Source organism: Sabulicella glaciei, from assembly GCF_026183895.1.
GTDB classification, from domain to species: Bacteria; Pseudomonadota; Alphaproteobacteria; order Acetobacterales; family Acetobacteraceae; genus Roseococcus; species Roseococcus glaciei.
The window spans coordinates 110,190-161,975 of sequence record NZ_JAPFQI010000008.1; the positions used below are offsets into that span (position 1 = coordinate 110,190).

Genomic DNA, 51,786 nt, shown 5'->3' on the forward strand with positions numbered 1-51,786 from the left:
AGGATGTCATCCTCGTCGGCCACTCCTTCGGCGGGCTTGGCATCACCGGGGCGGCGGATCGCGTGCCGGAGCGCATCCGCCACCTCGTCTATCTGGACAGCCTGATCCTGGAGGGCGGGCAGAGCCCCTTCGGCATCCTTCCGGCCGAGGTGGTGGCGCAGCGCCGCCAACAGGTGCAGGAGCAGGGCCAGGGCATCTTCATCCCGCCGCCATCCCCTTCGGCTTTCGGCATTCCCGACGGACATCCCGGTGCCGCCTGGGTGCGCCGCCGCCTGACGCCGCACCCGGTCGGCACGTATGAGAGCCCGCTGGACCTGCGGAACCCGGTCGGGAACGGCAAGCCTGCGACCTACATCATCGCCGCCGAGCCGCTCTACGGCCCGCTGGAGGTGACGCGGCGCTGGGTGCGCAACCGCCCAGGCTGGACAGTGAGGGAGATCCGCACCGGCCACGACACCATGGTCACAGCGCCGGAGGAAACGGCGCGGATGCTGACGGCGATCGGCTGAGCGCCGCCGCCTCGCTCAGTCGGCCTGGATGTTGTGGTTCCGCACCACGCCACCCCAGGTCTCGATCTGGCGCTCGAGGAACTTCGCGAAATCCTCGGGCCCAGCGAGGACGAGCCGGGCCTGCTGCGTCTCGGTCATGGTTCGGGAAACGCGCTCCTCGCGGAAGCTTTCCGTGAGCGCCTGCTGCATGCGCTGCTTCGCGGCGGCGGGCGTGCCGCGCGGCGCGAAGACGCCCCACCAGGCCTCCGCCTCCAGCCCGGGGAAGCCGCTCTCCGCCGCGGTCGGCACCTCGCGCAGGGCCGGCAGGCGCTCCGGCCCGAACTGCACCACGGGGCGCAGGTTGCCGGCCGAGATCTGCGGCGCCACCAGCGCGGCGGAGCCGATCATCATCTCCACGTGGCCCGCCACCGTGTCGTTCACCGCGAGCCCGCCGCCGCGATACGGCAGGTGCGCCATGCGGATCTCGGCGCGGTTGCCCAGTAGGATCATGGTCAGGTGGCCGATCGTGCCATTGCCCGTGCTGCCATAGTTGATCGCATCGGGCCGCGCGCGCGCCGCCGCCACGATGTCCTGCAGGGAGCGGTACGGCTTGTCCGGCCGCGTCGCGATGACGTAGGGCGCGCCGCCGATCAGCAGCACCGGCTCCAGGTCGCGGGTCAGGTTGAAAGGCAGGTTGGGCAGCAGCGCCGGCAGAGTGGCGTGGCTGTCGAAGGTCAGCAGCCAGGTCTGCCCGTCGGGCCGCGCCTGCGCGACGGCATGGGTGCCGAGCGAGCCGGCGGCTCCCGAGCGGTTCTCCACCACCACCGGCACGCCCAGGCGCTGCGTCAGCCCGGGCGCGGCCAAGCGTGCCACCGCGTCGGTGGAGCCGCCGGCGGCGAAGGGAACGATGATGCGGATGGCGCCGTTCGGCCAATCCTGCGCGCGCGCCACGGCAGGCAGGGCAAGCCCGGCAGTTGCGACGGCCAGCGTGCGGCGGGTGACGGTCATGGTAGTTTCCTCCCGGTCTAGTCCAGCCTGGCGCCCGTCGCCTGGGCGATGGGGCGCCATTTCTCCTGCTCGGCGGCGATGAAGCGCGCGCTCTGATCAGGGTCCAGCCGGCCATAAAGCTCGAAGCCCGCTCCCTCAAGCTCCGCGCGGAACTCGGGGTCGCGCATCGTGGCGTTCACCGCCTCGGCGAGGCGGTTCCGCACCGCCTCCGGCACGCCCTGCGGCAGCATCACCGCCAGCCACACCGCCGCCTCGAACCCCGCTAGGCCCAGCGCCTCAGCCACGGTCGGCACGTCGGGCGCCAGGGGGCTGCGTTGCGCGGAGGCAACGGCGAGCATGCGCGCCCGCCCCTCGCGGTGATGCGCGATGGTGGTGGCCACCGTGTCGGAGATCGCGTCCAGATGCCCGCCCAGCAGGTCGGCCATGGCGGGGCCCGAGCCGCGATAGGGCACGTGCTCGATGTCCAGCCGCCCCGCCTCGCGCTTGAAGTATTCGAAGGACATGTGGAGGTAGGAGCCGCTGCCCGGCGAGCCATAGCGCAGCCGTCCCGGCCGTTCCCGCGCCGCGCGCACCAGTGCCTCCAGCGTCTCCGCCACGGCGGGGCGCGCCGCGATGGCGACGGTGGCGGCGCCGGGGATGGCGACGGCCTGGAAGTCGCGCAGCGGATCGAATTGCGGCCGCTCCGACAGCAGCGGGTACAGGCCGAGCGTCGAGGCGGTGCCGAACAGGAAGCTCGACCCGTCGGGGCGGGCGCGCGCCGCCTCCAGCGTGCCGATCGCCCCCGCCGCGCCGGCGCGGTTCTCCACCACCACGCTCTGCCCCAGCTGCTGCGGCAGCTTGGCGGCGAGGCGGCGTGCGAAGACATCGGTGGCCCCGCCCGGTGGGAAGGGCACGATCATCCGCAGGGGCCGGTCGGGCCAGGATTGCGCGAGGGCGGGAACCGGCAGCGCGGCGGCGCCGAGCAGGAGGTGGCGGCGCCTCACAGCCCGGCCTCCTGCCAGCCGGGGGCGGGTTCCGCCGGGTGGCTGGCAAAGCCGGCACGGTGGATGCCTTCGATCGCCGCGTACTCGTCGCGGTCCGACGCATCGCCCGACACGCCCACGGCGCCGACCGCCTGCCCTGCCTCGTCGAGGATCAGCACGCCGCCCGGCACCGGGACGAAGCGCCCGTCGCTGGCCGCCGCGATGCTCGCCTGGAAGGCCACGCGTTCCTTCAGCCGGTCGCGGATGGTGCGGGAGCCGATGCCCATGCCGAGCGCGCCTTCCGCCTTGCCGCGCGCGATGGGGAAGCGCAGCGTGCCGCACCCGTCCTCACGCGCCGTCGCGACGGGCTGCGCTCCCGCATCGAGCACCACGACGGTCAGTGGAAGCAGTTCGGCCTCGCGCCCCGCCGCCAGCGTCGCATCCAGGATGCGCCGCGCCTCGTCCAGCCGCAGGCTCGTCGCCACGGGCGCCAGGAAATAGCCCTGGTCCATGTGCTTCCTCCCAATCCTTGCTTTGGGAGGAAGGCTAGACCCTATTCGCCCTCGCGCGCCACCGGGCGCAGGCGCTGCGGCGACTGGGAAGGGCGCTGGCCCTGGATGGGGATGGAGCGGACGCGCACCTCGGGCATCGGGCGCTTCAGGTCGATGTGCAGCAGGCCGTTGTCCAGCAGGGCGCCCTCCACCTCGATCCCCTCGGCCAGGACGAAGGCGCGCTGGAACTGCCGCGCCGCGATGCCGCGATGCAGGAAGACGCGTCCCTCCGAATCATCGCGCTGGCGGCCGCGGATGACGAGCTGGTTGTCCTCCTGCGTGATCGCCAGCTCCTCCATGGAGAAGCCGGCGACGGCCAGGGTGATGCGCAGCCGCGCCTCGCCCGTCTGCTCGATGTTGTAGGGCGGGTAGCCCTCGGCATTCTTGCCCACGCGGTCGAGCATCTGCTCCAGGTGGTCGAAGCCCAGGAACAGGGGCGAGCCGAAAAGCGACGAGCGGGACATGGAGCCTCCAGCACATGGGCGGGCTTGCGGGATGGCCCCTGCCTGGAGGCAGCCTCCCCGCGAGGGGAAACTTGGCGCGCGCCCCCTGCCGTTGCAAGGGAGACGGCGCGGCGCTACCTCCCGCCGCGCATGTCCGACGCCCTTCTGCCCATCCTCATCGTTCCTGACGCGCTGCTGCGCCGGAAGGCGCGCCCCGTCGCGGCGGCGGACGCGGACACGGTGCGCGACCTCGCGCCCCGCATGCTCGCCTCCATGTACGCCGCACCGGGCATCGGCCTCGCCGCGCCGCAGGTGGGCGAGCTGCTGCGCCTCGTCGTCGTGGATCTCGGCAAGGACGAGACGGAGCGCGCGCCGATGGTCCTGGTGAATCCCGAGATCGTGGCCCGGAGCGCAGAGACTGCGATCCGCGAGGAAGGCTGCCTGTCCCTGCCCGGCCAGTATGCCGATGTGGAGCGCCCGGCTCGTGTGAAGATCCGCTGGCGGGAGCTGGACGGCACGAAGCGGGAGACCGAGGCGGACGGGCTGCTCGCCACCTGCCTGCAGCATGAGCTGGACCACCTGGATGGCGTGCTGTTTGTGGATCACATCTCGCCGCTGAAGCGCAACATGCTGCTGCGCAAGCTGGCCAAGGAGCAGAAGCTGAAGGCGCGCGACTGATGCGCCTCGCCTTCATGGGCAGCCCGGACTTCTCCGTGCCGGCGCTGCAGGCGCTGGTGGCGGCGGGGCACGAGGTGGCGGCGGTGTATTGCCAGCCGCCCCGCCCAGCAGGGCGCGGCCAGCGCGAAACCCCCTGCCCCGTCCACCGCGGGGCGCTGGAGATGGGGCTGCCGGTCCGCACCCCGGCGAGGGTGCGGCGCGACGCGGCGGAGCACGAGGCGTTCCGCGCGTTGCGCCTGGATGCGGCGGTGGTCGCGGCCTATGGGCTGATCCTTCCCCTGCCGATGCTGGAGGCGCCGCGCCACGGTTGCCTCAACATCCACGCCTCGCTGCTGCCGCGCTGGCGCGGCGCCGCGCCCATCCAGTCGGCCATCCTGCACGGCGACAGGGAAAGCGGCGTCACCATCATGCGGATGGACGAAGGGCTGGACACTGGCCCTATGCTTCTGCGTGAAGCCATCGCACTGCCGCCTCGCGCCACCACCCCTTGGCTGCACGACGCGCTGAGCGAAATGGGCGCCCGCCTCATCCTGCGCGCCTTGGATCAGCTTCCCGAAGCGGTGCCGCAGCCCGAGGAGGGCGTGACCTACGCCGCCAAGCTTTCGAAGGCCGACGGGATGCTGGATTGGCGGGAGCCGGCCGAAGCGCTGGACCGGCGGGTGCGGGCGATGAATCCCTGGCCGGGCGCCTTCTTCACCCATCGCGGCGAGACGTTTCGCGTGCTGGAGGCGGAACCCGCCCGGGGCGTGGGCAAGTCCGGCACGATCCTGCCCGGCCCCGGTCTGACGGTCGCCTGCGACACGGGCGCGCTGCGCCTGCTGCGGCTGCAGCGCGCAGGCCGCGCCGCCATGGATGCGGACGCGCTGCGACGCGGCTTCGATTTCGGCGCATGCCTCGATACGCCCTGCTGATCGCCTATCGCGGCGAGGGATTCCACGGCTGGCAGCGTCAACCCGGCCTCGTGACGGTGCAGGAGGTGTTGGAGGACGCGGCGGCCAAGCTGAATGGCGGCATCGTTCCCACGGTCGTTGCGGCCGGGCGCACCGATAGCGGCGTCCATGCCGAGGGGCAGGTGGCGGAGGTGGAAGTCTCGTCGGAACTGCCGCCGACGCGGCTGCGCGCGGCGCTCGACTTCCACACGCGGCCGCATCCCTTGTCCGTCCGCGCCGCGGCCCCGGCGCCGGAGGGCTGGTCGCCACGCTTCTCGGCGCGGATGCGCCACTACCGCTACCGCATCCTCAACCGCCCGGCCCGGCCGGCGCTGGAGGAAGGGCAGGTCTGGCACGTGCCGCAGCCGCTCGATGCCGGGGCGATGCACCGGGCGGCGCAGCGCCTGCTGGGCCGGCACGATTTCTCCGCCTTCCGCGCCGCCTCATGCCAGGCCAAGGACGCGTTGCGGACGCTGGACCGGCTGGATGTGACGCGCGAGGGGGAGGAAGTGGTGATCCACGTCTCCGCCCGCTCCTTCCTGCATCACCAGGTCCGCAACCTGGCGGGCACGCTGCATCCGGTCGGGCGCGGGCAGCGCGGGGAGGAATGGCCGCGCGCCGTGCTGGACGGGCGCGACCGCCGCGCGGCGGGACAAACCGCGCCGCCCGAAGGCCTGTGCTTAATGAGCGTGGAATATGACGAGAAGCTGGACTGGCAGGCGGGGCCCGCCTGATCAGCCCCCGCCGGCGATGCGTGCGGAAAGCCCGCCGATGAACAGCCCGATCGCCACGTCGAGCAGCACGAACATCACCGCCGTCGCGCCCACCACACCCAGCGCCTCGCGCGTCACGAACCATTCGAGCCACAGCGCGTAGCCCAGCGCGACGAGGCCCATCGCATTGCTCAGCCACGTCGGCGCGCCCAGCAGCACGGGCACCGCCAGCACGGCGAGCAGCAGGTATTGGACGAGGTTGGACCAGTTCCAGGCAGCCAGGAAATGCGGCCAACGCCCGAGGCGCTGCGCCTGCTCCGCCAGCACGCGCGAAGCCAGGGCGAAACCGGCCCAGGACAGGACGAAGCCGACGAGTTCCGCCAGCAACCCCAGGACGAGGCCGCCGCGCGGCGCACCCTGTTGAGACCAGGCGAGCAGGCGCAAGCCAAGGAAGGCCGGAAGGCAGATCAGCGCCGCGCGGAAGGAATGCAGCGCCCCCGCCTCGGTGGGCGGAAGGAGCAGCAGTCCCTCTGCCCGCCCACGCGCAAAAAGCATCGCCGCGGCAATCCCGTCCGCGATGCGCGGCGTGCTCATCCCCGGAGGCACTCGTGAAGGACTCGGACATAGAGGCGCGACAGGGCGCGCAGTTCCTCCACCGGCACGTTCTCGTCCACCTGATGCAGGGTGCGGCCCAGCCCGCCCAGCTCCGCGACTGGGCAGCAGCGTGCGATGAAGCGCGCGTCGGAAGTGCCGCCCCCCGTGTCCAGCTTCGCCTCCACCCCCGCCTCCTCGCGCACCGCGCGGCGCAGCGCCTCGACAAAGGGGCCCGGCGCGGTGAGGAAGCTTTCGCCCGATACCTCGATCCGCAGGTCGTGGCGCGGGGCGTGGCGACCCAGGGCGTCGCGGATACGCGCGGCCAGCGCCTTCGAATCGTGCCGGTCGTTGAAGCGGATGTTGAGGAAGCAGGACGCCTCCTCCGGGATCACGTTGGTGGCCGCGTTGTCCACCCGCATCCCCGTCACCTGGAGCGTCGAGGGCTCGAAATGCTCGGAGCCGTGGTCCAACGGTTCCGCCGTCAGTTCGTCGAGCACGCGGATCAGGCGGTGGATCGGGTTGTCGGCCTTGTGCGGGTAGGCGCTGTGACCCTGCTTCCCCTGCACGGTGATCCAGGCGTTCATGCTGCCACGCCGGCCGATCTTGATCGTGTCGCCCAGTGCTTCGCGGCTCGTCGGCTCGCCCACCACGCACATGTCGGGGACGTGGCCGTTCGCCTCCATCCATTCGAGCACGCGCTTCGTGCCGTTCACCGACGGGCCTTCCTCGTCCCCCGTGATGAGGAGGCTGATCGAGCCCGGATGGTCCGGGTTCTCCGCGAGGAAGTCCGAAAGCCCCGCGACGAAGGCGGCGATGCCGCCCTTCATGTCGCAGGCGCCGCGCCCGTACAGCACCCCGTCGCGCACCGTCGCGGCAAAGGGGTTGTCCGTCCAGCGCGAAGGATCGCCGGGCGGCACCACGTCGGTGTGGCCGCAATACAGGAAATGCGGCGAGGCGGCGCCGCGCCGCGCGAAGAGGTTGTCCACCTCGTCGAAGCGCAGCCGCTTGCAGGCGAAGCCCAGCCGCTCCAGCGCCCGCTGCACCGTGTCCAGCGCCCCGTCATCGGCCGGCGTGACCGAGCGGCAGCGGATCAGCGCCTGCGCGAGCGGCAGCGGGTCCGCCGCCTCAGTCACGGAGCAGGTCGTTGATGCTGGTCTTGGCGCGGGTCTGCGCGTCCACCCGCTTCACGATCACGGCACAGTACAGCGACGGGCCGGGCGAGCCGTCCGGCAGCGCCTTGCCGGGCAGCGAGCCGGGCACCACCACGGAATAGGCGGGAACGCGGCCGGTGAAGACCTCGCCGGTCGAGCGGTCGACGACCTTGGTGGTCGCGGAGATGAACACGCCCATGGACAGGACGGAGCCGCGCTCGACGATCACGCCCTCCACCACCTCGGAGCGGGCGCCGATGAAGCAGTCATCCTCGATGACGACGGGATTGGCCTGCAGCGGCTCCAGCACGCCGCCGATGCCGACGCCGCCCGAGAGGTGCACGTTCTTGCCGATCTGCGCGCAGGAACCGACCGTGGCCCAGGTGTCCACCATCGTGCCGCTGTCCACGTAGGCGCCGAGGTTCACGAAGGACGGCATCAGGATCACGTTGGGCGCGACATAGGCCGAGCGGCGCGCGACGGCACCGGGCACGGCGCGGAACCCGGCCTGCTTGAAGCGCCCCGCATCCCAGCCCTGCCACTTCAGCGGCACCTTGTCGTAGCCGCCTTCCATGGGCACCGAATCCTCGATGCGGAAGGAGAGCAGCACGGCCTGCTTCAGCCACTGGTTGACCTTCCAACCTCCCTGTCCGTCCGGCTCCGCCACGCGGGCCTCGCCGCGGTCCAGCCGGTCGAGCGCGGCCTCGATCGCCGCGCGATCTGCGCCTTTCGTGGCGGCGGAAAGGGTGTCGCGCCGCTCCCAGAGGGATTCGATGGCCGCTTGCAGGTCCTGGCTCATGCTGTCGTGCCCCGATGATGAAACCGGCGACGCTTCGCAGCGGTGGGCCAGGGTGTCAATCAGCCCTGCTCCAGCTCGGAATCCCAGTAGAGGTAGTCGCGCCAGCTTTCGTGCAGATGGTTGGGTGGGAAGGCGCGCCCGTTATCCTGCAATTCCCAGCTCGTCGGTTGGCGGGGGGTCTGGAGTGGCAGCATGTGGCACTCGCGCGGCATGCGGTTCCCCTTGCGGAGGTTGCACGGCCCGCATGCGGCCACGACGTTGTCCCAGGAAGTGCGCCCGCCCTTGGAGCGCGGGACGACGTGGTCGAAGGTGAGGTCCTGCGCCGGGAAGCCGTCGCCGCAATACTGGCACTCGAAGCGGTCGCGCAGGAACACGTTGAAGCGGGTGAAGGCCGGGCGCCGCGCCGCCGGGATATATTCGCGCAGCGCGATCACCGAGGGCAAGCGCATCGCGAAGGACGGGGAGCGCACCTCCGTCTCGTATTCGCTCAGCACCGAGACGCGGTCGAGCACGACGGCCTTCACCGCGTCCTGCCATGCCCAGACCGAAAGGGGGAAATAGGAGAGCGGCCGGAAATCGGCATTGAGAACGAGGGCCGGGAAGCCGCCCGGCCCGTGGATTTGTGGGATCAGACTGCCATCGGGCAAACCGGGAGCCTCCGCGCCTGGACGGGGCGGAAGCCGGAGCCCTGCTGGCTCCGGATTCGCCGGCCGCCACAAGATGTGGTGACTGCATGACACCAATACCACAACGCCGCAACCCGGTTCATGGGTTGTTTCATGCGGCCGTCACTTGTACGCAGGCCAGGCCATGGAGGACGTCACCCGCTTCGCCCCCTCGCCGACCGGCCTCCTGCATCTCGGCCACGCGCATTCCGCGATCTTCGCGCGGCGCTGGGGCACGCGCTGCCTCCTGCGGATCGAGGACATCGACGCGACCCGCTGCCGTCCCGAATGGATCGCCGCGCTGGAGGAGGATCTCGCCTGGCTGGGGCTGCGCTTCGACGGGCCGGTCTGGCGGCAATCCTCCCGCATGGCGGAATACGCCCGAGCCCTGGCAGCGCTGGAGCGGCGCGGCCTGCTTTATCCCTGCTTCTGCACCCGGGCCGACATCGCGGCCGCCGGCAGCGCGCAGCACGGGCCTTCGGGCCTCGTCTATCCCGGCACCTGCCGGGGGCTCTCGCACGCGGAGGCCGGGTCGCGCATCGCCGCCGGACAGGCCTATGCGCTGCGCCTCGACGTAGCGCGTGCCATGGAGGAGACCGGCCCCCTTTCCTTCCATGAGCGCGGACGGGGACGGCTGCATTGCGACCCGCTGGCGCATGGCGACGTGGTGCTGGCGCGCAAGGACGTGCCCGCCTCCTATCATCTCTGCGTTTCGTTGGACGACGCGGCGCAGGGCGTCACGCTGGTGACGCGCGGCGAGGATCTGCTGGAAGCGACTTCCATCCACCGCCTGCTCCAGGCGCTGATGGGATGGCCGGAGCCGGATTATGCCCACCACGCGCTGATCCTCGGCCCGGACGGGCGGCGCCTCGCCAAGCGGGACGGCGCGCCGAGCCTGCGCTCGCTGCGCGAGGGGGGGCACGACCCGGCCGTCGTGCGGGCCATGGCCGGCTTCCCCGATTGAACCTATCCTCCCCCGCGTGACCCAGCGCTCCACCGGCCTCGTCTTTCTGCTGATCTGTGCGCTGGGCTGGGGCTCCAACTGGCCGGTCGTGAAGGTGCTGCTGGCCGAGATGCCGCCCATGGCGACGCGCGGCTGGGCCGGGCTGGCGGCGGCCTCGTGCTTCGCGCTGGGGGCGCGGGCCTTCGGCATCAGCCTTAACGTGCCTCGCGCGCAGCGGCCGAGGCTGGTGCTCTACTCCATCCTCAACGTCGCTTCCTGGATGGGCTTCGTCACCTTCGCCCTGCTGTGGCTGAAGGCGAGCGAGGGGGTCATCCTCGGCTCCACCGCGCCGGTGATCGCGGTGCTGCTCGCATGGCTCATCCTGGGCGAGCGGCCGGGCTGGCCGCGCCTGCTGGGGCTGGCGCTGGCGGTGGGCTCCATCGCTGTGCTCTTCGCCGGACGGGGCGCGGAATTCAGCCTCGAGAAGCTGCCCGGGCTGGGCCTGATGCTCTGCGCCACGACACTCTTCGCCCTGGCGACGGTGCTGGCGAAGCGGCGGCCGCTGAGCCTCCACCCCGTCGCGGTGACGACGTGGCAACTCGCCATCGGGATGACGCCGCTGCTGCTCTACTCGATCCTGTTCGAGGAGGTGGCGTGGTCCGCGCTGGACATGCGGGCCTGGGTGTTCCTGGGCTGGATGGCGGCCGTGCCGCTCGGCCTCGCCTATCTCGGCTGGTTCGGCGCGCTGCAGCGCCTGCCCGCCACCACCTGCACCATGGGCACGCTGCTGGTCCCGGTGGTCGGCGTGCTGGGCGGCGCGCTGGTGCTGGACGAACCGCTGGGCTGGCGGGAGGCGGTGGCGCTGCTCGGCACGATCGGCGGGGTGGCGCTGGCACTGCGCGCGGGCGAGAAGCGTGCATGACCCCCCTTCCCCTGCTTCGCCTCATGCCCGGCCGCGACCGTCGGGTGAAGTTCGGCCATCCCTGGATCTTCAGCAACGAGATCCGCATGACGCCGGAGGCGCGGGCCTTGCCCCCCGGCACACCCGTCGGCATCGAGGGCGATGACGGGGTCGGGCATGGCGTCTGGCAATTCAACCCGCACAGCCTGATCGCCGCCCGCATCCTCGACCGCCGCCGCGACACGGCGCCCGACACGGCTTGGTTCCGCGACCGCCTCGCCGCCGCGCTGGCGCTGCGGGAGCGGCTGGGCGTGCCGCGCTTCTGCCGCCTCGCCCATGCCGAGGCGGATGGGCTGCCGGGGCTCGTGGTGGACCGGTTCGACGACGTGCTGGCCGTGCAGGCCAACACCGCCGGGATGGATGCCGCCCTGCCGCTGATCGTGGAGGCGCTGCGCGACCTGCTGGCGCCGCGCGCGGTCCTGCTGCGCAACGACAGCGCGGTGCGGCGCCTGGAGGGGCTCGCGGAGGAAACCCGCCTCGCCATGGGCGAGGAGGCGGTGGCACGGGTGGAGGAAGGCGGGCTGCGCTTCGAGGTGGACCTGCTTTCGGGCCAGAAGACCGGCTGGTTCTTCGACCAGCGCGAGAACCGGGCGCGGGTCGCATCGCTGGCGCGGGGCGCCTGGGTGCTGGATGCCTTTTGCCACACGGGAGGCTTCGGGCTGCTCGCCGCGAAGGCTGGCGCCGCCTCGGTCACGCTGCTGGACCGCTCGCAGCCCGCGCTGGACCTCGCCCTGACCAGCGCCGAGGCCAATGGGCTGGAGGGCGTTTCCGCCCTGCGCGGCGACGCGATGGACGTGATGGAGCGGCTGATCGGCGAGGGCCGGCGCTTCGGCGTGGTGGTGGCGGACCCGCCCGCCTTCGCCAAGAGCCGCAAGGACATCCCGGCCGCGTTGCGCGCCTATGGCCGCCTGGCCCGCCTTTCCGCCTCCTTGGTCGAGCCGGGCGGGTTCCTGTTCATCGCCTCCTGCTCCCACCATGCCGAACCGGGGGCCTTCTTCGAGGCGGTGGGGACCGGCGTGTTCCGCGCCCGCCGCACCGGGCGGATCCTTTGGACCGGCGGCGCCGGTCCGGACCATCCGGTGCATCCCATGCTGCCGGAGAGCGCTTACCTGAAGGCCCAGCTTTTCCAGCTCGATTAGGGGAACCCATGCCCTCGGCCATGGATCGCGGCTACCGCATCAGCCGCTACGCCGCCGGACCCGTCGCCACGCGGATCGGCGAGCCCTCGCCCAGCGCCGATGCCTGGATGGCGGAGCACCGCGCCGCCTCGCTCGTCCTCATCACGGCCTGGAACCCGATGAGCCGCCCGATGCCGCGGCGCTGGAACGAGGAAGCCCATCGCCGGCTCCTGCGCGTCCTGAAGGGCCGGCCGGTGGCGGAGGGGTGGTCGGGCAACGGCCCGTGGCAGGAATGGACGGTCGCGACTCCGGGCGGGGTGCGGCTGGGCCGCCGCCTGTGCCGGATCTTCCGCCAGCGCGCCTTCGTCCTGCTGCGCCGGAACCGGAGGACCCTGCTGGTCTATTCGTGATCCGCGCGGTCGAAATGGGCGGCGACGATCCGGTAGGCCCAGATCACCGCCAGAACCACCACCAGCAGCCCGACCTGCTCCGCGGTCACCTCGAAATGCGCCCGCGTGGCGAGGAAGAGCCCTCCCGCGGCCAGGAGGATCGCCGCGGCGAGTCGGAGGATCAGGCCGGTTTCCATGCCTTTCCCTTAGCTAGAGGTAGCGTTGGATGTCGAGTGTGCTTTCCTTGCCGATGCGGCTGCCTCGCTCGCGCAGGAACTCGTCCGCCGCCTCGCGCCCATAGTCGCGCAGTGTCTGGAGGAAGTCCCAGTCGCCGTTGAACTTGGTGGACAACTTGAAGGCGCGCATCCGTGCCTCGTCCTCGATGGCGTGCAGGAAGATGCGGCGGTAGCGCGGCTGCTCCAGCCGCCCGGCCTCCAGCATGCGCTGCACGAAGTCGATGGCGCGCATTTCCGACATCAGCGAGGCGTTGAAGCTGATCTCGTTCAACCGGTTCAGGATGTCGGAGGTCGAGGTCGGCAGCTCGGGCCGCAGCAGCGGGTTGAGCTGCACCAGCACGATGTCCGAGGCCAGGCGGTCGTGGTAGAGCGGCCAGAGGGCCGGATTGCCCAGGTAGCCGCCATCCCAGTAGGCCTCGCCGTCGATCTCCACGGCGCGGAAGATGTTGGGCAGGCAGGCGGAGGCAAGCAGCGCGTCCACCGTGATCTCCGGCCGCGTGAACACCTTGGGCTTGCCGGTGCGGACGTTGGTGGCCGAGATGAACAGCCGGATGGCGGTCTTGTCTGCCCGCAGCCGCGCGAGGTCCAGGCTTTCTTCCAGCGCCTTCCGGAGCGGGTTGAACTCCATGGTGAAGGGGTTGAACTGGTAGGGCGACAGGAGGCGCGTCACCGTGTCGAAGGCGTTCCAGGCGACGCTGTAGGTGAGGTCCCAGCCCCACAGCGCCTTTTCCACCGGCGTCGAGCGCAGGGGCGACACGGCGAACTTGCTGCCGAGGGACCGCCAGAACCGCTCCAGGGCCGCCTTGGCGCCCATCCGCCCGCCTTCCAGCATGCCGAGGGCGAAGATGGCGCCATTGATGGCCCCGGCCGAGGTGCCGGACAGGCCGTCGAACTCCAGGTCCTCCTCCTCGAGGAGGCGGTCCAGCGCGCCCCAGGTGAAGGCCCCGTGCGTGCCGCCCCCTTGCAGCGCCAGGTTGATGCGGCGGCGCACCGGGCGAGCGGCTGCGGGGGCGGACAGGCCTTGGGGAACGCTGTCCATCAGGCCGCCAGCCAGCCCCCGTCGATGGACAGGGCGGCGCCGTTCACCCCGCCGGAATCCGGCCCGACGAGCCAGAGCGCCATGCGCGCCACCTCGTCCACCTCGATCCAGCGCTTGGAAGGCTGCTTGGCGAGGAGATGGTCCTTCAGCGCCGCCTCCTCCGAAATGCCGTGCTTCTCGGCCAGCGGCTTCACCTGCGCCTCGGCCAGCGGGGTGCGGACGAAGCCCGGGCAAATCGCGTTGCAGGTGATGTTCTCCTCCGCGACCTCCAGCGCCACGGACTTGGTCAGCCCCACCACGCCGTGCTTCGCGGCGACATAGGCCGTCTTGAAGGGCGAGGCGACGAGGCCGTGCGCCGAGGCGACGTTGATGATCCGCCCATGGCCGCGCTGCTTCATCCCCGGCAGCGCCGCGGCGATGGCATGGAAGTTGGACGACAGGTTGATGGCGATGATGGCGTCCCACTTCTCGGGCGGGAACTCCTCGACCGGCGAGACGAACTGGATCCCCGCATTGTTCACGAGGATGTCCAGTCGCCCGAACTGGGCCTCCGCGTTGGCCACCATGGCGCCGACCTCGGCGGGCTTGCTCATGTCGGCGGGGCTGTGGGGGGCGTCGCCCACGGCGGCGCGGGCGGCGGCGATCTCCTCCGGCTTGCCGAAGCCGTTGAGCATGACGCGGGCCCCGGCCCGGTGCAGAAAGGTCGCGATCGCAAGCCCGATGCCGCTGGTGGAGCCGGTGACGAGGGCCGCCTGACCTTCGAGGGTGCGTTCCATGAGGCGCGCGGTCCTGATGCTGTTCCGGCAAGCGAATAGGCGCTTTGCTGCGACGCCGCAACTTGACGGCGGGTCCGCATGATCCCTATACCGCCCCTCCGAACGGGGCGCGGCGACGCGGGCCCGTGCTTTTCTTTGTTAGCCTTCTTGTTTCTGGGAGTTCCGCCGTGAAGCGCACCTATCAGCCCTCCAAGCTCGTCCGCAAGCGCCGGCACGGCTTCCGCGCCCGCATGGCGACGGTGGGCGGCCGCAAGGTGCTGGCCAACCGCCGCTCCAAGGGCCGCTCCAAGCTCAGCGCCTGAGGCGCACCCGCGGGCTTCGGCCATGCCGTCCCGGCTGAAGCGCCGCGCCGAGTTCCTGCGTGCTGCCCGCGAGGGTCGCAAGGCCGCCGGGCGCAACCTGGTCCTCCAGGCCCTGCCCCGCCCCGATGCCCCCGCCGAGACGCGGCTGGGCTTCACCGCGACCAAGAAGATCGGCAACGCCGTCACCCGCAACCGCGCCAAGCGCCGGATGCGGGCGGCGGCGCGCCTGGTCCTGGAAGCGTCTCCCGCGCCGGGGCACGACATCGTGCTGATCGCGCGCGACGGCACCGCCACCTGCCCCTTCCCCTCCTTGCTGGAGGAGGTTTCGGCCGCGCTGCGCCGCGCCGGAGCCCGGCCGTGAGCCCTGGCGCCCTGGCGCTGAAGGGCGCCGTCCTCGCCTATCAATGGACCGTGCGGCCGGTGATCGGCTGCAATTGCCGGTTCCTCCCCTCCTGCTCGGACTACGCGCTGGAAGCGATCGCCAAGCATGGCGCGCTGCACGGATCCGTCCTATCCACCCGGCGCATCCTGCGCTGCAACCCTTGGCATCCCGGCGGGCTGGACCCCGTCCCGCCGGCGAGAGACTGACCGGACCCTCCGAATGGACCAGAAGCGCCTCCTGGCGGCGATCGCCCTATCCGTCGGCATCCTGCTGATCTTCGACGTGTGGAACCGGACCATGAATCCGGCCCCGGTGGCCCCGCCGCCGGTGGCGCACGAGCAGACCAGCGGCTCGCCCGTGCCGGCGCCGGTCGTCCCGGCTGCGCCGGGGGCCGAGGTTTCCGCCGCGCCGGCTGCCCCGGCCACCGCGCCGGCGCAGACCGTCGCCGTGGCCAATGGTCGCGTCGAGGGCCGGATCTCGGCGCGCGGCCTCCAGCTCGACCAGCTGGTGCTGCGCGACTACCGCGAGCACACGCGGCCGAACTCGCCGCTGGTGCGCCTGCTGGCGCCGCGCGGTCTGCCCGAAGGATATTTTGCCCAGTGGGGCTGGACGGCGGCGGATGGCCGCACGCCCGTTCCGGGGAACGACACGGACTGGACGGTCACGGGCGGGCCGCTCTCGGCCGCCTCGCCGGTCACCTTCACATGGGATAACGGGGTGGGACAGGTCTTCGAGGCGGTGGTGAGCCTCGACGACAACTACATGTTCGGGGTGCGCCAACGCGTCATCAACCGTGGCGACCAGGCGGTGACGCTGCTGCCCTGGGCGCGCATCCGCCGCGAGCGCACGCCGCAGACCGCCGGATTTTTCATCCTGCACGAGGGCTTCATCGCCGTGCAGGATGGCCGCCTCAATGAGGTCACCTACAACGACGGCAAGAGCAACGCGGCCACTGCCCGTGGCACCGCCTATGAGGGCGAGGCCAGTGCCGGCTGGGCGGGGCTTTCCGACAAGTATTGGCTGACCGCCTTGACCCGCGCCGAGGACGGGCAGCGCCTGCGCTCCGCCTTCCGCCACGTGCCCGAGGGCAACGTGGACCGCTGGCAGGTGGACGTGGCCCCGCCGACCGCCGCGACGGTTCCCGCGGGTGGCGAGGCAGCCTTCGCGACGCGCCTCTTCGCCGGCGCGAAGGAGGTGCACCTCCTCGACCGCTACCGCGACCGGCTGGGCGTCCAGGATTTCGACAAGGCCATCGACTTCGGCTGGTTCTACTTCATCACCAAGCCTTTCTTCTACGCGTTGGACTGGCTCGGCCGCACCTTCGGAAACTTCGGCGTCGCCATCCTGGTCTTCACCTTCTCGCTGAAGCTCTTCTTCTTCCCGCTGGCCAACAAGGCCTACAAGAGCATGAGCAAGATGCGCCTGCTCGCCCCGAAGATGACGGAGATCCGCGAGCGCTACAAAGAGGACCCGGCCAAGATGCAGGCCGAGATGATGGCGCTCTACAAGACGGAGAAGATCAACCCGGCCTCAGGCTGCCTGCCGATCCTGATCCAGATCCCGGTCTTCTTCGCACTTTACAAGGTGCTCTTCGTCGCGATCGAGATGCGGCATGCGCCGTTCTTCGGGTGGATCCAAGACCTTTCGGCGCCCGACCCAACCAACCTGTTCAATCTGTTCGGCCTCCTGCCCTATGACCCGCCGGCCTTCTTCCACCTGCCGGCCTGGGCGCTGATCATGGGCGTGACGATGTGGCTGCAGCAGAAGCTGAACCCGCAGCCGCCCGACCCCATCCAGGCGAAGATCTTCCAGTGGATGCCGGTGATCTTCACCTTCATGCTGGCCTCCTTCCCCGCCGGGCTCATCATCTACTGGGCGTGGAACAACCTGCTTTCCATCGCGCAGCAGGGCTACATCATGCGCCTCGACCAGAAGCGGCAGCAGGCTTCGCTGACCCCGGCGCAGGGCGGGGCGGCGCCGAAATGACGCTCCCCGCCGGGGGGCTCCTCGAGGCGCGCGACGAGGGGGAGCGCGCGGCGCTGATCGAGGCCGGGCGGCTCCTCTTCGCCCGGCCGTGGGACTTCTTCACCGCGACCCAGACGCTAGAACACCTGCCCCCGCCGGAAGGGATCGAGGTGGCGCTGGCTGGGCGCTCCAATGTCGGCAAGTCCTCGCTCACCAACGCGCTGTCGGGGCAGAAGGCCCTGGCGCGTGTCTCGGTGACGCCGGGCCGCACCAAGCAGCTCAACTTCTTCCGCGCCGAGGGCCAGCCACTCGTTCTCGTGGACATGCCGGGATACGGCTACGCCAAGGCCTCCAAGCTGGTGAAGGAAGACTGGCAGGGCCTGATGTTCGACTACCTGCGCGGCCGCCCGAATCTGCGCCGCGTGCTGCTGCTGATGGATGCGCGGATCGAGACGAAATCCTCCGACCGCGCGGTGATGACGCTGCTCGACAAGGCGGCCGTTCCCTTCCAGCTCGTCATCACCAAGAGCGACGGCGTGAAGCCCAACGACCTCGCGAAGCGGCTGGCCGATGTGCAGGCCCTGGCGCGCAAGCACCCGGCCGGGCACCCGCTCGTCCTCGTCACTTCTGCGGAGACGGGGGCCGGGATGGAGGAGCTGCGGGCGGAGCTGGCGGCCCTCGCGGGCCAGGGTTGACGCGGGGCGAGGCTGCCCGGAAACAAGCGGCGACCACACGGGGAACCGCCTGATGAACGACGCCGAGGCCACCATGGAATCCATGATCGGCGCCCTTCCCTACCTGAAGCGCTACGACGACCAGATCGTCGTGGTGAAGTATGGCGGCCACGCCATGGGCGAGGAGGAAACGGCGCTCCGCTTCGGCCGCGACATCGCGCTGCTGGAGCAGGTGGGCGTGAACCCGGTCGTCGTGCATGGCGGTGGGCCGCAGATCAACGCCATGCTCGGGCGGCTCGGCGTGAAGTCCACCTTCGTGCAGGGGTTGCGCGTCACCGACCAGCAGATGGTCGAGGTGGTCGAGATGGTCCTGGCCGGAACCGTCAACAAGCAGGTCGCGGAAAGCATCACCCGCGCCGGCGCGCTGGCCGTCGGCATCTCCGGCAAGGATGGCGGGCTGATCCGCGCCCGCAGGGCGACCCGCACGGTGCGTGACCCGGGCTCCAACACGGAGCAGGAGCTGGATCTTGGCCTGGTGGGCGAACCCGAGCACGTGGACACGCGCGTCCTCAAGCTGCTGATCGGTGCCGACATCATTCCGGTCATCGCGCCGGTCGGCGTGGGCGCGGACGGGCAGACCTACAACATCAACGCCGACACCGTGTCCGGCGCCGTCGCGGGTGCGCTGGAGGCGGAGCGCATGCTGATGCTGACCGACGTGCCGGGCGTCATGGATGCGAGCAAGCAATTCATCCCCGAGATGACGGTGGCCGAGGCGCGCCAGGGCATCGCCGATGGCTGGATCGCAGGCGGCATGATCCCCAAGGTGGAGACCTGCATCTATGCGGTGGAGCGTGGCGTGAAAGGCGCGGTGATCCTGGACGGACGCGTACCGCACGCGGTGCTGCGCGAGTTGTTCACCGTCGGCGGCGCGGGCACGCTGATCAAACCCTAACCGACGGTCAAGCAATTACGGATTTTCGCGGAAGGCGAGCGCACTTCCATGCGGAATCAACTTCAGGTAGTGAAGCGGTGCAAGCAACCCCAAGGCCCGTCTTGCGTCCCGATCCGAAACCTCCGTCCCGCCGCCCTGCCCTGCTGGCCCTGATCGCGACCGGTCTCCTGCTCGCGATCATGGCATTCGCGACAAATCGCCTGCTGGAACGCGGCGATGCCCTGGCAGAGGCTTCCGCGCACGCGCTGTTGGAACGCACAGGCGAGTTCGCAGCCACCACGGTGGCGCGAGAGCTGGCCGCAGCGCAGAGCCGGGTCGATGCGGTGGCCTCGCTGATCGCAGAAGGCATCGTCGCGCCGTCCGAGAAGCTTCGCATGGTCCACCTCCTCCGGGCGGAGACGCTGGGCTACGCCTTCTCCATCCACCAGGATGGGGTGCCCCTCGACGGCTCGACACCGCTGCCCGCGGACGCACTGGTCCACGTGCATCACGACACCCCCGGCATGTCCCTGGTCGGCCCCACCCGGCGAGCCGATGGCGGCTGGAGCCTATTCCTGATCCGCGAATTTCCGATGCGCGGGGAAGCTCCGCTGCTTTTGGTGGCGGAAATCCCCAATCTCCGCCTCGCCGCGGCGCTGCGGCCGATCCAGCAGACCGAGGCGCTGCGCTTCCACGTGGAGGACGCATCCGGCGTCGTGCTCGCCGCCGCGGCAGGACAGGAGCACCTGATCGGAACGGCCCTGCCGCACCGCCCCTCCTCGCTGGACCGCGGCGAGGTGGTGCGCCGGACGGGCGCCGGTGGCGTCAGCGAGTTCCACCACTCCACCCAGCGGGCGCTGCCCTTCGGCGCGATTGCCTTGACGGCTGTTCTGCCGGAGGAGGTGGCGCTGGGAGAATGGCACCAGCTGCGCACCCGCATCATGGCCCGGGTCTTCGCCTTCGGCATGATGACCGCGGCGCTGGGCCTGCTCGTCGCCTCCGTCTTCGCCCTGCGCCTGCGCGCGCAGGAGGCGGAGGTCGAGGCACGCCAGAAGATGCAGGGTGCCATCGCGGCCATGCAGGACGGCTTCGCGCTCTGGGATTCGGAAGACCGGCTGGTGCTCTGGAACCCGCGCCTGGAGGAACTCTACGCGGAGATCGAGCCTGGATTCCGGGTCGGCGCCAACTACACGGAACTGGTGCGCGACCTGGCCCGCCGCCATCCGGCCTACGGCACGGCCCCCGACCTCGAGGCCCGGATGCTGGAGCATCGCCGCACGGGCGAGCCCTTCGACCGCCGGATGCCCTCCGGCCGTTGCCTGCGCGTGGCGCAGAGCCGGCTGCCCGATGGCAGCCTCGTCGGCATCCACACGGACATCACCGCGCAGAAGCGCATCATGCACGAGCTGGCCGAGGCGCGGGACGACGCGTCCCGTGCCATGCAGGCCAAGTCCCGCATCCTGACGCATGTGAGCCACGAGCTGCGGACGCCTCTCAGCAGCCTCCTTCGCCTCACCGCGCATCTGCGGCGCGGCGCGGCGTTGCCCGGCGAGGCGCGGCGGCAGGTGGAGATGGTGGACGCCGCCGGCCGCCACCTCCTGTCGCTGGCGAACGAGGTGCTGGACCTCGCGGCGATGGAGGCGGGCCGCCTTTCCTTGAACGAGGAGGCGGTGCCCGCCGCCGAGCCCTTCGAGGCCGCCGCGAGCATCATCCGCCCGGTCGCCGCGGCGCGGCGCGTCGAGGTCCGGACGCGCCTCGCGGGCCTGCCGGGCGGCATGCGCGCCGATGCGACGCGGGTGCGCCAGATCCTGCTGAACCTGCTCGGCAACGCGGTGAAGTTCACGCCCGAGGGCAGCGAGGTGCTGCTGGAGGTGTGGCGCGAGGGCGACCGCATCATCGCCGACGTGACCGACCAGGGGCCCGGCGTGCCGGAAACGGAGCGCGCGGCGCTCTTCGCGGATTTCGGCAAGCTTTCCTCGGCCGCGGTGGAAGGAACCGGTCTTGGCCTCGCCATCTCCGCCCGCCTCGCCGCGCTGATGGGCGGCAGCATCGCCTGCATGGACGGGCCGGATGGGCGCGGCGCGACCTTCCGGCTGGACCTGCCGCTGGTGGAAGCGGAGCTTCCCGCCCCCGTGGCGGAGCCGCGGCTGCGCAAGCTTCGCATCCTCGCCGTGGATGATTCGCCCGCCAACCTCGCGGTGCTGCGCGCCCTGCTCGCCACCACCGGCTTCGCGCTGACCTGCGTGACGGGCGGCGAGGCGGCGCTGGAGGCGGTGGAGGCCGCTGCGGCGCGCGGCGAAGGCTTCGACGCGGTGCTGATGGACGTGATGATGCCCGGCATGGACGGGCTGGAGGCGACACATCGCCTGCGCGCCCTGCCCGGCCCCGCCGGCATCACCCCCGTCATCGCCGTGACAGCGAGCGCCTTTCCGGAGGACATCGCCGCCGCCCGCGCGGCCGGGATGGAGCACCACATCGCCAAGCCGGTGGAAAGGCAGCGCCTTCTCGCCCTTCTCGGCGAGGTGGCGGGGACGGAGCCGGAGCGGAGCACCAGCCTCGGGCCGCTGCGCCCGGCGCTCGAAGCGGAGCTGCGCAGCCGCGCCGACGCCGTGCTCACCGCACGGCAGGGCGATCCGGGCCTTCCGGCGCAGCTTCATGCCCTGGCCGGCACGGCGGCGTATCTGGAGATGGAGCGCATCGCCGGCCCGGCGCGGCGCACGCGGCGTGCCTTGGTGGATGGCGCGCCAGAGACGGCGGCCGAACTCGCGGCGCTGCACGAGGCGCTCCGCGTCGAGGGGCTGGCCCTTCCCGCCTGAGGCGCCTCAATCGGGGCGGATGTTGTTCTCCCCGATCACCCGCGCCCAGGTCGTGATCTGACGGTCCAGGAAGCGGCCGAACTCGGCGCCGCTCGAATTGCCCATCTCGATGCCCATGATGCCGGTCAGGCGCTCGCGCACCTCGGGCACCTCGGTCGCGCGGCGGCAGGCCTCCTCCATCCGGGCGATGATCGGCGCGGGCGTCCCGGAGGGGGCCAGCATCCCCCAGAAGGCCTCTGCCTCCACGCCGGGCAGGCCTGCCTCCGCCATGGTCGGCACATCGGGCAGGTGGGCGCGGCGGCGCGGCCCCAGCACGGCGAGGGGACGCAGCACGCCCTGGCGCAGATGCTCGACGAAGATGGTGCCGGTGGCGGCGTAGAGGTCGGTCTCGCCCGCCATGGCGGCGGTGGCGAGCGGCCCGCCGCCCCGGTAGGGCACGTGGCTGATGCTGAACCGGCCCGCCCGCTGCGCCAGCACCATGCCGAGATGCGCGAGGGACCCGTTGCCGATCGTCCCGCAAGAGATGCGGTCCGGCTGCGCCCGCGCCGCGTCCAGCACCTGCGCCAGGCTCGTCCAGGGCCGGTTGCGGTGCACCAGCAGCATGTTCGGCGCCGTACCCAGCAGCCAGACGGGCGCGAGGTCGCGCCGCGTGTCGAAGCCGAGATTGGGGATGAGGGACGGGTTGGTGGCGTGGGTGTCGAACACCATCAGGAAGGTCTGGCCGTCCGGCGCGGCGCGCGCCGCCTGCGCCGTCCCCAGCGCGCCCGAGGCGCCGCCCCGGTTCTCCACCAGGATATTCGCGCCCAGCGAAGCCTGGAGATGCGGCTGCATGAGGCGCGACACCGTGTCCACGCTCCCGCCGGGCGGGAACGGCACGATGATGCGGATGGTGCCGGCCGACCCCTGCGCCAGGGCCGGCGCAGCGAGCGCCCCCGTGCCGGCGACCAGCGCCGCGCGTCGCGTGATCATGCGTTTCCTTTCCCGTCGAGGTTCCGGCATCGGGTGCCGCACGGGGAGGATGCGCCAGGCCGGGCGCATCCGCACGAGCAAAGCGTCAGCGCGACCCGGCCGGCCCCTTGGCGGCGGTGAGCGCGCGGCGGATGGCCTGCTCGCAGGCCGCAAGTTCCTTTTCCGCGTTGCGCCGCATCGTGCGCGCCTCGTCCGCGATGCGCAGGCTGTCCTCGATCGTGCCGATCAGCGCGGCATTGGCCTGCTTCACCGCCTCCAGGTCGAAGGTGCCGCGCTCCAGCTCCACCCGCGCCTCGGCATTACCCGTGCGCAGGGTCTCGGCATTCGCGGTCAGCAGCTTGTTGGTGAGGTCGGTCGCCTGCTTCACCGCGCGCCCCGCCTCGCGCATCCGGTGGATGGCCAGGGCCTGCGCCAGCTGCTGGCGCCAGAGCGGCACGGTGTTGGCCAGCACGGACTGGATCTTGGAGGCGAGGGCCTTGTCGTTCTCCTGGATCAGCCGGATGGACGGCAGGGCCTGCATCGCCACCTGCCGCGTCAGCCGCAGGTCGTGGACGCGCCGCTCCAGCTCGTCGCGCGCGGACCGGGCGTCGCGCAGGCGCTGCGGCGCGATGGGGTCGTCCCCCTTCTCCGTCGCGGCGACGAGGCCGGGGATCAGTTCCGCATCCGTGCGGTGCAGCACCTGCTCGCCGGCCGCGATGTGGTCCGCCAGGGCGTGGAACCAGTCGAGCGTCGCGGCATAGAGCCGCTCCAGCCGCTCCACATCCTCCAGCAGCCGGGTGCGGTGGTCGTCCAGCCGGTCGCCGATTGCCTCCACCTGGCCGCGCACACCTTCGTATCGCTGGAGGATCGCCGTGGCCTCGGCGCCGGCCTTGGTGAAGACGCGCTGGAGAAAGGACGGCTTCTTGCCCACCAGTGTGGTGACGTCGAAGCCGCGCAGCGCCGAAAGCATGTCGGACAAGGACTCGCCCGCCGGACCGGTATCCTGGTTCTTGGCGCCTTCAAGCATGGCGTCGGCCGCCGCCTGGGCGCGCGACTGCGCCGCCGCGCCGAATCGCAGGATGGAGCCGCTGTCGTTGATGTCGATCGCGGCGGCCAGCTTCGCCACCTCCGCCTCGCGCGCGGGGGTGGGCGGGATGGGCGGGGGCATGGGGGTGGTTTCGCTCATGGTCCTTCCTGTCGCAGCCTTTCCGCCAGAACCTTCACCTGGATGTCCAGCGCCTCGCTCTCGGCGCTGTTGAGCTCGGACCGGAGGCGCCGGGCCGAGGCGGCGATCTCGCCCAGCAGGGCTGGCAGCGTTTTGGGCGGGGTCGCGCCCGCTTCCAGGCGGTCCACGATGCGCGACAGCCCGTCCAGCTGCATGTTAAGGTGGCGGCGCGCATCGGGCAGCCGGGCCGGCCGCAGGGCGAGGTCGTCCAGCACGTCGCGCAGGGCGGAAACGGCGCCCCCCATCTCCACCGCATGCGGCAGGGCGGGCGCGGCGTCGGCGACGCGCTGAAGCTGGGCGCGCTGCGGCGCCAGCGGGTCGGTCTCGGGGATGGGGGCGGGTTCGGGCGGGGGCGGTGCCTCCGGCAGGTCCTCGGTAAGGAGGCGCGTGCCCGCCCAGGCGCCGAAGCCGAGCGCAACGGCGATCAGCGGCCCCATGCCGGCGGCCAGGCCGGCGGTAAGGCCCGCCGACACGCCGACCAGCGCCGCGCCGCGCCGGTTGGCGCCCGCGCTTCGCGTCGCCAGCAGCGCCGCCGCCTTCCATGCGAGAAACAGGGCAAGCACTCCGCCGACGAGGCGCACCGGCCGCCCGCGGATGATCTCCGTCACCACGTCGATGGCGAGCGGCCACAGGAACATGGGCAGCAGCCACACGCGCCAGCCGAATCGCGCCGCCGGCCGCCCCGCGGCGTCGGGCCAACGCCCTCGCGACCTCTTCATCAGCGGAAGATGGCCACGAAGGCCGGCAGCCACAGGCACAGGCTGAGCAGCCCGAAGCCGATCGCGATGCGAAGCGGCAGCGGCAGGCCCGGAAGCAGGACGGACGAACGCGGCTGGATCTCCATGCTCGCCAGATTGTCCCGCCGGCCCCCAGGTGCAAGCGGCGCGGTGCCAGCGGGGGCGGCGTCGTGCGCCGGATCGGCATGTGAACGGCGTGAACATCGACGCATGATTGGGCATCGCGCCGCGTCCCGTCAAGGAACTTCGCCGTCAGCGCAGCAGCAGCGCCACCGCCGCCACCGCGAGCGGCCCGAAGGTGAGCGCCATGCCCGCCTGGCGAAAGCGCAGCCGCTCCGGGCTGCGGGAGATGCCGATGCCGTGCAGCACCCGCCCCAGCAGCGTCGCCGCGCCGATGCCATGCAGCAGAGCCGCCGAGGCGCCGCCTGCCTCCAGCAGCAGCAGGAGCACGAGAATCACCGGCACGTACTCGGTGAAGTTGCCCTGGGCGCGGGCGGCGCGTAGCAGCGCCTCGCCGCCCTCCGTGCCGATCGCGACACGGCTGTGCAGGCGCTGGCGGATCACCAGCAGCGACAGGGCAAGCAGCAGCAGGGCAAGCAGTGCCGCGTAGGTGGAGGCGACCGGGAACCCGGTCACAGCCACTCCTCCAGCACCGACAGGAAGCCGCGCGGATTTTCCGAATGGACCCAGTGCCCCGCCTTCTCCACCACGGCGAAGCGCGCCTGCGGGAAGAAGCGCAGGAACAGGGCGCGATCCTCCGGCCGGATGTAGTCCGAGCGTTCGCCGGCAATGACCAGCACCGGGGCCTCGTAGCGGCCGGCGACGGGGAAATCCTCCACCTCGCCCATGCCGGCCGAGATGTGCTCCAGCCCGATGCGCCAGCGCGGCGGATCCGCCTCGAAGTCGAGCGACTGCAGCAGGAAGGCGCGGATGCCGGGATCGGGCACGGATGCGGCGAGGGAAGCGTCGGCATCGCGCCGCGCAAGGCCGGGCGTGAGCGCCATGGCGCGCATTCCCGCGACATAGCCGCGCAGCGAGGGGGCGTAGCGGCGCGGTGCGATGTCCGCCACGACGAGGCGCCCGACCATCTCGGGGTGACGCAGCGCCAGGGCCATCGCCGCCTTGCCGCCCATGGAGTGCCCCAGCACCGTCGCGCCCGCCGCGCCATGCGCGCGCAGCGTTTCCGCAAGGTCCTCGGCCATCGCCGCGTAGGACATTCCGGCGACGTGCGGGCTTTCGCCATGGTTGCGCAGGTCGGGCGTGAGGACGCGGAAGCGCCGCGCCACATGTTTCCCGATGCCACCCCAGTTGCGCGCCGCGCCGAAAAGCCCGTGCACCAGCACGAGGGGCGGCCCCTCCCCCATTTCCACCAGCTTCAGCCGCATGCCCACCCTATCCTTTCGCCGCCAGCACCACGGACAGCACCACGAGCGTGCCGCCCAGCAGGAGGTCCCATCCCAGGGGCTCGCCCAGCCACAGCGTCGCCAGCGCGACCCCCACCACGGGGACGAGCAGGAAGCCGAGCGAGGCCACGACCGCGTTCAGATGTCGCCCCGCCTCGATCAACGCCCAGGTGCCCACCGGCGCCGCCACCAGCCCGATGAATCCGGCCTGGAACGCGGCACCCCAGCCCAGGCCGCCATCCGATTCCCGCCACAGCGCCACGGGCAGTTGCACCAGCGCGCCCACCGTGAAGATCGTCGGCAGGAGGGCGATCATCGGCGTCATGGGCGGGCGCAGCCGCGTGGCGACGATGGCGACGCTCCAGCACAAGGAGGCACCGAGCAGCAGCGCATGGCCGGACAGCATGCCCGGCGCGGACCAGTCGAAGGCCCAGGGCCCCGTCATCACCGCCACCCCGGCCAGGCCGACCGCCGCCGCCCCCCAGCGCCGCGCCGATACCACCTCCCCCAGCATCCAGACGGAAAGCGGCACCAGCCAGAAGATGGTGACATTGGCCAGCACCGCCGTCCGTCCCGCCGGGACGTGGAAAAGCGCCGCATGCGCGAAGGCGAAGAAGGCGCCGATCTGCAAGGTGCCGACCGCCAGCACCGCCGGCCAGTCCGCGCGCCCGGGCAGGCGCAGCCGGCCCATCGCCGCCATCAGCAGCGTCGTCGCGACGGCCGCGAGCGCGGCACGCGAGAAGCCAAACCACAGCGGCGTCGCGTCGCGCAGCGCGTCCTTGGTCACCGGCCAGACCCCGCCGAACAGCACCACCGCCATCAGCAGCAGGCGGAGCGCCCGGGCCTGCGACACGAGGCGTCAGACCGTAAGCATGATCTTGCCGATGTGCTGGCTGCTTTCCATCAGCGCATGCGCCTTGGCCGCTTCGGCGAGCGGAAAGGTGGCGTGGATACGCGGGCAGGCGACGCCCTTCTCCAGCAGCGGCCACACCTTCTCGCGCAGCGCATCGGCGATCTCGGTCTTCTGCGCCGTGGTGCGCGGCCGCATGGTGGAGCCGGTGACCGAAAGGCGGCGCACCATGATGGGACGCAGATCCACCTTCTCCGCCGTTTCGCCGCCCAGGAAGGCGATCAGCACGAGCCGCCCGTCCATGCGCAGGCAGCGCAGGTTCTTCGCGAAATAGGGCGCGCCCACCATGTCCAGCACCACGTCGGCGAGCCGCCCGTCGGTGATGCGCTTCACCTCCTCGGCGAAGTCCTGCGTGCGGTAGTTGATGGCGTGGTCGGCACCCAGCTTCACCGCCTCGGCGCATTTCTCGTCGCTGCCGGCGGTGGTGATGACGTGGCTGCCGAAGGCCTTGGCGAGCTGGATGGCGGTGACGCCGATTCCCGAGGTGCCGCCATGCACCAGCACCGTCTCACCGGGGGCGAGGTGGCCGCCCAGGCTGTGTGCCGTGCCGAACAGATTGGCCCAGACGGTGAAGTAGGTCTCCGGGACGGCGGCGGCGCGCAGCGCGTCGAAACCCTTGGGCCAGGGCAGGGTCTGCGCCTCGGGCGCCGTGCAGAACTCGGCATAGGCGCCGCCATTGGTCAGCGCGCAGACCTTGTCGCCAACGCGGAACTTCCTCGCCGCCTCGCCCACCGCCACCACCTCGCCCGCGCATTCCAGGCCAATGATCGGGGAGGCGCCGGGCGGCGGCGGATAGCGCCCCTCGCGCTGCGCCACGTCGGGCCGGTTCACCCCCACCGCCTCGACGCGGATCAGCACCTCGTCGGAAGCGGGCTTCGGGACGGGTCCGGTCGAGGGCACCAGCACCTCGGGGCCGCCGCCGCTGCCATGGGCGATAAAGGTCATGGTGTCGGGCATGCGTGGGCTCCTCCTCGGTTGGCGCCAAGGAACGCCGCGCGACAAGCAGCGTCAAGTTGCGCGGCGGGCGGCGCGGCGCGACAATCGGCGCGTGATCCGCCGCCGTGCCCTGCCCATGCTCGCCCTCGCCGCGCCCGCCTTCGCGCAGGCGCCGGCCGAGTCGCGGATCGGCGCGATCTTCCCGGCCTCGTCCCTGCTGAGCGACGAGGCGCTGCGCGGGCTGGAACTTGCCGTGGAGGAACGCGGCCGCCCGACGCGGCTGGTCCGGGGCGAGGCCGGCGAGGCGGCGCAGGTGCTGGCCGAGGCCCGGCGCCTCGTCCAGGCGGAGCGCTGCACGCTGCTCTTCGGCAGCGGCAACGTCACCTCTGCCCTTGCCGCGCTGCAGGCGGTGGACTCGCTGGAAGTGCCTTTTGTCGAACTTGTCGCGACGGCCGAGGCGCTGCTGGAGCGCCCGTCGCGCTGGCTCATCCGCCCCGGGCCGCGCGCCGCGGATTTCGGCGCGGTGGCGGCGGGGGCGCTGATGCGCGTCCTGCCCGGCTGGCTGGGCCAGCCCACCGAGGCGCTGCGCATCGCGCTGCTGCACGAGGCCTCGCCCTCCCCCACCAGCCTCGCCGAATCCTGCGAGGCGCGGCTGCGCGAGGCGGGACTGACCGTGCTGGAGCGGCTGACCCACGCGCCGCGCACGGCGGAGATGCCGGCGCTGGTGCAGCGCCTTCGCACCGCCGGGGCCAGCGCCCTGCTGCATGCGGGCAGCGAGGCCGATGCTGCCGCGCTGCTGCGCGCCCTGGCTGAGGCGCCGTGGCGGCCGCCCGTCATCATGGGGCTGGGCAGCGCCTGGGGCCTCGCGGAACTGGCACGCACGGCGGGGATCGAGGGGTGCTTCGTGCTGGACGTGCCGCCCGTGGCGACGGCCGAGGCATTGGCTCCCGGCGCGCGGCCCTTCGCCGAACTTTACCAGCGCCGCTGGGGCGCCGCGCCACGTGGCGGGCTTTCGCTGGCGGCCTATAGCGGCGCCCGCACCGTGCTGGCGGCGCCGGGCGAGAGGCTGGCGCTGCGCCAGGCGCTGGGCGCGGTGGACCAGCCGGAGGGAACGCTGCCCAATGGCTGGGGCTGGCGACTCGACGAGCGGGGGCAGAATCTCCGCGCCGCGCCCGTGCTGTCGCAATGGCAGGCCGGCCGCCCCGTGGCCGTGTGGCCGGAGGCGGCCGCCTTCGGGCCGATCAGCCCACCTTGATGCCGCGGGAGCGGATGATCGGCTCCCATTTCTCCATTTCGGAACGGAGAAAAGCGGCGGCGCTGTCCGGCGTGGAGTCCGGCACGATCTGCACCGCAAGCTCCGTCAGCCGGTCCCGCACCGCATCCACCGCGAGCGCCCGGTTCACCGCGGCATTGGCGGCGCGGATCGCAGCCTCCGGCGTGCCGGACGGCGCCAGCATCATGTGCCAGGTATAGGCCTCGTAATCCGCGACGCCGCCTTCGATGAAGGTCGGGATGTTCGGCGCCAGCGGCGAGCGCGCGCGGGTGGAAATGGCCAGGGCCCGCATCTCGCCGCGCTGGAGATAGGGCAGCGCGCTGGCCGCCACGTCCACGATCATCGGAACGCGCCCCGCCAGCACGTCCGGCATGGCCGCCGCCGAGCCACGGAAGGCGATGTGGTTCATCCGCAGCCCGCCCGCCATGGCGAGGAACAGTTCGGAAGCGAGATGGACGGCGCCGCCATTGCCGGAGGAGGCGTAGTCGTAGCGCCCCGGATTGGCGCGGATCAGCTCGATCAGTTCAGGCAGCGTGCGGGCGGGGAAGTTGCTGTTCACCATCAGGATCATCGGCACCTGGCCGATGAGGGCGACGGGCGTGAAATCCGCGACCGGGTCGAAGGGCACGCGCTCGAACAGGGCGCGCACCACGGCATGGCCAATGGTGCTGTAGAGCAGGGTGTGACCGTCCTTCGGCGCCTTCGCGACGATGTCCGTGCCGATGATGATGCCGGAGCCCGTGCGATTCTCCACCACGAAGCGCTGCGGCAACGTCTTCGACATTTCCTCGGCGATGACGCGCGCGGGGATGTCGGTCGGCCCGCCGGCGGCAAAGGGCACGACGAGGCGGACGGGCTGGTTGGGCCAGTCGGAGCCCTGGGCGAAGGCGGTGCGCGCGGCGAAGGGCGCGGTAGCAGCAAGGCCAAGGGCCTGGCGACGAAGCATGGACGAACCTCCCTAACTTTCCAGTCAGGTGGCGGCGTCAGGCGACCGCTTCAATCCTCTTTCCGGATCCGGCATCGAAAACATGCAGCGACTCCGGCGGTAGGGTGAGCGCCAGCGCGCCCTCGGGATGCACAGCGCCCGGCAGGCGCGCGGTGAGCGGGCTGCCATCGGGCAGGCGGCCATGCAGCACGCTCTCACTGCCCAGCGGCTCCACCAGTTCGATGACAGGGGAAAGCCCGCCCACGCCGGGGCGCAGGTGCTCGGGCCGGATGCCGATCAGCACCTCGTTTCCATCCGCGCCGGCACGGCCGGGAAGCGGAACGGAAACGCCGCCCGGAAGCGTCGCCACCACGCCGCCGTGGCTCAGCGTCCCGCGCAGGAAGTTCATGGCCGGACTGCCGATGAAGCCTGCGACATAGGTGTCGGCCGGCTTGGCCCAGATCTCCATGGGCGTCGCGATCTGCGCGGCGTGGCCGCCATGCATGACGACGAGGCGGTCGCCCAGGGTCATCGCCTCCACCTGGTCATGCGTCACGAAGAGGCTGGTGACGCCGAGGCGCCGCTGCAGCCGCCGGATCTCGGCGCGCATCTGCACGCGCAGCTTGGCGTCGAGGTTGGAGAGCGGCTCGTCAAACAGGAACAGCTTCGGTTCGCGCACGATGGCGCGGCCCATGGCGACGCGCTGGCGCTGCCCGCCGGAGAGCTGGCGCGGCCGCCGCTCCAGCAGCGCGCCGATGCCGAGGAGTTCCGCGGCCTCCTTCACGCGCCGCTCGATCTCCGCCTTCGGGACGCCGCGGATCTTCAGCCCGTAGGCCATGTTCCCGAAGACCGACATGTGCGGGTAGAGCGCGTAGTTCTGGAACACCATCGCCACGTCGCGGTCGGCGGGCTCCAGCCCCGACACGTCCTGCCCGCCGATGACGACCTGTCCGGAGGTCTGCGTTTCCAGCCCGGCCACGATGCGCAGCAGGGTGGACTTGCCGCAGCCCGAGGCGCCGACGATGACGATCATCTCGCCATCCGCCACGTCCAGGCTGACCCCGTGCAGGACCTGGGTGGGGCCGAAGGACTTGCGGATATCCTGCAAATACAGCGTGGCCATTACTTCTCGGTCTCCGTCAGGCCCTTCACGAACCATCGCTGCATCAAGAGGACCACCGCCACGGGCGGCAGCAACGCGTAGACCGCCGTCGCCATGATCACGTTCCATTCGTTCTGCGAGTCGCCGCCGCCGATCATCTTCGTGAGGCCCACGACGATCGTTTCCAGCGAACGGTCGTTCACGATCAGGAGCGGCCAGAGATACTGGTTCCAGCCGTAGATGAACAAGATGACGAAGAGCGCCGCGACGTTGGTGACGGAGAGCGGCAGCACCACGTCCCGGAAGAAGCGCAGCGGCCCCGCCCCGTCGATCTTCGCCGCCTCGACATATTCGTCCGGGATAGTGAGGAAGAACTGCCGGAATAGCAGCGTCGCCGTCGCCGAGGCGATCAGCGGCACCACGAGGCCGGTCATGGTGTTGATGAGCTGCAGGTCCACCATGACCTGGAAGGTCGGGATGATCCGCACCTCCACCGGCAGCATCAGCGTGATGAAGATCAGCCAGAAGCAGACCATGCGGCCCGGGAAGCGGAAGAACACCACCGCATAGGCGCTGGTCAACGAGATCGCGATCTTCCCGAAGGCGATCAGCAGCGCCATGACGAGGCTGTTGGCGAGCATCCGGCCGGCCGGCGTGCCCATGTAGCGCCCGCCCCCGGCTTCCCAGGCCTGGGTGTAGTTCGCCACCGCCTCGCCGCCCGGCACCATCGGCACGTCGCCGCGGCCGATCGTGTTCACGTCATGGGTTGAGCCGATGATGGTGAGATAGATTGGGAACGCGAAGATCAGCACGCCCAGGATCAGGCAGAGATGGGTGACGACTGCCTCGCGCCGCCGCCGGCGCCGCGTCTTCTCCGCGAGGTCCATCAGTAGTGCACCTTGCGCTCGACGTAGCGGAACTGCACCGCGGTGAGGACCACGACGATGATCATCAGGATCACGCTCTGCGCCGCGCTGCTGCCCAGGTTCAGGTTCATCACCCCGTCCGTGTAGACGCGGTAGATCAGCGTCTCGGTGCTCTTGCCCGGCCCGCCCTGGGTCAGGGAGTGGATGACGCCGAAGGTGTCGAAGAAGGCGTAGACGAGGTTGACTACGAGCAGGAAGAAGGCCGTGGGCGAGAGCAGCGGGAACACCACGGTCCAGAAGCGCCGCATCGGGCTGGCGCCGTCGATCGCCGCCGCCTCCAGCACTGCGCGGGGGATGGATTGCAGCCCGGCCAGGAAGAAGATGAAGTTGTAGGAGACCTGCTTCCAGGCGGAGGCGAGGATCACCAGCGTCAGCGCCTGCCCCCCATTCAGCCGGTAGTCCCAGGGAATGCCGAGCGCGTTCAGCATCCGCCCGAAGATGCCGATATTCGGGTGGAACATGAACAGCCACAGCACAGCGGCCAGCGCCGGTGCCACCGCATAGGGCCAGATCAGCAGCGTCTTGTAGGTGTCGGCGCCGCGGATGTGCTTGTCCGCCTGCACCGCCAGGAACAGCGCCACGCCCAGCGCCAGCACGGCCACGCTCACGGAGAACACCCCCGTCCGCGCCGCCGATTCCAGCCAGGTCGGGTCGGAAAGCACGTCGGCGTAGTTCTCCCAGCCGACGAACTGGCTGGACAGGCCGAATGCGTCCTCCCGCAGGAAGGATTGGTAGACGGCCATGCCCGCCGGCCAGAAGAAGAACAGCCCCGTGATCACCAGCTGCGGCAGCAGCAGCAGGTAGGGGAGCGCGATGCCCTTGAAGTGAACCTTGCGCAACGCGCGCCCCCTTTTCCCGGATCAGCCCCGGTTCGTGCGCTCGAAGTTGCGCAGTACCGCGTTGCCCCGGGTCGTCATGTTCTGCAAGGCCTGCGGCGCCGCCTGCTGGCCCTGCAGCGCGCGCTCCATCTCCTCCTGCATGATGACGCGGATCTCGACGAAGCCACCCAGGCGGATGCCGCGGCTCGCGCCGGTCATGCGGTCGCCGCGCAGCAGCTGTTGGATCGGGATGTCGGCGCCCGGGTTCTGCTCGTAGAAGCCGCTCTGCCGCACGCGCTCATAGGCGGAGCGGGTGACGGGCAGGAAGCCGGTGTCGGTGTGCCACTTCGCCGCGACCTCGGGCCGGGCGAGGAAGGCGAAGAACTCGGCGATGGCGCGGTTCTCGTCGGCGCTGCGCTGCGCGTTCGGGCCGCGGTTCATCGCCCAGAACGAGGCGCCGCCGATGATGGAGTTGATGGGCGCGCCCGGCACGTCCTCGTAATAAGGCAACATCGCCGCGCCGATATTGGCCACGCCGCCCGGCACCTCGCGCACGAAGCGCGCCCGCGCGCCGGAGGAAGCGTGGACGATCGCCGCCTGCCCGGAGGCGAAGAGCGCATCGCCCGCCGAATCGCGCCCGCCCCAGCGGAAGGTGCCCTCGCGGCCCATCTCCAGGAGGTTCGTGAAGTGGCGCTGCATCAGCGGGTTGTTGACGCGCAGCTCGGTGTTCAGCCCGCCGAAGCCGTTCTCCTGGCTGGCGATCTCCTGGTTGTGGATCGCGCTCTGCTGCTCGATCTGCGTCCAGGTCGGCCAGGCGGTGGTGAAGGGCATCTCGTGCCCCGCCGCCTTGATGCGCTGCGCGGCCTGCCGGACCTCGGCCCAGGTCTTCGGTGCCTCGTCCGGGTTCAGCCCGGCGCGGCGGAAGGCGTCCTTGTTGTAGAACATGATCGCCGTCGAGGAATTGAACGGCATGGACATCATGCGCCCGTCGGCGAGGCTGTAATAGCCGCGCACCGCCGGCAGGTAGTCGTCGAAGTTGATGTTGACGTTCGTTTCGCGCAGCAGCTCGTGCAGCGGCTTGATGGCGCGGCCGGCCGCCATCATCGTGCCCGTACCCACCTCGAACATCTGTACGATGTGCGGCGCGGTGCCGGCGCGGAAGGCGGCGATCGCTGCCACCATCGTCTCCGGATAGCCGCCACGGAAGGTGGAGACCACGCGGGCGCGGTTCTGGGAGTTGTTGAAGTCGTTGGCGATGGCTTCGAGCAGCCCGCCCAGGGGCTGGGCGAGGCCGTGCCAGAACTGGATCTCGGTGGGGCCGCCCTGGGCCAGCGCGGGCGCCGCAAGCGCGACGGGGGCGAGGGTCCCGGCGGCGGCCAGGCCCAGTTGACGACGACGCAGCATGCAGGCGACTCCCAATATGTTCGGTCCGCGGGCGTTAGACCCCGGCGGTTGCCCGCATGTGACACATTTATGTCGGTCGCGTGAAGGGATCAGTTCGCGACAAGCGCTCGTAAAGGTCGGGGTCGGTCGCGCCCTCCGTGCCGAAGACCAGCACGCGGCTCGCGCCATCCAGCCCCAGCGCGTCGCGCCAATCGGGCCGCGCCAGCGCCGCTTCCAGCGCCAGCAGACCGGCGACCGCGCTTTCCCCCGCCTCGATTCCTTCCGCGCGCAATCGGCGCATCGCCACCGGGACGCCGTCATCCGGCACGGCCATGAAGGCGAAGGCGCCGCGCTCCAGCTCCTGCCAAGCCAGCAGCGAGGGCTCGCCGCAGGCCAGCCCGGCCATGACCGTGTCGAGTTCGCCCGCCACCGTCACCGCCTCCCCCGCCCGCGCGGATTCGAGCAGGCAGGCGGCGCGGTCCGGCTCCGCCACCACGAGGCGCGCATTGCGCGCCCCGCTGGATCGGAGCTGGACGGACACGGCCGCCGCGACGCCGCCGACGCCGCCGGGCACGAAGACATGGGTGGGCGGGGCGCCCATCTGCTCGAGCGCCTCGGCCGCCATGAGGCGGTAGCCCTGCATGACGTCGCGCGGCGGCTCGGTGTACCCAGGGTAGGAGGTGTCGGAGATGACGAGCCAGCCTTCCGTCTCGGCCACGCGTTGCGCCTCGCGCACGCTGTCGTCGTAATTGCCCTTCACCTCCCGCACCTCGGCGCCGAAGGCGGCGATGGCGTCGCGACGGCCCCTGCTGACATGCTCATGCACGAAGATCACGCAGCAGCAGCCGAAGCGCCGTGCGCCCCAGGCGACACTGCGGCCATGGTTGCCGTCCGTCGCGCAGGTAACCGTGACCTGGGCGGTCTGGTCGGCCAGTTCGCCGGATTCCAGCGCCTTCCCGTCCGGCGCCCTGGCCGCGCCGCGCCGCGCCAGCTCCGCCGAGAGTGCGCGCATCACCGCATAGGCGCCGCCCAGCGCCTTGAAGGAGCGCAGGCCGAAGCGCGCGCTTTCATCTTTCCAGAACAGCGTGCCGATTCCGGGCCATTGCAGCTCCCGCAGCGGCGTCGGCGCATAGCCCTGCCAGGATTCGATCTCGGCGCGGGCGCGGCGGAACCCGCCCTCCGGCAGCACGACGAGGCCCGGCGCGCCGTGGCGCGGATTGACGAGGAGCTGCTCCATGACAGGCAGCTTGGCGGGCGCCCCGTGCTCCGGCAACCTCCGCGCCATGCAGATCGCCATCCTCGGCGGCGGGGGGTTCCTCGGCCGCAAGCTTGCCGCACGTCTCGCCGCGGAGGGCGCGGCGAGCCGCCTCACCCTGTTCGACATGGCGGAGCCACCGCCGTTGGACGCACCCTTCCCGGTGGAGCGCGTGGCCGGCAACGTGTCCGACCCGGCGGCGCTCCGGCGCGCCATCCCGGAAGGGACGGATGCGGTCATCCACCTCGCGGCCGTGGTCAGCGCGGCGGCGGAGGCGGATTACGACCTCGGCCTGGATGTGAACCTGCGCGGCACGCTGGCGGTGATCGAGCGCTGCCGGCAACTCGCGAAGCCGCCGCGCGTGGTCTTCACCTCCTCCGTGGCGTCCTTCGGCGGCGGGCAGTCGGCGACCCTGCCGGACGAGGCGCGGCAGCTCCCCACCAATTCGTACGGGGCGCAGAAGGCGGCGGCGGAGCTGCTGCTGCAGGACGCCTCGCGCCGCGGGATGCTGGACGCCCTCTCCATCCGCCTGCCCACCGTCATCATCCGGCCCGGGCGGCCCAACAAGGCGGCGTCCTCCTTCGTTTCCTCTATCCTGCGGGAGCCGCTGCTTGGGCTGGAGACCCCGCTGCCGGTAGGCGAGGAGTTCTGCCTCTGGGTCTGCTCGCCGCGCATCGCGGTGGACTGGCTGCACCATGCGATGACCATGGACACGGGACCGCTCGGCCTCGACCGAGGCATCAACCCGCCGGGGCTCAGCGTGAGCGTGAGGGACATGCTCGCCGTGCTCTCACCGGAGCAGCGCGCCCTGGTGAGGCCGGAGCCTGACCCGGGCGTCGCCGCCATCGTCGGCGGCTGGCCCGCCGCCTTCACGGCCGAACGCGCCCGGCGCCTCGGCTTTCGGCCGCAACCGGGGATGGAGGCGATCCTGCAGGGCTTCGTGGAGGAGGATCTGGAGCCGACGCGGCGCGAGCGCCTCGGCTGAAAGCCTGCGCCTATCGGGGCGATCGGGGTGATGCCGTGGCGGGACTTTTGGCGCCCCGCCACACTCCCTCCATCAGAAGGAGCATCGCCATGATCCGCATCGGAGCCCTCGCCGCCATTCTCGCCGTGCCGCTGGCGCTGGCCATTCCCGCTGGCGGGGCATTGGCCCAGGACGCGACCGCCCGCAGCGCCTCGGCCAACTGCGTGGAGAATAGCCCGATGGAGGTGGCTGGCGTTTCCTTCGGCACCTCGCGCATGCCGCGCATGGATCGGGCAGCGAACTCAAGACCGCCGAGGTGACGACCCGCAACCGCCCCCCGTCCGGCACCCACCGCGCCACGGGCACCCTTTTCCCGCCCCGGCGTGGAGCAGAGCTTCATGAACGAGGCGAACCCCACCTTCGGGCCCGGGTGCCACGGCGCGCTTCGCGATGGCCAACGTGGCCCGCATTTGGACGAAGCAGGACATCCGCAACGCGCTGGTCCTGGCCTGCAGCTAGGCCTTGAGCGCGGCTTCCATCCCGGCCCGTGCCAAATCCGGGATGGGGGTGCTGGCGCCGTCCTTCACGCAGACCAGCAGCGCCTTGGCCTCGAAGCAGAGCCCGTCCTTCCAGACTGCGTATTCGTGGGTGTAGCTGGTGTTGCGGAACCCGGTCGTCCGCAGCGTCAGAAGCACGTCGTCCTGGAAGCCCAGGGCGCGCAGGTAGCGCACCTCCAGCCGCGCCACGACCGGGCCGGGCGCATCGGGGCGCAATTCCTGGCCAAGCGAGAACCAGTGCTCCACCCGCATATCCTCGAACATGATGAGGTAGGCGGCGTGATTCACGTGGCCATAGAGGTCGCATTCCGCCCAGCGGATGCGGTGGCGCTTCGCCACGTGCCATTCCCCCTCCACCCCGAACTCCGCGCGAGTCGCCGCGTCCATGCCGCCTCCCTGTTCCGTGCTGCGCCGGCAGATTGGCGCGGCGTGTCCCGGGGCGGAAGGGCCTTAGCCCTTGCCGGAGGAGCGCCCCTGCCGCACTGCCGCCTCGCCGAAGCGGCCGCGCAGCGCCTCCATGGCCCGCCAGCGCGCGGCCCGGCGCGGCGCTTCCGGGTCGGCAAGGTCGCCCACGTCGGCGCCTTCGGCCGGCAGCAGCGGGCTGGCGCCGACGCCGATCAGCCGGAAGGGCGTGCCATCCGCCTCGCGCCGCAGGAGGGCGCGCGCCACCTCGAACAGCGTTTCTGGCACCTGCGTCGCGGCGCCCAGGCGCCCGGCGCGGCTGCGCGTCTCGAAGCGCGCGGTCTTAAGCTTCAGCACCACCCCGCCGGCCGCGAAGCCCTTGGTGGCGAGGCGCCGGGCCAGCTTCTCGCACATGCGCCACAGCGGCGCCTCCAGCGCCTCCACCGTCGAGAGATCCGTGTCGAAGGTGGTCTCGGCGCTGATGCTGCGCGTCTCGCGCTCTGGGCTCACCGGGCGCCCGTCCTCGCCGCGGGCGCGGGCCGCGAGTTCCGGCCCTTCCGGTCCCAGCCGCAGCAGGGCGGAACGCGCGTCAAGCGCCGCAAGCTGCCCAAGCCGCGTGATGCCGAGCGCGGCGAGGCGCCGCACCGCCGCCGGGCCGATTCCGGGCAGGAGGCCGACGGGCTGCGGCGCCAGCCAGGACGCCGCTTCCTTCGCCCCGATCACCGCGAAGCCGCGCGGCTTGTCCTGTTCCGCCGCCAGCTTCGCCATCAGCCGGTTCGCCGCGAGGCCGACCGAGACCGTCACCCCCACCTCCCGCTCCACCTGCTGCGCCAGGCGGGCCAGCGTCACCGCCGGCGGCGCGCGGTGCAGCACCTCCGTCCCGCGCAGATCCAGCACCGCCTCGTCGATGGAAAGCGGCTGCACCAGCGGCGTCAGCGTCTCCATCATCGCGCGGATGCGCCGGGCCTCCTGCGCGTATTTCGCCATCTCGGGGTGGATCACCACCGCGTCGGGGCACAGGGCGCGGGCCTGGAACATCGGCATGGCGGAGCGGACGCCGCGCGTGCGGGCGACGTAGCAGCACGCCGCCACCACGCCGCGCGTCAGACCGCCCACGATCACGGGCTTGGCCGCCAGTTCCGGGCGGTCGCGCTTCTCGACGCTGGCATAGAAGGCGTCGCAATCGAGGTGCGCGACCGTCAGCGCGAAGAGTTCGTCATGCCGCACGATGCGCCGCCCGCCGCAGGCGGCGCAGGCCGGCCCGTCGCCGGGCGCGGTGGAGAAGCAGTCGCGGCAAAGGGCGGGCACGGGGGCATTATCCGCTCGCGCCGCCTTCGCTTCAACCGATGGGGCCACCATCCTCGCGCGTGATCGCCACGACGGCGGAGCGCGGCGGCAGGCCCTCCTCGAAATCCGGCCACCGCGTCGCGGGACGGTCGAAGGAGGCGCCCGAAATTTCGCCCGGGTGCTGCACGGCGAGCAGGATGCTGCGCTCGCCCGCCTCGATCACGGGGCCGCAGACCTCGGCGCCGACCGGCGCCCGGTAGAAGAGGCGCGGAAGGGCGCGGTCCGCGCCGTCCGTCTCGGCGGCAAAGAGCCCGTCCGCGACGCCGGCGGCCGACCCGGCCCCGTCCGTGGCGATCCAGATGCGGCCCTTGCTGTCGAAGGAGCAGTTGTCGGGGCAGGACAGCCAGTTCCCCTCTCCGTTCGCGGCGCGGTGGTACTCCGCCCCGGCCTCCGCCTCCGGCCTTCCGCCGCGCAGGAACAGGTTCCAGCGCATGACCGGGGCGGCGTGGTCCGGGCGCTCCGGCGCGCCAGGAGGCACCATCTCGATCACGTGGCCGTGCGGGTTAGGGCCGCGCGGATTGGCGGGGTCCGCCCGCTCGGCGGCACGGCGGGAGTTGTTGGTGAGCATCGCGTAGACGCGGCCGGTCGCGGGGTTGGCCTCCACGTCCTCGGGCCGGTCCATGGGGGTGGCGCCGAGCAGGTCGGCGGCGCGGCGCGTCTCGATCAGCACCTCGGCCTGGGAGGGGAAGCCGTTGGCCGCGGTGAGCGGCCCCTCGCCCTGCACCAGGGGCAATCAGTGCACCGTGCCGTCGGCCTCGAAGCGCGCGACGGACAGCGTGCCTTCGTCCAGCAGGTGACGGTTCGCCTCGGGGCGCGCGGGGTCGAAGGGGTGGGCGGAAACGAAGCGGTAGATGTACTCGAAGCGCTCGTCATCGCCCATGTAGACCGCGACGCGGCCATCGGGCGTGAGGGCCGTGGCCGCGCCCTCGTGCTTCATGCGGCCGAGCGCGGTTCGCTTGATCGGGGTGGAGTGCGGGTCGTACGGGTCCACCTCCACCACCCAGCCGAAGCGGTTGGGCTCGTTCGGCTCCTGCGCCAGGTTGAAGCGCGCGACGTGGCGATGCCAGGCGTAGAACGGGTCGGCGACGATGTTGAAGCGACGATACGCCTCGCGCTGCGCCGCGTCCCGCGCGGCGCCGCCGAAGAAGACGTTGATGTTCTCCTCGCAGGTCAGCACCGTGCCCCAGGGCGTGACGCCGCCGCCGCAATTGTTCAGCATCCCGAGCACGCGCCGCCCCTCCGGATCCGCTGAGCTCCGCAGGAGCGGATGGCCGGCGGCGGGGCCGCGGATCTCCATCGGCGTGGAGGCGGTGATGCGGCGGTTCAGCGGCCCCTCCGGGTTGGCGGCCCAGCTGCCGCCGCGCCATTCCATCTCGACCACACTGCCGCCCAGCGCCGCCATCTCCACCGCCACCTGCTCGGCCGAAACGCGCGACCGCGCCTCCCGCCCCGTGCCGAGGCCCGGGAACATCAGGCTCGTGCTGGCATATTCGTGATTGGCCCAGAGCAGGGCGCGGCGCTCGGTGGTGCCGCCGCGCTCCGCCGGAAGCAGGGCCAGGAAGTCCACATTGGTGCCGAATTGCCGCGCCTGCGCCTCGGCGGTCTGGTTCAGCGGGTCGAAGGGCGGCGCGCCGGGCAGCACCGGGTCGCCCCAGCGGAGCACCACCTCCCGGCGATGGCCCTCGGGCACCGCATCCTCCGGGGCCAGGCGGTGCGGCAGCGGCGCGAAGCCGAGGCCCGGCTCGGCCGCGCTGGCGCCCCCCCCCCGCGCCGCCAGCGCGGCCAGCCCACCCAGCAGCGCGGCGCGGCGGGAGATCACCGTGCCGATCGACGGCGCGGTGGAGCGATTGCTGCCGATGTCGTCGGTCTCGTCCATGGCGAAGGCCCCCTCGCCGTCTTCATGCGACGGGGCGCTGCGCGGGGCAAATGACGCTTCGTTGACGCTCAGGGCCAGAGCCGCGCCGCGCCCAGCACGCCGGAGGAATCGCCATGCCGCGCCGGGACGAGGCGCGTGCGGACCACGTCGGAGAAGACGTGGCGCGGCAGGAGGCGCGGCACTTCCTCATACAAATGCGTCATGTTGGACAGCCCGCCGGCCAGCACCACCACCTCCGGGTCGAGCAGATTGACCACATGGGCCAGCGCCCGCGCCAGCCGGTCCGCATGGCGCGCCAGGGCGGCGCGGGCGGCGGGGTCGGTCCGGTCCGGCAGGCCGGAAGCGTCGCGCGCACCCTCCCCATCCGCATCGGCCGCCAGGGCGGGTCCGCACAGAAAGGTCTCGATGCAGCCGTGCTGGCCGCACCAGCAGCGTGGGCCTGGATGCTCGTCGGGGGTCATCCAGGGCAAGGGGTTGTGGCCCCATTCCCCGGCGATGCGGTTCGCCCCTTCCAGGATGCGCCCGTCCAGCACGATGCCGGCGCCGACCCCGGTGCCGAGAATCACGCAGAACACGCTCGCCGCGCCGCGCGCCGCCCCGTCCGCCGCCTCGGACAGGGCGAGGCAATTGGCGTCGTTGGACAGGCGCACCTCGCGCGCCAGGGCGGCGGACAGGTCCTCGGCGAGGCGGCCGCCATTCAGCCAGGTGGAGTTGGCACCACGCACGAGGCCCGTGGCCGGCGACAGGCTGCCGGGAATGCCGACGCCGACCGTGCCCGCCTCGCCCAGCTCCCTTTCCGCGCCCTCGACCAGCCCGCGCACCGCCTCGATCACGCCGGGGTAGGAGCGCGGGGTCGGGACCCGGCGCCGCAGCCGCACCTGCCCTTCCCGATCCAGCGCCGCCACCTCCGTCTTGGTGCCGCCGAGATCCACGCCGATCCGCATCATGGCGGCGGAGGCTGGCCGCGCCCGCCCTTGCCGTCCAGCCCCCGGCGGTGGTTCGATGCCGCGATGGAGGAACCCGTCACCCTCGATGTCCGCGGCCTGCATTGCCCGCTTCCGGTCCTCAAGGCCAACAAGGCGCTGCGCGGGATGAAGCCCGGCGGCGAGCTGGTGGTCCTGGCCACCGATCCGGCCGCGGTGAAGGATTTCCACGCCTTCGCGGGCGAGACGGGCCACGAGCTCCTCGCCTGGGGCGAGGAGGAGGGACACCTCCGCTTCGTCCTGCGCCGGAAGGCGGAGGGCTGAGTGGCCGTCCTCTACCTGACCCACCGTGACTGCGCCCTGCACGAGATGGGCGAGGGCCACCCGGAATCGCCCGACCGGCTGCGCGCCGTCTGGCGCGCCCTGGACGCGGAGGAATTCTCCCCCCTCCTGCGCGACGAGCCGCCGGAGGCGACGGAGGAGCAGCTCCGCCGCGCCCATCCCGAGGCATACGTCCAGACCCTGCTCGGGGTGCGCCCGGCCGAGGGCGAATATGTCGCCCTGGATGCCGACACGGTGATGAACGCCCACACCGCCCGCGCCGCGCTGCTCGCGGCCGGGGCGGCGGCGATGGCGGCAGGCGAAGTCTGCTCCGGACGGGTGCGCCGCGCCTTCTGCGCCACCCGCCCGCCCGGCCACCATGCGGAGCGGCGCAGGCCCATGGGGTTCTGCCTCTTCGCCAATGCCGTGGTCGCGGCGCGGGAGGCACAGGCGAATCACGGGATCGGCCGTGTCGCCATCGTCGATTTCGACGTGCATCACGGCAACGGCACGCAGGACGTGGTGAAGGACGACCCCTCCATCCTGTTCTGCTCCACCCACCAGATGCCGCTCTATCCCGGCACCGGGGCGGCGCATGAGCGGGGTTGCGGCAACGTGGTCAACGCGCCCCTCCCCCCAGGCGCCAATGGCGAGGCGTTCCGCGCCGCCTGGTCGGGCCAGCTCCTGCCCGCGATCCGCGCCTTCGCGCCGGAGATGATCGTGGTTTCGGCTGGCTTCGACGCCCATGCGCGCGACCCCCTGGCCCAGCTTCGCCTTACTGATGCCGATTTTGCCTGGATTACGGAGGAGCTCTGCGCCCTGGCGGAGGAGCAGTGCGGCGGGCGGATCGTGAGCCTGCTGGAAGGTGGCTACGATCTGGATGCCCTCGCTTCCTCCGCGGCGGCGCATGTGCGGGTGCTGTTGCAGTTCTGACACAGCGTCCATCTTGACCGGGCCACGGAGTTTGGGTTTCCCCTCCGCTCCTTTATGGTGTCTCGCTTGAGGGGGAGGGTGTCGATGAGTGGCCAGACGGAGAAGGAGGGGTTGGCAGACCTATCCTTCGAGGAAGCCCTGTCCCAGCTCGAGGCGATCGTCCGGTCGCTGGAAGCAGGACGGAGCACCCTGGCCGAGGCCATCGGCGAGTATGAACGAGGCGCGGCGCTGCGCCGGCATTGCGAACAGAAGCTGGCCGAGGCCGAGGCCAAGGTTCAGGCGGTGGTGGAAGGACGCAGCGGCCTTTCCCTCCGCGACGTGGAATAGAAGCCGGATGGACCATCAAACGGGCGGGCTTTCCGTCCACACCCTCGCGGAGGCCATGAACGAGGCCGCGGGGGAGATCGACGCGGCGCTGGACCGGCTCCTGCCGATCCCCGAGGGCGGCGAGGCGCGGCTCTACGAGGCGATGCGCTACTCCACCATCGGCGGCGGCAAGCGGCTGCGCGGCTTCCTGGTGCTGGAAGGGGCGCGGCAGTTCAACGTTTCCCGCCAAGCGGCGCTGCGCGTCGCCTGCGCGATCGAGATGGTGCACGCCTACAGCCTGATCCACGACGACCTGCCCGCCATGGACGACGACGACATGCGCCGCGGCAAGCCGACCAACCACAAGCAATTCGACGAGGCGACCGCCATCCTGGCGGGCGACGCCTTACAGACCCAGGCGTTCCACGTCCTTGCGGGGGAAGAAACCCACCCCGACCCCGCGGTGCGGATCGAGCTCGTGCGCCTCCTGGCCCGCGCCGCCGGTGCGCGCGGCATGTGTGGCGGCCAGATGCTCGACATGCTGGCCGAGCAGGCGGAGGAACCGATGAACGAGGCGCAGATCGGCCGCCTCCAGCTGCTCAAGACGGGCAAGCTGATCGAGTTCTCGGCCGAGGCGGGCGCGGTGCTGGGCAAGGCGCCGCCCGCGCAGCGCCACTCCCTCGCCGCCTATGGGCGCGAGCTGGGCGCCGCCTTCCAGATCGCCGACGACCTGCTCGACGCCACCGCCTCGGCCGAAGAGATGGGCAAGGCGACCGCCAAGGATGCGGGCGCCGGCAAGGCGACGCTGGTGTCCCTTCTGGGCCTCGAACGCGCCCGCATCCAGGCCGAGCGCCTGGTGGAACAGGCGCGCGGCCACCTGGATTCATTCGATTCCCGCGCGGAGCTGCTGCGGCGTCTCGCCGGCTTCGTGATCGAGCGGAGGAACTGATGCACGACCGTCCCGCCACCCCGCTGCTGGACCGCGTGCGCGTCCCTGCGGACATGAAGAACTTCTCCAACGAGCAGCTGAAGCAGCTGGCCGACGAGGTGCGCGCCGAGACGATCTCGGCCGTGTCCGTCACCGGCGGCCATCTCGGCGCGTCGCTCGGCGTGGTGGAGCTGACCGTCGCGGTCCATGCGGTGTTCGACACGCCCAAGGACCGGCTGATCTGGGACGTGGGCCACCAAGCCTATCCCCACAAGATTCTCACCGGGCGGCGCGACCGCATCCGCACCCTGCGCCAGGGCGGCGGGCTGTCCGGCTTCACCCGCCGCGCCGAAAGCGAGTACGACCCGTTCGGCGCCGCGCATTCCTCCACCTCCATCTCGGCCGGGCTGGGCATGGCGGTGGCGCGCGACCTGAAGGGCGACAACAACCACGTGGTCGCCGTGATCGGCGACGGATCCATGTCCGCCGGCATGGCTTATGAGGCGATGAACAATGCGGGTTCGCTGAAGTCGAACCTCATCGTCATCCTGAACGACAACGACATGAGCATCGCGCCGCCCGTCGGCGCCATGTCGGCCTATCTGTCGCGCACCATTTCCTCCCGTCCCTTCCTGTCAGTACGGGACTTCATGGCGAAGATGGCCAAGGCCTTCCCCGCGCCGATCCAGCGCGCGGCGGCCCGCGCCGACGAGTATGCGCGCGGCCTGCTGACCGGCGGCACCCTCTTCGAGGAGATGGGGTTCTTCTACGTGGGCCCGGTGGACGGCCACAACCTGGACCACCTGCTTCCCGTGCTGCGGAACCTACGCGATTCCGGGCATCAGGGGCCGTTCCTGCTCCACGCCGTGACGCAGAAGGGCAAGGGCTACGCCCCGGCCGAGGCCAGCGCCGACAAGTATCACGGCGTCGTGAAGTTCAACGTCGTGACCGGCGAGCAGCAGAAGGCCCCGCCCGGCCCGCCCTCCTACACCAAGGTCTTCGCCCAGGCCCTGGTCGCCGAGGCGGAAGCCGATGACCGCGTGGTGGCGGTGAATGCGGCCATGCCGTCCGGCACGGGGCTCGACCTGTTCACGAAGAAGTTCCCGAAGCGCTGCTTCGACGTGGGCATCGCCGAGCAGCACGCCGTCACCTTCGCCGCCGGCATGGCCACGGAGGGGATGAAGCCCTTCTGCGCGATCTATTCCACCTTTCTCCAGCGCGGCTATGACCAAGTCGTGCACGACGTGGCGCTGCAGAGCCTGCCCGTCCGCTTCGGAATGGACCGCGCCGGTCTGGTCGGCGCGGACGGGGCGACCCATGCCGGGTCCTTCGACATCGCCTATCTCGGCTGCCTGCCGGGCTTCACGCTGATGGCGGCGGCGGACGAGGTCGAGCTGGCGCACATGGTCGCCACCATGGCGGCCATCGATGACGGCCCCTCCGGCGTGCGCTACCCGCGCGGCGAAGGCTTCGGACTGGAGGCCGTGCCGGCGCGCGGCACGCCGCTGCCGATTGGCAAGGGTCGTGTGCTGCGTGAGGGCACCAAGGTCGCCATCCTGTCCTACGGCGCGAGGCTGCAGGAATGCCTGAAGGCGGCGGACGACCTCGCCACCTTCGGCCTTTCCACCACCGTCGCCGATGCGCGCTTCGCCAAGCCGCTGGACACGGATCTGGTGGAGCGTCTGGCGCGCGAACACGAGGTGCTGATCACCATCGAGGAAGGCTCGGTGAACGGGTTCGGCGGGCTGGTGATGCATCACCTCGCCACGCGTGGCCTGCTGGATCGCGGCCTGAAGCTGCGGCCGCTGGTGCTGCCCGACATCTGGATCGACCACGAGAACCCGCGCAAGCAGTACGACCTGGCCGGGCTGAACGCGCCGCAGATCGTGCAGACCGCCCTGGCCGCGCTCGGGCGCGAGGCGCTGGCGGTCTCCGCGACCGCCTGAGAGACGCGCGCCCTTGCCCCCGCCCAAGGGCACGCGCGTCAAGGGGCAGCGCGCCGACCTCGCCCTGGTGGAGCGCGGGCTGGCGGAAAGCCGCACCCGCGCCCAGGCGCTGATCATGGCCGGGCTGGTGTTTTCCGGCGAGCGTCGCATCGACAAGCCGGGCGACGCCATCCCGGAGGGCATGGCGCTCGAACTGCGCGGCCAGGACCATCCCTGGGTGTCGCGCGGCGGCGTGAAGCTGGCGCACGGCCTCGCGCATTTCGACCTTTCGCCGGCCGGGCTCACCTGCCTGGATCTCGGCGCCTCGACGGGCGGTTTCACCGACGTGCTGCTGCATCATGGCGCCGCGCAGGTCTTCGCGCTGGATGTCGGGCATGGGCAGCTGGCCTGGAAATTGCGGAACGACCCGCGCGTGGTGGTGATGGAGCGGGTCAATGCCCGTCACCTGAAGCCCAGTGACCTGCCGGAACTCGGTGCGCTGGTCTGCGACGCCTCCTTTATCGGGCTGCGCACGGTGCTGCCTGCCGCGCTCGGCTTCTGCGGGCCCGGCGCCTGGGCCATCGCGCTGATCAAGCCGCAATTCGAGGTAGGGCCCGCCGTGGCCAAGGGAGGCGTGGTCCGCGACGCCGCGGTGCATGAAGCGGTGTGCGCGGAGATCGGCTCCTGGTGGGACAGCTTGCCGGGCTGGCGCGTCCTCGGCATCGAGCCCTCGCCCATCCTGGGGCCCGAGGGCAACCGCGAATTCCTTCTCGCCGCGCGTCACGAGGCCTGAAACGGAACCGGCCGGACCCCGCAAGGAGTCCGTCCGGAAAAAGCGCTGCTCGGGCGCCCGCATGGGGCCGCCCGAAGCGGCGTCAGGCGGCCTTGCGGCGCACGAGGCCGAGGCCCAGCAGGCCGGCGCCCAGCAGGGCGAGGCCGGCCGGCGCGGGCACCGGCACTGGAAGCGCGGCGGCACCACCGGAGAAGGTGAAAGTGCCGACCAGGTTCACGCCATCCGTCTGGCCCGAGAAGGTGAAGGTGCCAGCGGTGTCGTCAAAGCCGGCCGCGCGCAGCGTGCCGATGCCGCTGATCAGCAGGTAGTCGGTCGGGCTGGTCGCGGGCGGCAGCGGCGGCACGGTGAACTGCGTCACGTTGATCGAGTTCAGGTCGAAGGACAGGCCGCCCACGGTGAAGAAGTTGGCGATCGGACCCGAGAACGAGGCGAAGTTGAAGTCCTGGATGGTTCCGGTGTCGCCGACCGCGACAGGCATGTTGCTGCCGGCGCTGACGGCGTTCGTCAGGAAGGCGCCGCCAGCGCCGGTGACGCAGCTGCCGGTGACGTTGGCGCAGAAGTCGACGGCCACCGCATCGGCGAGGCGGACGTTGGCGCCACCCGCATCGACGCCCTGGAACAGGCCACCGAAGTCGATCGAGCCCGTCAGGGGGGCAGCGTTCACCGCGACAGGCGCGGCCAGAATGCTGAGGCCCAGAGCCATCTGCTTCAGAATCTGCATTGTTCAATCCTTTCTTATGGTTGGCTAACCAGCCAAAGTCCGTACGGCGCCGTTCCCGGGCCGTGCCATGACCTATGCAGGGTCCATGCAAAGCCGATTTTTGCCCAATTTTTTAATGGGTTACGGCAGAATCCCAATGGTTTCTTAACTGGATGTAAAGAGTATCGACATAGCCTTTGTTGCTGCCATCATGACCGCGTGGCAGGACAGGGCATGCCGCTTCCAACCCCCTTTTCCGGCCGTCTCGAAGTGGTTCCGATCCGAATATCGTATGAACTGGAGGCCGAGTGGCGGGGTCTCGAAGAGGAATCGGACTGTTCCTTCTTCCAGAGTTGGACATGGCTGGGTTGTGAAGCGTCCGACCGATGGACCAATCCATGGCTTATCCGTGCGGAAGCCGGCGGAAAGCTCCTCGGCCTTGCTTTGCTGAACCGCCGGCCCTGGGCCTGGCACTTGCATCAGAGTGGCGATCCCGTGCTGGACGCTGTCTATGTCGAGCGCAACGGCCCCCTTTGCGCAGCAGGCGCGCCAGAGGGCCTTGGTCGTTCCATGATGGAGGCGGCTCTGCGGCGCACGGGGCTGGGCCGGCTCGTCCTTCCGGGCGTCGTTGCGGACTGCCTGCCTCAGGCCGGCACTGCGTGGCGTCGGCGGACTGTTCCTGCGCCCGTGCTGGAACTGGAGCCGGTCCGCTGCGTCGGCGGCGACCCACTCAGCCTGGTCAGCGCCAATACCCGTCAGCAGGTACGCCGCTCCCTCCGTGCCTACGCCAAGCGTGGCGCGGTGCGCCTGGAAAGCGCAGCCAGCCTGGAGGAGGCGGAGATCTGGCTCTTGCGTCTCGCCGAGTTGCACACGGCCAGCTGGAACCGGCGCGGCCAGCCCGGAGCGTTCCGGGATCCCTCCTTCCTGCGCTTCCATCGAAGCCTGCTCGGCCGCGGCTTTGAACGCGGCGAGACCGAGGTGCTTCGCCTCAGGGCCGGGCCTGATGATGTCGGTTACCTCTACAACTTTCGCCACAAGGGACGCGTCCTCGCCTACCAGAGCGGCTTCGCGGATGCCGAGCTCGGCCCGCAGGAAAAGCCAGGACTCCTGGCCCATGCGCTCGCGATTGAGCAGGCAGCATCGCGAGGAGACCGTGAGTATGACTTCCTGGCTGGAGACCAGCGATACAAGCGGAATCTAGGTGGAAATACGAAGCCGCTTGAATGGGCCGAATGGACCCAGTTCACGTCTCCGTTCGCCTGGGCAGCCATGACACGGCATATGATCCGGCAATTCTAGTCGCTCGTTACAGCAATATTATTCCAGAATATCGAATACATTAGGTGTCTATTCTTACGGATAGAACCGTAAGGGAATTTCCCGAGTTTTATTACCCCTCATCCTCCGGCAAAAACTCTCTAGCGGCACACGTTATGGTTGTCCTGATGACCATCGCTTGCTGCCGCAGGATGAAAGCTCCCCATGACGGGGTTGCTGTCCGGAGGGATCATGACCGTTTGGATAACCGCAAGTCGTGATGCCGATTTCCTCCCATACTGGGATGGTTGCCATCCAATTTGCATATCCAAAATTTTCCTCGTTACAGCATGTTTCGGGAAGTCTCTGACTTTCTGAAAAAGGTAACGACGGATCACATCCGCGGAGAGACCAAAATGAGCCTACTGTCCCTTCCGGCGCTCGGCGCCGGTGGCATCGTCGCGCTGTCGCTTGAAAATGCCGGAGCCCAGACTCTCAAGGCTGGCATCGCCACTCTCGGCCAAGTCTTCAAACAGGGCGACGTTCCGAACGGGACGAGTCTCGTGGCGCAGATCGGCGGCAAGTCGGTCGCGTTGCAGGTCGATGTGAAGTCCACTTGGCCGGATGGCTCGGCCAAGATGACGGTCCTGTCCTTCGCACGCCCCGACATCGCGCCCGGCGCCGATGTCGGCGTCGTGATCGCGAAGGGCACCGCGGCGGCCGGCCCGGCGGTCGACCTCGCCAAGATTGCCTCCGCGCACAGCTTCACCGTGGATTACGCGCCAACGGGCGGCGCCAGCCAGACCATCGATGTGATGGCCGCGCTGAAGGCGGCGCTGGCCAATGGCACCGCCTCCTTCTGGCAGCAGGGCGTTCATGCGACCCAGGCGCGCGTCGAGGTGCCTGTCGGCGGTTCCATGCGCATGGTCTTCGACGTCACCGGCTTCGCGAATGGCGAGGTTTCGGTGGACGCGACCTTTGCCAACGACATCGCCATGTCCGCCACCGGCGGCGCGGTGAACTACAGCACGACGATCCGCCTGGACGGGGCGGTCGTGCATTCCGGCTCGCTCACCCAGGGGCAGTACCAGCGCTGGCACAAGGAGTTCGCGAGCAGCGAGTCCGATGGCGGCCAGAGCATCGGCGGCCCGGCCAAGGGCTGGCTGAACATCGTCCATGACATCTCTTACCTGGAGAAGTCCGGCGCCGTCGCGGCCTATGACCTTTCGATCCCCGTTGCAGAAGCAAGGCTGGCTGCCTGGCACACCGCGACGCAGGCCCCCACCTGGAACGCGCCGCTCGCTGCCAACGGCGTGACCCAGAACTTCCCGCAGACCGGTGGCCGCGATGACCTTGGGATGCTCACGGCCGCCAACACGGCCTGGGTCATCTCGCAGGATGTCCGCGCCGCCACCTACGCGCTCGGCCAGGCCGAGGCGGCCAGCGCCGTGCCCTGGCATTTCTGGGACGCGAAGAACGGCACCTGGGTCAACACGGACAACTATCCGAAGCTCTGGACGGACAGCCGCTACGGCGCCGGCACCGACACCACCTCCACCGCCACGAAGCTCACCCAGCTCGTCGGCAGCACGGGCTGGAACGTCGACCGCGCGCACCAGCCGGAGTTGTCATTCTTCCCGTATGTGCAGACCGGCGAGCGCTGGATCTACGACAACCTGATGTCGCAGGCTGCCTCCAACATCATTGGCACCTGGCCCGGCCCGCGCAGCGATGCCCTCGACCTCGTGGTGAATGGCGGACAGGTCCGCTCCAGCGCCTGGTCGCTGCGCGAGCTGGAGAACGCCGCCTTCGTCGCCGCCGAAGGCTCGCCCGAGAAGGCGTATCTGCAGGCTGCGGCCGACGCCAACTGGAAGTGGCTCGTTTCGAAGATCCCCGAGTGGACCAAGATGCAGGGCGAGGCCCATGGCTGGATCCCCGGCGATTACGGCAACTCTGGCAACATGGGTCCGTGGCAGCAGGACTATTTCGCTTCCACGAGCATCGCCGCCGCCTCGCGAGGCAGCGCCGACGCCCTCACCTTCCTGAAGTGGCAGGAGAACTTCCTGATCGGCCGCTTCCTGCAGGCGAATAACGGCTTCGCCCAGAATGACGGGGCGGCCTACAACATCGCCATCACCGACCCTGCGACGGGCCGCATCTTCACCACGTGGGCGGAGATCGGTGCGCAGACCGTGGCCCGCAACCTGTCGAACGGCACGGGCTGGACCAACAGCCAGGGCGAGTATGCCCGGCTTGCCATGGCCACCCTCGCCGGCATCTACGAGTTAACGGGCAACCAGACCGCGGCGGACATCTACAAAGCCCTCATTGCGGCGAAGGCGCCCTGGACCAGCCTTGCGGACTACAGCAAGAACCTGAACTACGCCGTCACCCTGCCGGGCGTGTACAGTGAGGTCAGCTGGTCCAGCACGGGTACGGGGTCCATCCCCGTGGTCACCACGCCCACGCCGGCTCCCACCCCCGCGCCCGCCCCCACCACGCCGACGGCCCCCGCTCCTGCTCCCACCCCCGACACCTCCATCCAGGTGCCGGCCGGAAACACGGTTGCGTCGACGGCCAAGGTGACCGGCACCTCCCGCGACGACGCGGTCACCCTGTCGGGCGTGGCGAACGGGATCACCGTGGATCTGGGATCGGGCCGCGATGCCCTGACCCTGTCCTCGGCTGGTCCGAACACGCTGGTCGTCTTCAACACCGAGGTGATCAAGGGCGGCTCGCAGGCCGACACCGTCATGCTCGGCACGGCCATCAGCGGCGGGACGATCGATCTCGGCGGCGGGCGTGACACGCTGCGCCTGGCCAATGGCTCGAACCAGGTGACCGTGGCGAATGTGGAGGTCGTCCATGGCGGAACGGGGGCGGACATCGTCACCTTCTCCACCGCCGCGGTCGGCGCGACGATCGACCTCGGTGCGGGCTCCGACCGCCTGATCCTTTCCTCGGCTGGCCCGAACACGGTGACGGTGCTCAACACGGAGGTGATCACGGGCGGCTCGCAGGCGGACACGGTCACGCTGGGCGCGGCCACCACCAACGCCGTCATCGACCTCGGCGCCGGGAATGACCGCCTGGTGCTGGCCAACGGAACCAACACGGTCACCGTCTCCAATGTCGAGACGGTGATCGGCGGCACGGGGGTCGACACGGTCATCCTGGCGCCCAACCTGTCGCACACG

The 51,786-nt window shown here is 70.7% G+C and carries 54 protein-coding genes and 2 pseudogenes (1 of these 56 cut by a window edge); 26 read left to right on the forward strand and 30 right to left on the reverse strand.

Going from position 1 to position 51,786, the window contains the following annotated elements; translation table 11 throughout:
• Nucleotides 1-509, forward strand: partial view of an alpha/beta fold hydrolase gene (locus OF850_RS12075; RefSeq protein ID WP_301590390.1) — the 3' portion only. 283 nt of this gene lie to the left of the window's left edge; 509 of the gene's 792 nt are visible here — the last part of the coding sequence; its start codon lies off the left edge, out of view; the stop codon is at nt 507-509.
• Between the two features lie 15 nt (nt 510-524).
• On the opposite strand, the gene OF850_RS12080 is transcribed toward OF850_RS12075, so the two are convergent.
• From OF850_RS12080 to OF850_RS12095, 4 genes are read right to left on the reverse strand one after another with little or no spacing between them, the layout of a single operon-like run.
• The gene (locus tag OF850_RS12080; protein WP_301590391.1) at nt 525-1,496 is read right to left on the reverse strand and encodes a Bug family tripartite tricarboxylate transporter substrate binding protein; all 972 of its coding nucleotides are present in this window, start codon (nt 1,494-1,496) and stop codon (nt 525-527) included.
• Nucleotides 1,497-1,513: 17 nt separating this feature from the next.
• Nucleotides 1,514-2,479 (reverse strand): Bug family tripartite tricarboxylate transporter substrate binding protein, encoded by a 966-nt coding sequence (locus OF850_RS12085; RefSeq protein ID WP_301590392.1) that lies wholly within the window; start codon nt 2,477-2,479, stop codon nt 1,514-1,516.
• Complete coding sequence (locus OF850_RS12090) at nt 2,476-2,970, reverse strand: GlcG/HbpS family heme-binding protein (RefSeq protein ID WP_301590393.1); 495 nt, start codon at nt 2,968-2,970, stop codon at nt 2,476-2,478. Before OF850_RS12090 ends, OF850_RS12085 begins: the two co-directional genes overlap by 4 nt.
• A gap of 41 nt (nt 2,971-3,011) precedes the next feature.
• A complete protein-coding gene (locus OF850_RS12095; RefSeq protein ID WP_301590394.1) occupies nt 3,012-3,473 on the reverse strand; it encodes an Hsp20 family protein in 462 nt (153 codons plus the stop codon).
• 129 nt (nt 3,474-3,602) lie between these two features.
• Between OF850_RS12095 and def the strand changes: the two genes are divergently transcribed.
• Genes def through truA form a run of 3 tightly spaced genes read left to right on the forward strand, consistent with a single transcriptional unit; the run spans nt 3,603 to nt 5,793 of the window.
• Complete coding sequence (def, locus tag OF850_RS12100) at nt 3,603-4,130, forward strand: peptide deformylase (protein WP_301590395.1); 528 nt, start codon at nt 3,603-3,605, stop codon at nt 4,128-4,130.
• Nucleotides 4,130-5,041: a methionyl-tRNA formyltransferase gene (gene fmt, locus OF850_RS12105; protein ID WP_301590396.1), complete on the forward strand. Its 912-nt coding sequence runs from the start codon at nt 4,130-4,132 to the stop codon at nt 5,039-5,041. Before def ends, fmt begins: the two co-directional genes overlap by 1 nt.
• Nucleotides 5,020-5,793, forward strand: coding sequence for a tRNA pseudouridine(38-40) synthase TruA (gene truA, locus OF850_RS12110; protein ID WP_301590397.1), 774 nt, complete (start codon nt 5,020-5,022; stop codon nt 5,791-5,793). The genes fmt and truA overlap by 22 nt, the downstream gene beginning before the upstream one ends.
• Here truA and OF850_RS12115 read toward each other — a convergent pair whose 3' ends face one another.
• The 4 genes from OF850_RS12115 to OF850_RS12130 are packed head-to-tail and all read right to left on the reverse strand — an operon-like array spanning nt 5,794 to nt 8,963.
• Nucleotides 5,794-6,366: a hypothetical protein gene (locus tag OF850_RS12115; protein WP_301590398.1), complete on the reverse strand. Its 573-nt coding sequence runs from the start codon at nt 6,364-6,366 to the stop codon at nt 5,794-5,796.
• Complete coding sequence (gene dapE, locus OF850_RS12120) at nt 6,363-7,499, reverse strand: succinyl-diaminopimelate desuccinylase (RefSeq protein ID WP_301590399.1); 1,137 nt, start codon at nt 7,497-7,499, stop codon at nt 6,363-6,365. Before dapE ends, OF850_RS12115 begins: the two co-directional genes overlap by 4 nt.
• Nucleotides 7,492-8,316: a 2,3,4,5-tetrahydropyridine-2,6-dicarboxylate N-succinyltransferase gene (gene dapD, locus OF850_RS12125; RefSeq protein WP_301590400.1), complete on the reverse strand. Its 825-nt coding sequence runs from the start codon at nt 8,314-8,316 to the stop codon at nt 7,492-7,494. The genes dapE and dapD overlap by 8 nt, the downstream gene beginning before the upstream one ends.
• 59 nt (nt 8,317-8,375) lie before the next feature.
• Nucleotides 8,376-8,963, reverse strand: coding sequence for an HNH endonuclease (locus tag OF850_RS12130; protein ID WP_301590401.1), 588 nt, complete (start codon nt 8,961-8,963; stop codon nt 8,376-8,378).
• Nucleotides 8,964-9,126: 163 nt separating this feature from the next.
• Between OF850_RS12130 and gluQRS the strand changes: the two genes are divergently transcribed.
• From gluQRS to OF850_RS12150, 4 genes are read left to right on the forward strand one after another with little or no spacing between them, the layout of a single operon-like run.
• Entirely contained in the window at nt 9,127-9,945 is an 819-nt protein-coding gene (gene gluQRS / locus OF850_RS12135) for a tRNA glutamyl-Q(34) synthetase GluQRS (protein ID WP_301590402.1), read from the forward strand.
• Nucleotides 9,946-9,961: 16 nt separating this feature from the next.
• Entirely contained in the window at nt 9,962-10,846 is an 885-nt protein-coding gene (locus OF850_RS23680; protein ID WP_301590403.1) for a DMT family transporter, read from the forward strand.
• A complete protein-coding gene (locus tag OF850_RS12145) occupies nt 10,843-12,024 on the forward strand; it encodes a class I SAM-dependent rRNA methyltransferase (protein WP_301590404.1) in 1,182 nt (393 codons plus the stop codon). The genes OF850_RS23680 and OF850_RS12145 overlap by 4 nt, the downstream gene beginning before the upstream one ends.
• Nucleotides 12,025-12,044: 20 nt before the next feature.
• Complete coding sequence (locus tag OF850_RS12150; protein ID WP_301590405.1) at nt 12,045-12,413, forward strand: DUF3293 domain-containing protein; 369 nt, start codon at nt 12,045-12,047, stop codon at nt 12,411-12,413.
• Here the strand turns inward: OF850_RS12150 and OF850_RS12155 are convergent.
• Genes OF850_RS12155 through OF850_RS12165 form a run of 3 tightly spaced genes read right to left on the reverse strand, consistent with a single transcriptional unit; the run spans nt 12,404 to nt 14,443 of the window.
• Nucleotides 12,404-12,589, reverse strand: a complete 186-nt coding sequence (locus OF850_RS12155; protein WP_301590406.1) for a hypothetical protein — start codon at nt 12,587-12,589, stop codon at nt 12,404-12,406. The genes OF850_RS12150 and OF850_RS12155 overlap by 10 nt on opposite strands.
• 13 nt (nt 12,590-12,602) lie before the next feature.
• A complete protein-coding gene (locus OF850_RS12160; RefSeq protein WP_301590407.1) occupies nt 12,603-13,667 on the reverse strand; it encodes a patatin-like phospholipase family protein in 1,065 nt (354 codons plus the stop codon).
• Nucleotides 13,667-14,443 carry a 3-hydroxybutyrate dehydrogenase gene (locus OF850_RS12165; protein ID WP_301590409.1) on the reverse strand — a complete coding sequence of 259 codons (777 nt, stop codon included), beginning with the start codon at nt 14,441-14,443 and terminating at the stop codon, nt 13,667-13,669. The genes OF850_RS12160 and OF850_RS12165 overlap by 1 nt, the downstream gene beginning before the upstream one ends.
• A gap of 167 nt (nt 14,444-14,610) precedes the next feature.
• Between OF850_RS12165 and rpmH the strand changes: the two genes are divergently transcribed.
• From rpmH to OF850_RS12200, 7 genes are all read left to right on the forward strand, one after another.
• Complete coding sequence (gene rpmH / locus OF850_RS12170) at nt 14,611-14,745, forward strand: 50S ribosomal protein L34 (protein WP_202833391.1); 135 nt, start codon at nt 14,611-14,613, stop codon at nt 14,743-14,745.
• Between the two features lie 22 nt (nt 14,746-14,767).
• Nucleotides 14,768-15,106: a ribonuclease P protein component gene (gene rnpA / locus OF850_RS12175; protein WP_301590410.1), complete on the forward strand. Its 339-nt coding sequence runs from the start codon at nt 14,768-14,770 to the stop codon at nt 15,104-15,106.
• Nucleotides 15,103-15,333 (forward strand): membrane protein insertion efficiency factor YidD, encoded by a 231-nt coding sequence (gene yidD / locus OF850_RS12180; RefSeq protein ID WP_301590411.1) that lies wholly within the window; start codon nt 15,103-15,105, stop codon nt 15,331-15,333. Before rnpA ends, yidD begins: the two co-directional genes overlap by 4 nt.
• A 13-nt stretch (nt 15,334-15,346) precedes the next feature.
• A complete protein-coding gene (yidC, locus tag OF850_RS12185) occupies nt 15,347-17,113 on the forward strand; it encodes a membrane protein insertase YidC (protein ID WP_301590412.1) in 1,767 nt (588 codons plus the stop codon).
• Nucleotides 17,110-17,787 (forward strand): ribosome biogenesis GTP-binding protein YihA/YsxC, encoded by a 678-nt coding sequence (yihA, locus tag OF850_RS12190; RefSeq protein ID WP_301590413.1) that lies wholly within the window; start codon nt 17,110-17,112, stop codon nt 17,785-17,787. The genes yidC and yihA overlap by 4 nt, the downstream gene beginning before the upstream one ends.
• Before the next feature lie 52 nt (nt 17,788-17,839).
• Entirely contained in the window at nt 17,840-18,721 is an 882-nt protein-coding gene (gene argB / locus OF850_RS12195; protein ID WP_301590415.1) for an acetylglutamate kinase, read from the forward strand.
• Nucleotides 18,722-18,900: 179 nt separating this feature from the next.
• A complete protein-coding gene (locus tag OF850_RS12200; RefSeq protein ID WP_301590416.1) occupies nt 18,901-21,516 on the forward strand; it encodes an ATP-binding protein in 2,616 nt (871 codons plus the stop codon).
• A gap of 6 nt (nt 21,517-21,522) precedes the next feature.
• Here OF850_RS12200 and OF850_RS12205 read toward each other — a convergent pair whose 3' ends face one another.
• The 8 genes from OF850_RS12205 to OF850_RS12240 all read right to left on the reverse strand — a co-directional run bounded on the left by OF850_RS12205 (nt 21,523) and on the right by OF850_RS12240 (nt 27,696).
• The gene (locus tag OF850_RS12205; protein WP_301590417.1) at nt 21,523-22,485 is read right to left on the reverse strand and encodes a Bug family tripartite tricarboxylate transporter substrate binding protein; all 963 of its coding nucleotides are present in this window, start codon (nt 22,483-22,485) and stop codon (nt 21,523-21,525) included.
• 85 nt (nt 22,486-22,570) lie between these two features.
• Complete coding sequence (locus tag OF850_RS12210) at nt 22,571-23,650, reverse strand: toxic anion resistance protein (protein WP_301590419.1); 1,080 nt, start codon at nt 23,648-23,650, stop codon at nt 22,571-22,573.
• Nucleotides 23,647-24,327: a hypothetical protein gene (locus OF850_RS12215; RefSeq protein WP_301590420.1), complete on the reverse strand. Its 681-nt coding sequence runs from the start codon at nt 24,325-24,327 to the stop codon at nt 23,647-23,649. The genes OF850_RS12210 and OF850_RS12215 overlap by 4 nt, the downstream gene beginning before the upstream one ends.
• A gap of 80 nt (nt 24,328-24,407) precedes the next feature.
• A complete protein-coding gene (locus OF850_RS12220; RefSeq protein ID WP_301590422.1) occupies nt 24,408-24,533 on the reverse strand; it encodes a hypothetical protein in 126 nt (41 codons plus the stop codon).
• A gap of 145 nt (nt 24,534-24,678) precedes the next feature.
• Entirely contained in the window at nt 24,679-25,062 is a 384-nt protein-coding gene (locus tag OF850_RS12225; RefSeq protein WP_301590424.1) for an MAPEG family protein, read from the reverse strand.
• Complete coding sequence (locus tag OF850_RS12230; protein WP_301590425.1) at nt 25,059-25,811, reverse strand: alpha/beta fold hydrolase; 753 nt, start codon at nt 25,809-25,811, stop codon at nt 25,059-25,061. Before OF850_RS12230 ends, OF850_RS12225 begins: the two co-directional genes overlap by 4 nt.
• Nucleotides 25,812-25,818: 7 nt before the next feature.
• Nucleotides 25,819-26,682: a DMT family transporter gene (locus OF850_RS12235; RefSeq protein WP_301590427.1), complete on the reverse strand. Its 864-nt coding sequence runs from the start codon at nt 26,680-26,682 to the stop codon at nt 25,819-25,821.
• A gap of 6 nt (nt 26,683-26,688) precedes the next feature.
• Nucleotides 26,689-27,696, reverse strand: a complete 1,008-nt coding sequence (locus OF850_RS12240) for an NAD(P)H-quinone oxidoreductase (RefSeq protein WP_301590429.1) — start codon at nt 27,694-27,696, stop codon at nt 26,689-26,691.
• Between OF850_RS12240 and OF850_RS12245 the strand changes: the two genes are divergently transcribed.
• Entirely contained in the window at nt 27,695-28,930 is a 1,236-nt protein-coding gene (locus tag OF850_RS12245) for an ABC transporter substrate-binding protein (protein ID WP_301590430.1), read from the forward strand. The two genes, OF850_RS12240 and OF850_RS12245, sit on opposite strands and share 2 nt — an antisense overlap.
• Here the strand turns inward: OF850_RS12245 and OF850_RS12250 are convergent.
• The 6 genes from OF850_RS12250 to OF850_RS12275 all read right to left on the reverse strand — a co-directional run bounded on the left by OF850_RS12250 (nt 28,917) and on the right by OF850_RS12275 (nt 35,339).
• The gene (locus OF850_RS12250; RefSeq protein ID WP_301590431.1) at nt 28,917-29,894 is read right to left on the reverse strand and encodes a Bug family tripartite tricarboxylate transporter substrate binding protein; all 978 of its coding nucleotides are present in this window, start codon (nt 29,892-29,894) and stop codon (nt 28,917-28,919) included. The genes OF850_RS12245 and OF850_RS12250 overlap by 14 nt on opposite strands.
• A gap of 37 nt (nt 29,895-29,931) precedes the next feature.
• Nucleotides 29,932-30,996, reverse strand: a complete 1,065-nt coding sequence (ugpC, locus tag OF850_RS12255; RefSeq protein WP_301590433.1) for a sn-glycerol-3-phosphate ABC transporter ATP-binding protein UgpC — start codon at nt 30,994-30,996, stop codon at nt 29,932-29,934.
• Nucleotides 30,996-31,862 carry a sn-glycerol-3-phosphate ABC transporter permease UgpE gene (gene ugpE / locus OF850_RS12260; protein WP_301590434.1) on the reverse strand — a complete coding sequence of 289 codons (867 nt, stop codon included), beginning with the start codon at nt 31,860-31,862 and terminating at the stop codon, nt 30,996-30,998. The genes ugpC and ugpE overlap by 1 nt, the downstream gene beginning before the upstream one ends.
• The gene (ugpA, locus tag OF850_RS12265; protein ID WP_301590435.1) at nt 31,862-32,740 is read right to left on the reverse strand and encodes a sn-glycerol-3-phosphate ABC transporter permease UgpA; all 879 of its coding nucleotides are present in this window, start codon (nt 32,738-32,740) and stop codon (nt 31,862-31,864) included. The genes ugpE and ugpA overlap by 1 nt, the downstream gene beginning before the upstream one ends.
• A gap of 21 nt (nt 32,741-32,761) precedes the next feature.
• Entirely contained in the window at nt 32,762-34,123 is a 1,362-nt protein-coding gene (gene ugpB, locus OF850_RS12270; RefSeq protein ID WP_301590437.1) for a sn-glycerol-3-phosphate ABC transporter substrate-binding protein UgpB, read from the reverse strand.
• Nucleotides 34,124-34,190: 67 nt separating this feature from the next.
• A complete protein-coding gene (locus OF850_RS12275; RefSeq protein ID WP_301590439.1) occupies nt 34,191-35,339 on the reverse strand; it encodes a diaminopropionate ammonia-lyase in 1,149 nt (382 codons plus the stop codon).
• On the opposite strand from OF850_RS12275, the gene OF850_RS12280 reads away from it, so the two are divergent.
• Both OF850_RS12280 and OF850_RS12285 read left to right on the forward strand, forming a co-directional pair.
• On the forward strand, nt 35,338-36,342 hold the full coding sequence (locus tag OF850_RS12280; RefSeq protein WP_301590441.1) for an NAD-dependent epimerase/dehydratase family protein: 1,005 nt from the start codon (nt 35,338-35,340) through the stop codon (nt 36,340-36,342). The two genes, OF850_RS12275 and OF850_RS12280, sit on opposite strands and share 2 nt — an antisense overlap.
• Before the next feature lie 89 nt (nt 36,343-36,431).
• Nucleotides 36,432-36,641: a hypothetical protein gene (locus OF850_RS12285; protein WP_301590443.1), complete on the forward strand. Its 210-nt coding sequence runs from the start codon at nt 36,432-36,434 to the stop codon at nt 36,639-36,641.
• Between the two features lie 195 nt (nt 36,642-36,836).
• On the opposite strand, the gene OF850_RS12290 is transcribed toward OF850_RS12285, so the two are convergent.
• The 4 genes and pseudogenes from OF850_RS12290 to OF850_RS12305 form a co-directional block, all read right to left on the reverse strand.
• Nucleotides 36,837-37,265 carry an acyl-CoA thioesterase gene (locus OF850_RS12290; protein ID WP_301590445.1) on the reverse strand — a complete coding sequence of 143 codons (429 nt, stop codon included), beginning with the start codon at nt 37,263-37,265 and terminating at the stop codon, nt 36,837-36,839.
• A gap of 63 nt (nt 37,266-37,328) precedes the next feature.
• Nucleotides 37,329-38,588, reverse strand: a complete 1,260-nt coding sequence (locus tag OF850_RS12295) for a DNA polymerase IV (protein ID WP_301590447.1) — start codon at nt 38,586-38,588, stop codon at nt 37,329-37,331.
• 31 nt (nt 38,589-38,619) lie between these two features.
• Nucleotides 38,620-40,503 (reverse strand): annotated as a pseudogene (locus OF850_RS12300) (PhoX family protein).
• 68 nt (nt 40,504-40,571) lie between these two features.
• On the reverse strand, nt 40,572-41,447 hold the full coding sequence (locus OF850_RS12305; RefSeq protein WP_301590460.1) for an ROK family protein: 876 nt from the start codon (nt 41,445-41,447) through the stop codon (nt 40,572-40,574).
• Between the two features lie 66 nt (nt 41,448-41,513).
• Here OF850_RS12305 and OF850_RS12310 point away from each other — a divergent pair, with 66 nt between their 5' ends.
• The 6 genes from OF850_RS12310 to OF850_RS12335 all read left to right on the forward strand — a co-directional run bounded on the left by OF850_RS12310 (nt 41,514) and on the right by OF850_RS12335 (nt 46,632).
• Nucleotides 41,514-41,750, forward strand: coding sequence for a sulfurtransferase TusA family protein (locus OF850_RS12310; protein ID WP_301590448.1), 237 nt, complete (start codon nt 41,514-41,516; stop codon nt 41,748-41,750).
• Complete coding sequence (locus OF850_RS12315) at nt 41,751-42,680, forward strand: histone deacetylase family protein (RefSeq protein WP_301590449.1); 930 nt, start codon at nt 41,751-41,753, stop codon at nt 42,678-42,680.
• 84 nt (nt 42,681-42,764) lie between these two features.
• A complete protein-coding gene (locus OF850_RS12320; RefSeq protein WP_301590451.1) occupies nt 42,765-43,007 on the forward strand; it encodes an exodeoxyribonuclease VII small subunit in 243 nt (80 codons plus the stop codon).
• A 7-nt stretch (nt 43,008-43,014) separates the two neighbouring features.
• On the forward strand, nt 43,015-43,935 hold the full coding sequence (locus OF850_RS12325) for a polyprenyl synthetase family protein (protein ID WP_408906470.1): 921 nt from the start codon (nt 43,015-43,017) through the stop codon (nt 43,933-43,935).
• Nucleotides 43,935-45,860 (forward strand): 1-deoxy-D-xylulose-5-phosphate synthase, encoded by a 1,926-nt coding sequence (gene dxs, locus OF850_RS12330; RefSeq protein WP_301590452.1) that lies wholly within the window; start codon nt 43,935-43,937, stop codon nt 45,858-45,860. Before OF850_RS12325 ends, dxs begins: the two co-directional genes overlap by 1 nt.
• A 13-nt stretch (nt 45,861-45,873) precedes the next feature.
• Nucleotides 45,874-46,632 carry a TlyA family RNA methyltransferase gene (locus tag OF850_RS12335; protein WP_301590453.1) on the forward strand — a complete coding sequence of 253 codons (759 nt, stop codon included), beginning with the start codon at nt 45,874-45,876 and terminating at the stop codon, nt 46,630-46,632.
• Nucleotides 46,633-46,714: 82 nt separating this feature from the next.
• On the opposite strand, the gene OF850_RS12340 is transcribed toward OF850_RS12335, so the two are convergent.
• Complete coding sequence (locus tag OF850_RS12340; RefSeq protein WP_301590454.1) at nt 46,715-47,353, reverse strand: PEP-CTERM sorting domain-containing protein; 639 nt, start codon at nt 47,351-47,353, stop codon at nt 46,715-46,717.
• Between the two features lie 213 nt (nt 47,354-47,566).
• Between OF850_RS12340 and OF850_RS12345 the strand changes: the two genes are divergently transcribed.
• Together OF850_RS12345 and OF850_RS12350 are read left to right on the forward strand one after the other, a co-directional pair.
• On the forward strand, nt 47,567-48,631 hold the full coding sequence (locus OF850_RS12345; RefSeq protein ID WP_301590456.1) for a GNAT family N-acetyltransferase: 1,065 nt from the start codon (nt 47,567-47,569) through the stop codon (nt 48,629-48,631).
• 374 nt (nt 48,632-49,005) lie between these two features.
• Nucleotides 49,006-51,786, forward strand: a pseudogene (locus tag OF850_RS12350) (hypothetical protein); the annotation flags it as partial.

Bases quoted from the DNA above. Each gene is read 5' to 3' on its own strand.
- OF850_RS12215 (WP_301590420.1), bottom strand. From the start codon at position 24,327: ATGTTCCTGTGGCCGCTCGCCATCGACGTGGTGACGGAGATCATCCGC.
- OF850_RS12205 (WP_301590417.1), bottom strand. From the start codon at position 22,485: ATGATCACGCGACGCGCGGCGCTGGTCGCCGGCACGGGGGCGCTCGCT.
- OF850_RS12090 (WP_301590393.1), bottom strand. From the start codon at position 2,970: ATGGACCAGGGCTATTTCCTGGCGCCCGTGGCGACGAGCCTGCGGCTG.
- OF850_RS12285 (WP_301590443.1), top strand. From the start codon at position 36,432: ATGATCCGCATCGGAGCCCTCGCCGCCATTCTCGCCGTGCCGCTGGCG.
- OF850_RS12230 (WP_301590425.1), bottom strand. From the start codon at position 25,811: ATGCGGCTGAAGCTGGTGGAAATGGGGGAGGGGCCGCCCCTCGTGCTG.
- OF850_RS12220 (WP_301590422.1), bottom strand. From the start codon at position 24,533: ATGGAGATCCAGCCGCGTTCGTCCGTCCTGCTTCCGGGCCTGCCGCTG.
- OF850_RS12340 (WP_301590454.1), bottom strand. From the start codon at position 47,353: ATGCAGATTCTGAAGCAGATGGCTCTGGGCCTCAGCATTCTGGCCGCG.
- ugpB (WP_301590437.1), bottom strand. From the start codon at position 34,123: ATGCTGCGTCGTCGTCAACTGGGCCTGGCCGCCGCCGGGACCCTCGCC.
- OF850_RS12165 (WP_301590409.1), bottom strand. From the start codon at position 14,443: ATGGAACGCACCCTCGAAGGTCAGGCGGCCCTCGTCACCGGCTCCACC.
- OF850_RS12080 (WP_301590391.1), bottom strand. From the start codon at position 1,496: ATGACCGTCACCCGCCGCACGCTGGCCGTCGCAACTGCCGGGCTTGCC.
- OF850_RS12240 (WP_301590429.1), bottom strand. From the start codon at position 27,696: ATGCCCGACACCATGACCTTTATCGCCCATGGCAGCGGCGGCGGCCCC.
- truA (WP_301590397.1), top strand. From the start codon at position 5,020: ATGCCTCGATACGCCCTGCTGATCGCCTATCGCGGCGAGGGATTCCAC.
- OF850_RS12345 (WP_301590456.1), top strand. From the start codon at position 47,567: ATGCCGCTTCCAACCCCCTTTTCCGGCCGTCTCGAAGTGGTTCCGATC.
- OF850_RS12160 (WP_301590407.1), bottom strand. From the start codon at position 13,667: ATGGACAGCGTTCCCCAAGGCCTGTCCGCCCCCGCAGCCGCTCGCCCG.
- OF850_RS12290 (WP_301590445.1), bottom strand. From the start codon at position 37,265: ATGGACGCGGCGACTCGCGCGGAGTTCGGGGTGGAGGGGGAATGGCAC.
- OF850_RS12155 (WP_301590406.1), bottom strand. From the start codon at position 12,589: ATGGAAACCGGCCTGATCCTCCGACTCGCCGCGGCGATCCTCCTGGCC.
- OF850_RS12250 (WP_301590431.1), bottom strand. From the start codon at position 29,894: ATGCTTCGTCGCCAGGCCCTTGGCCTTGCTGCTACCGCGCCCTTCGCC.
- fmt (WP_301590396.1), top strand. From the start codon at position 4,130: ATGCGCCTCGCCTTCATGGGCAGCCCGGACTTCTCCGTGCCGGCGCTG.
- OF850_RS12275 (WP_301590439.1), bottom strand. From the start codon at position 35,339: ATGGAGCAGCTCCTCGTCAATCCGCGCCACGGCGCGCCGGGCCTCGTC.
- OF850_RS12210 (WP_301590419.1), bottom strand. From the start codon at position 23,650: ATGAGCGAAACCACCCCCATGCCCCCGCCCATCCCGCCCACCCCCGCG.
- argB (WP_301590415.1), top strand. From the start codon at position 17,840: ATGAACGACGCCGAGGCCACCATGGAATCCATGATCGGCGCCCTTCCC.
- OF850_RS12320 (WP_301590451.1), top strand. From the start codon at position 42,765: ATGAGTGGCCAGACGGAGAAGGAGGGGTTGGCAGACCTATCCTTCGAG.
- dxs (WP_301590452.1), top strand. From the start codon at position 43,935: ATGCACGACCGTCCCGCCACCCCGCTGCTGGACCGCGTGCGCGTCCCT.
- OF850_RS12280 (WP_301590441.1), top strand. From the start codon at position 35,338: ATGACAGGCAGCTTGGCGGGCGCCCCGTGCTCCGGCAACCTCCGCGCC.
- OF850_RS12200 (WP_301590416.1), top strand. From the start codon at position 18,901: ATGGCATTCGCGACAAATCGCCTGCTGGAACGCGGCGATGCCCTGGCA.
- gluQRS (WP_301590402.1), top strand. From the start codon at position 9,127: ATGGAGGACGTCACCCGCTTCGCCCCCTCGCCGACCGGCCTCCTGCAT.
- dapD (WP_301590400.1), bottom strand. From the start codon at position 8,316: ATGAGCCAGGACCTGCAAGCGGCCATCGAATCCCTCTGGGAGCGGCGC.
- yihA (WP_301590413.1), top strand. From the start codon at position 17,110: ATGACGCTCCCCGCCGGGGGGCTCCTCGAGGCGCGCGACGAGGGGGAG.
- OF850_RS12245 (WP_301590430.1), top strand. From the start codon at position 27,695: ATGCGTGGGCTCCTCCTCGGTTGGCGCCAAGGAACGCCGCGCGACAAG.
- rnpA (WP_301590410.1), top strand. From the start codon at position 14,768: ATGCCGTCCCGGCTGAAGCGCCGCGCCGAGTTCCTGCGTGCTGCCCGC.
- OF850_RS12150 (WP_301590405.1), top strand. From the start codon at position 12,045: ATGGATCGCGGCTACCGCATCAGCCGCTACGCCGCCGGACCCGTCGCC.
- def (WP_301590395.1), top strand. From the start codon at position 3,603: ATGTCCGACGCCCTTCTGCCCATCCTCATCGTTCCTGACGCGCTGCTG.
- ugpC (WP_301590433.1), bottom strand. From the start codon at position 30,996: ATGGCCACGCTGTATTTGCAGGATATCCGCAAGTCCTTCGGCCCCACC.
- OF850_RS12145 (WP_301590404.1), top strand. From the start codon at position 10,843: ATGACCCCCCTTCCCCTGCTTCGCCTCATGCCCGGCCGCGACCGTCGG.
- OF850_RS12095 (WP_301590394.1), bottom strand. From the start codon at position 3,473: ATGTCCCGCTCGTCGCTTTTCGGCTCGCCCCTGTTCCTGGGCTTCGAC.
- OF850_RS12310 (WP_301590448.1), top strand. From the start codon at position 41,514: ATGGAGGAACCCGTCACCCTCGATGTCCGCGGCCTGCATTGCCCGCTT.
- OF850_RS12305 (WP_301590460.1), bottom strand. From the start codon at position 41,447: ATGCGGATCGGCGTGGATCTCGGCGGCACCAAGACGGAGGTGGCGGCG.
- OF850_RS12325 (WP_408906470.1), top strand. From the start codon at position 43,015: ATGGACCATCAAACGGGCGGGCTTTCCGTCCACACCCTCGCGGAGGCC.
- ugpE (WP_301590434.1), bottom strand. From the start codon at position 31,862: ATGGACCTCGCGGAGAAGACGCGGCGCCGGCGGCGGCGCGAGGCAGTC.
- yidC (WP_301590412.1), top strand. From the start codon at position 15,347: ATGGACCAGAAGCGCCTCCTGGCGGCGATCGCCCTATCCGTCGGCATC.
- OF850_RS12115 (WP_301590398.1), bottom strand. From the start codon at position 6,366: ATGAGCACGCCGCGCATCGCGGACGGGATTGCCGCGGCGATGCTTTTT.